The 57,671-nt window shown below is 47.0% G+C and carries 52 protein-coding genes (1 of these 52 running past the window's edge); 24 read left to right on the forward strand and 28 right to left on the reverse strand.

What is annotated here, in order from left to right:
- The first annotated feature begins 244 nt into the window (after positions 1-244).
- From BC343_RS15975 to BC343_RS15985, 3 genes are all read left to right on the forward strand, one after another.
- On the forward strand, positions 245-1,279 hold the full coding sequence (locus tag BC343_RS15975; RefSeq protein ID WP_078346504.1) for an IS110 family RNA-guided transposase: 1,035 nt from the start codon (positions 245-247) through the stop codon (positions 1,277-1,279).
- 263 nt (positions 1,280-1,542) lie between these two features.
- On the forward strand, positions 1,543-2,523 hold the full coding sequence (locus tag BC343_RS15980; RefSeq protein WP_078348819.1) for a GLPGLI family protein: 981 nt from the start codon (positions 1,543-1,545) through the stop codon (positions 2,521-2,523).
- Positions 2,520-5,180, forward strand: coding sequence for a TonB-dependent receptor (locus BC343_RS15985; protein WP_078348820.1), 2,661 nt, complete (start codon positions 2,520-2,522; stop codon positions 5,178-5,180). Before BC343_RS15980 ends, BC343_RS15985 begins: the two co-directional genes overlap by 4 nt.
- Before the next feature lie 260 nt (positions 5,181-5,440).
- Here the strand turns inward: BC343_RS15985 and BC343_RS15990 are convergent, their stop codons facing one another.
- The 4 genes from BC343_RS15990 to BC343_RS16005 all read right to left on the reverse strand — a co-directional run bounded on the left by BC343_RS15990 (position 5,441) and on the right by BC343_RS16005 (position 9,778).
- Positions 5,441-6,778 carry a TldD/PmbA family protein gene (locus tag BC343_RS15990; protein WP_078348821.1) on the reverse strand — a complete coding sequence of 446 codons (1,338 nt, stop codon included), beginning with the start codon at positions 6,776-6,778 and terminating at the stop codon, positions 5,441-5,443.
- A 3-nt stretch (positions 6,779-6,781) separates the two neighbouring features.
- Entirely contained in the window at positions 6,782-8,416 is a 1,635-nt protein-coding gene (locus tag BC343_RS15995; RefSeq protein ID WP_078348822.1) for a TldD/PmbA family protein, read from the reverse strand.
- 66 nt (positions 8,417-8,482) lie between these two features.
- The gene (locus tag BC343_RS16000; protein ID WP_078348823.1) at positions 8,483-9,112 is read right to left on the reverse strand and encodes an RDD family protein; all 630 of its coding nucleotides are present in this window, start codon (positions 9,110-9,112) and stop codon (positions 8,483-8,485) included.
- A 39-nt stretch (positions 9,113-9,151) separates the two neighbouring features.
- On the reverse strand, positions 9,152-9,778 hold the full coding sequence (locus tag BC343_RS16005) for a DUF4159 domain-containing protein (protein WP_078348824.1): 627 nt from the start codon (positions 9,776-9,778) through the stop codon (positions 9,152-9,154).
- Between the two features lie 365 nt (positions 9,779-10,143).
- Here BC343_RS16005 and BC343_RS16010 point away from each other — a divergent pair, with 365 nt between their 5' ends.
- The 11 genes from BC343_RS16010 to BC343_RS16065 all read left to right on the forward strand — a co-directional run bounded on the left by BC343_RS16010 (position 10,144) and on the right by BC343_RS16065 (position 23,632).
- Positions 10,144-11,181 (forward strand): AAA family ATPase, encoded by a 1,038-nt coding sequence (locus tag BC343_RS16010; protein ID WP_238381790.1) that lies wholly within the window; start codon positions 10,144-10,146, stop codon positions 11,179-11,181.
- Between the two features lie 126 nt (positions 11,182-11,307).
- Entirely contained in the window at positions 11,308-12,186 is an 879-nt protein-coding gene (locus tag BC343_RS16015) for a DUF58 domain-containing protein (protein WP_238381791.1), read from the forward strand.
- A gap of 292 nt (positions 12,187-12,478) precedes the next feature.
- The gene (locus tag BC343_RS16025) at positions 12,479-13,951 is read left to right on the forward strand and encodes a BatA domain-containing protein (protein WP_078348827.1); all 1,473 of its coding nucleotides are present in this window, start codon (positions 12,479-12,481) and stop codon (positions 13,949-13,951) included.
- On the forward strand, positions 13,944-16,055 hold the full coding sequence (locus tag BC343_RS16030) for a DUF4175 family protein (RefSeq protein WP_143822227.1): 2,112 nt from the start codon (positions 13,944-13,946) through the stop codon (positions 16,053-16,055). The genes BC343_RS16025 and BC343_RS16030 overlap by 8 nt, the downstream gene beginning before the upstream one ends.
- Entirely contained in the window at positions 16,052-17,830 is a 1,779-nt protein-coding gene (locus BC343_RS16035) for a hypothetical protein (protein WP_078348829.1), read from the forward strand. Before BC343_RS16030 ends, BC343_RS16035 begins: the two co-directional genes overlap by 4 nt.
- A gap of 257 nt (positions 17,831-18,087) precedes the next feature.
- Entirely contained in the window at positions 18,088-19,725 is a 1,638-nt protein-coding gene (locus BC343_RS16040) for a TldD/PmbA family protein (RefSeq protein WP_078348830.1), read from the forward strand.
- Positions 19,726-19,728: 3 nt separating this feature from the next.
- Positions 19,729-21,060 carry a TldD/PmbA family protein gene (locus BC343_RS16045; protein WP_078348831.1) on the forward strand — a complete coding sequence of 444 codons (1,332 nt, stop codon included), beginning with the start codon at positions 19,729-19,731 and terminating at the stop codon, positions 21,058-21,060.
- A 55-nt stretch (positions 21,061-21,115) separates the two neighbouring features.
- Positions 21,116-21,391, forward strand: a complete 276-nt coding sequence (locus BC343_RS16050) for a DUF2683 family protein (protein WP_143822229.1) — start codon at positions 21,116-21,118, stop codon at positions 21,389-21,391.
- Positions 21,388-21,648 (forward strand): Txe/YoeB family addiction module toxin, encoded by a 261-nt coding sequence (locus BC343_RS16055; protein WP_078348833.1) that lies wholly within the window; start codon positions 21,388-21,390, stop codon positions 21,646-21,648. Before BC343_RS16050 ends, BC343_RS16055 begins: the two co-directional genes overlap by 4 nt.
- A 76-nt stretch (positions 21,649-21,724) precedes the next feature.
- On the forward strand, positions 21,725-22,384 hold the full coding sequence (locus tag BC343_RS16060; protein ID WP_078348834.1) for a hypothetical protein: 660 nt from the start codon (positions 21,725-21,727) through the stop codon (positions 22,382-22,384).
- Between the two features lie 243 nt (positions 22,385-22,627).
- Complete coding sequence (locus BC343_RS16065; protein ID WP_078348835.1) at positions 22,628-23,632, forward strand: phosphotransferase enzyme family protein; 1,005 nt, start codon at positions 22,628-22,630, stop codon at positions 23,630-23,632.
- Here the strand turns inward: BC343_RS16065 and BC343_RS16070 are convergent.
- Complete coding sequence (locus tag BC343_RS16070; RefSeq protein ID WP_078348836.1) at positions 23,615-24,433, reverse strand: hypothetical protein; 819 nt, start codon at positions 24,431-24,433, stop codon at positions 23,615-23,617. The two genes, BC343_RS16065 and BC343_RS16070, sit on opposite strands and share 18 nt — an antisense overlap.
- A gap of 68 nt (positions 24,434-24,501) precedes the next feature.
- On the opposite strand from BC343_RS16070, the gene BC343_RS16075 reads away from it, so the two are divergent.
- On the forward strand, positions 24,502-25,074 hold the full coding sequence (locus tag BC343_RS16075; RefSeq protein ID WP_078348837.1) for a Crp/Fnr family transcriptional regulator: 573 nt from the start codon (positions 24,502-24,504) through the stop codon (positions 25,072-25,074).
- Positions 25,075-25,155: 81 nt separating this feature from the next.
- Positions 25,156-26,007, forward strand: coding sequence for an NAD(P)-dependent oxidoreductase (locus BC343_RS16080; protein WP_078348838.1), 852 nt, complete (start codon positions 25,156-25,158; stop codon positions 26,005-26,007).
- Between the two features lie 443 nt (positions 26,008-26,450).
- Here BC343_RS16080 and dnaK read toward each other — a convergent pair whose 3' ends face one another.
- The 3 genes from dnaK to BC343_RS16095 form a co-directional block, all read right to left on the reverse strand.
- Positions 26,451-28,349, reverse strand: coding sequence for a molecular chaperone DnaK (gene dnaK, locus BC343_RS16085; protein WP_078348839.1), 1,899 nt, complete (start codon positions 28,347-28,349; stop codon positions 26,451-26,453).
- A gap of 312 nt (positions 28,350-28,661) precedes the next feature.
- The gene (locus BC343_RS16090; RefSeq protein ID WP_078348840.1) at positions 28,662-29,738 is read right to left on the reverse strand and encodes a hypothetical protein; all 1,077 of its coding nucleotides are present in this window, start codon (positions 29,736-29,738) and stop codon (positions 28,662-28,664) included.
- A 179-nt stretch (positions 29,739-29,917) separates the two neighbouring features.
- Positions 29,918-31,078, reverse strand: coding sequence for a helix-turn-helix domain-containing protein (locus BC343_RS16095; protein WP_078348841.1), 1,161 nt, complete (start codon positions 31,076-31,078; stop codon positions 29,918-29,920).
- 350 nt (positions 31,079-31,428) lie between these two features.
- Here BC343_RS16095 and BC343_RS16100 point away from each other — a divergent pair, with 350 nt between their 5' ends.
- Both BC343_RS16100 and BC343_RS16105 read left to right on the forward strand, forming a co-directional pair.
- Entirely contained in the window at positions 31,429-31,947 is a 519-nt protein-coding gene (locus tag BC343_RS16100) for a GNAT family N-acetyltransferase (RefSeq protein ID WP_078348842.1), read from the forward strand.
- Positions 31,948-32,081: 134 nt separating this feature from the next.
- Positions 32,082-32,603, forward strand: a complete 522-nt coding sequence (locus tag BC343_RS16105) for a GNAT family N-acetyltransferase (RefSeq protein WP_078348843.1) — start codon at positions 32,082-32,084, stop codon at positions 32,601-32,603.
- A 182-nt stretch (positions 32,604-32,785) separates the two neighbouring features.
- Here BC343_RS16105 and BC343_RS16110 read toward each other — a convergent pair whose 3' ends face one another.
- A complete protein-coding gene (locus tag BC343_RS16110) occupies positions 32,786-33,505 on the reverse strand; it encodes a LytR/AlgR family response regulator transcription factor (protein WP_078348844.1) in 720 nt (239 codons plus the stop codon).
- Complete coding sequence (locus tag BC343_RS16115) at positions 33,502-34,629, reverse strand: sensor histidine kinase (protein ID WP_162276882.1); 1,128 nt, start codon at positions 34,627-34,629, stop codon at positions 33,502-33,504. Before BC343_RS16115 ends, BC343_RS16110 begins: the two co-directional genes overlap by 4 nt.
- Before the next feature lie 244 nt (positions 34,630-34,873).
- Between BC343_RS16115 and BC343_RS16120 the strand changes: the two genes are divergently transcribed.
- A complete protein-coding gene (locus BC343_RS16120) occupies positions 34,874-35,194 on the forward strand; it encodes a hypothetical protein (protein ID WP_078348846.1) in 321 nt (106 codons plus the stop codon).
- A 241-nt stretch (positions 35,195-35,435) separates the two neighbouring features.
- Here the strand turns inward: BC343_RS16120 and ispG are convergent, their stop codons facing one another.
- The 5 genes from ispG to BC343_RS16140 form a co-directional block, all read right to left on the reverse strand.
- Positions 35,436-37,517 (reverse strand): (E)-4-hydroxy-3-methylbut-2-enyl-diphosphate synthase, encoded by a 2,082-nt coding sequence (gene ispG / locus BC343_RS16125; protein WP_078348847.1) that lies wholly within the window; start codon positions 37,515-37,517, stop codon positions 35,436-35,438.
- 82 nt (positions 37,518-37,599) lie between these two features.
- Positions 37,600-37,773, reverse strand: coding sequence for a hypothetical protein (locus BC343_RS31045; protein ID WP_156088757.1), 174 nt, complete (start codon positions 37,771-37,773; stop codon positions 37,600-37,602).
- Between the two features lie 57 nt (positions 37,774-37,830).
- Complete coding sequence (locus BC343_RS16130; protein WP_078348848.1) at positions 37,831-38,556, reverse strand: SDR family oxidoreductase; 726 nt, start codon at positions 38,554-38,556, stop codon at positions 37,831-37,833.
- A gap of 159 nt (positions 38,557-38,715) precedes the next feature.
- Positions 38,716-39,750 carry an alpha/beta fold hydrolase gene (locus tag BC343_RS16135; RefSeq protein WP_078348849.1) on the reverse strand — a complete coding sequence of 345 codons (1,035 nt, stop codon included), beginning with the start codon at positions 39,748-39,750 and terminating at the stop codon, positions 38,716-38,718.
- Positions 39,751-39,800: 50 nt separating this feature from the next.
- Positions 39,801-40,160 carry a response regulator gene (locus BC343_RS16140; protein WP_078348850.1) on the reverse strand — a complete coding sequence of 120 codons (360 nt, stop codon included), beginning with the start codon at positions 40,158-40,160 and terminating at the stop codon, positions 39,801-39,803.
- A gap of 202 nt (positions 40,161-40,362) precedes the next feature.
- On the opposite strand from BC343_RS16140, the gene BC343_RS16145 reads away from it, so the two are divergent.
- Positions 40,363-42,228 (forward strand): PAS domain-containing sensor histidine kinase, encoded by a 1,866-nt coding sequence (locus BC343_RS16145; protein ID WP_078348851.1) that lies wholly within the window; start codon positions 40,363-40,365, stop codon positions 42,226-42,228.
- 85 nt (positions 42,229-42,313) lie between these two features.
- On the opposite strand, the gene BC343_RS16150 is transcribed toward BC343_RS16145, so the two are convergent.
- From BC343_RS16150 to BC343_RS16160, 3 genes are all read right to left on the reverse strand, one after another.
- Positions 42,314-42,634 carry a YMGG-like glycine zipper-containing protein gene (locus BC343_RS16150; RefSeq protein WP_078348852.1) on the reverse strand — a complete coding sequence of 107 codons (321 nt, stop codon included), beginning with the start codon at positions 42,632-42,634 and terminating at the stop codon, positions 42,314-42,316.
- Between the two features lie 96 nt (positions 42,635-42,730).
- Positions 42,731-43,522, reverse strand: a complete 792-nt coding sequence (locus BC343_RS16155; protein ID WP_078348853.1) for an alpha/beta fold hydrolase — start codon at positions 43,520-43,522, stop codon at positions 42,731-42,733.
- A gap of 15 nt (positions 43,523-43,537) precedes the next feature.
- The gene (locus tag BC343_RS16160) at positions 43,538-44,848 is read right to left on the reverse strand and encodes a gluconate:H+ symporter (protein ID WP_078348854.1); all 1,311 of its coding nucleotides are present in this window, start codon (positions 44,846-44,848) and stop codon (positions 43,538-43,540) included.
- A gap of 414 nt (positions 44,849-45,262) precedes the next feature.
- On the opposite strand from BC343_RS16160, the gene BC343_RS16170 reads away from it, so the two are divergent.
- Entirely contained in the window at positions 45,263-46,489 is a 1,227-nt protein-coding gene (locus tag BC343_RS16170; protein ID WP_078348856.1) for a multidrug effflux MFS transporter, read from the forward strand.
- A gap of 206 nt (positions 46,490-46,695) precedes the next feature.
- Here BC343_RS16170 and BC343_RS16175 read toward each other — a convergent pair whose 3' ends face one another.
- Complete coding sequence (locus BC343_RS16175) at positions 46,696-47,088, reverse strand: lipocalin family protein (RefSeq protein ID WP_078348857.1); 393 nt, start codon at positions 47,086-47,088, stop codon at positions 46,696-46,698.
- A gap of 105 nt (positions 47,089-47,193) precedes the next feature.
- On the opposite strand from BC343_RS16175, the gene BC343_RS16180 reads away from it, so the two are divergent.
- Both BC343_RS16180 and BC343_RS16185 read left to right on the forward strand, forming a co-directional pair.
- Entirely contained in the window at positions 47,194-48,732 is a 1,539-nt protein-coding gene (locus BC343_RS16180; protein WP_078348858.1) for an alpha-N-arabinofuranosidase, read from the forward strand.
- 322 nt (positions 48,733-49,054) lie between these two features.
- Positions 49,055-51,268, forward strand: a complete 2,214-nt coding sequence (locus BC343_RS16185) for an ATP-binding protein (protein WP_078348859.1) — start codon at positions 49,055-49,057, stop codon at positions 51,266-51,268.
- Here BC343_RS16185 and BC343_RS31050 read toward each other — a convergent pair.
- From BC343_RS31050 to BC343_RS16195, 3 genes are all read right to left on the reverse strand, one after another.
- Complete coding sequence (locus tag BC343_RS31050) at positions 51,265-51,408, reverse strand: hypothetical protein (RefSeq protein WP_156088758.1); 144 nt, start codon at positions 51,406-51,408, stop codon at positions 51,265-51,267. The genes BC343_RS16185 and BC343_RS31050 overlap by 4 nt on opposite strands.
- A 271-nt stretch (positions 51,409-51,679) precedes the next feature.
- Positions 51,680-52,180, reverse strand: a complete 501-nt coding sequence (locus tag BC343_RS16190) for a hypothetical protein (RefSeq protein WP_078348860.1) — start codon at positions 52,178-52,180, stop codon at positions 51,680-51,682.
- Complete coding sequence (locus tag BC343_RS16195; RefSeq protein WP_143822230.1) at positions 52,155-52,661, reverse strand: hypothetical protein; 507 nt, start codon at positions 52,659-52,661, stop codon at positions 52,155-52,157. The genes BC343_RS16190 and BC343_RS16195 overlap by 26 nt, the downstream gene beginning before the upstream one ends.
- A 215-nt stretch (positions 52,662-52,876) precedes the next feature.
- Here BC343_RS16195 and BC343_RS16200 point away from each other — a divergent pair, with 215 nt between their 5' ends.
- Positions 52,877-53,587 carry a peptidase associated/transthyretin-like domain-containing protein gene (locus BC343_RS16200; RefSeq protein WP_078348862.1) on the forward strand — a complete coding sequence of 237 codons (711 nt, stop codon included), beginning with the start codon at positions 52,877-52,879 and terminating at the stop codon, positions 53,585-53,587.
- Here BC343_RS16200 and BC343_RS16205 read toward each other — a convergent pair.
- The 6 genes from BC343_RS16205 to BC343_RS16225 all read right to left on the reverse strand — a co-directional run.
- Entirely contained in the window at positions 53,584-54,063 is a 480-nt protein-coding gene (locus tag BC343_RS16205) for a DUF4126 family protein (RefSeq protein WP_202909807.1), read from the reverse strand. The genes BC343_RS16200 and BC343_RS16205 overlap by 4 nt on opposite strands.
- 47 nt (positions 54,064-54,110) lie before the next feature.
- On the reverse strand, positions 54,111-55,028 hold the full coding sequence (locus tag BC343_RS16210; protein WP_078348864.1) for a helix-turn-helix domain-containing protein: 918 nt from the start codon (positions 55,026-55,028) through the stop codon (positions 54,111-54,113).
- Positions 55,029-55,053: 25 nt separating this feature from the next.
- Positions 55,054-55,380, reverse strand: a complete 327-nt coding sequence (locus BC343_RS31615; protein WP_238381792.1) for a Rossmann-fold NAD(P)-binding domain-containing protein — start codon at positions 55,378-55,380, stop codon at positions 55,054-55,056.
- The gene (locus BC343_RS16215; protein ID WP_238381793.1) at positions 55,304-55,948 is read right to left on the reverse strand and encodes an NAD(P)H-binding protein; all 645 of its coding nucleotides are present in this window, start codon (positions 55,946-55,948) and stop codon (positions 55,304-55,306) included. Before BC343_RS16215 ends, BC343_RS31615 begins: the two co-directional genes overlap by 77 nt.
- Positions 55,949-56,149: 201 nt before the next feature.
- Positions 56,150-56,743: a hypothetical protein gene (locus tag BC343_RS16220; protein WP_143822231.1), complete on the reverse strand. Its 594-nt coding sequence runs from the start codon at positions 56,741-56,743 to the stop codon at positions 56,150-56,152.
- Positions 56,744-56,923: 180 nt separating this feature from the next.
- On the reverse strand, positions 56,924-57,671 hold the 3' portion of the coding sequence (locus tag BC343_RS16225) for an MlaD family protein (RefSeq protein WP_078348866.1). The gene runs 242 nt beyond the window's last position; 748 of the gene's 990 nt are visible here — the last part of the coding sequence; its start codon lies beyond the right edge, outside the window — the gene reads right to left on this strand; the stop codon is at positions 56,924-56,926.

Consider the following 57,671-nt stretch of genomic DNA (forward strand, 5'->3'; position numbering starts at 1 on the left):
CTCCTATGTTTGTTACCAATTAATATAGCTAATAATTTTGTATTGAGTGAAGGAGTATGAGAGCCGATTTGTGCTCAAACAACTCATGAAGTATGTTCTCGCAAAGATACGGCCTCATGCTCTTTTGCCCATTGGAGTTTGAACAGAATGTAAGGCATACTGCATAGCGGTATAGCTTGGATATCCAACCAGGAGACAAAACGAAGATGGGTTATTCACTTATTAAAATAGATATTAACAGGTGATGACAAGTGTTTTAAAGCAAGTTGCCGGCATTGATGTGGCACAAAAGGAATTAGTAGTATCGTTAGGCAGGATAGGCAGCTCCCTTGAGAAGGATATTTACGCTTGTAAATCGTTCGCCAATAAAGAATCGGGCTTTAAGGCTATGCTGGTTTGGGTAAGCAAGCATAGCGTAAACACTACCAGCGTAAGGTATGTGATGGAAGCCACCGGCGTTTACCATGAGAAGCTGGCGTACTACCTGTCCGACAACGGTTACGAGGTTAGCATAGTACTACCCAATAAGATCAGCAACCATATAAGGTCGCTGGATATCAAAACCATTACTGATAAAACTGCTTCAAGAGGCATTTGCGATTTCGGGCTTGGTACAAAACTGGAGGACTGGCAGCAACCGGAGAAGGGGTTCAAAACATTAAGGCAGTTAACCCGGGAAAGGGGGCAATTGATAGCAGAACGTACGGTGGCTAAGAACCAGCTGCACGCCGAGCAGGCAGAAGCATACCCTAACGAAAGGAGCGTAGCCAGGCTCAAAGATCGTATCGGGCTGTTCAACAGCCAGGAAAAAGAAGTTAAAGAAGAGATCGATGCCCTGATAAAGCAAGATGCCGAATTGACTAAAAGAGTACGTACTATTACATCTATCCCCGGCGTAGGGTGGCTTACGGCAGTTACCATCCTTGCAGAAACGAATGGCTTCAACCTGATCCGCAATAAAAGGCAACTGGTAGGGTATAGCGGGTTGGATGTAAAAGTTAAAGACTCGGGCACTTCGGTAAAAAGTAAGCCTCGTATATCCAAACGAGGGAACCGTTATTTACGGAAGGCAATGTATATGCCTGCATTAGCCGCTATACGTAGCGACAAGCATTTCAAAGCAGTGTTTGTGAGGTTAGTATCTAAACATGGAATTAAAATGAAAGCGGCGGTAGCGGTGCAGAGGAAGTTATTAGAACTGGTTTACACCCTTTGGAAAACAGGCGAGAGGTACGACAGCCGCTACCTGCAAGTACAAAGCGAGGAAGCAACCTCATAAAATAGTTAGGGTGGTTAAAGCTAAAGCCAACCACCCTAAACAGGCTGGCATAAAGCCGCCTTAGACAACAAAAGTAAAAAATCATTTGGTAATCAACACAGAATCTTTGCGGTTAATTAACGACTATGTTGAACGACCAAACACCACCAAACTGTTAAAAATTGTTAAACGTTACGAATTTATCGTAGAATAACTAATTAAATAGTTATGTTTGTTTTGTAATTACAATTCAGCCTTAATTTTTAACAAGATATCACAACATCATGAGAAACCTTTTCCTCTTTTTAAGCTTCGGCATTATTATGCTGCAGGCCAGGGCACAAAGCCCCGAAATGGCAAAAGCCACTGTGCGCTATAAGTTTTCGCACCTGCGCGATACCACCCAGAAGGATAAACCCTACACCGAGAACATGATACTGTTTTTGGGCCAAACCGCCAGCGCCTACAAAAGCTACGACCGCAAACTGCAGGATGCCTTAATGAAAAAACAGGTAGAGCAGCAAATGGCAGAGCAGAAGGGGAGCGGCAACGTAAATATTAAAGTAACCGGCGGCAGGCCAATTACCCGCTCGGAGATATACCAGTTCCCGGCGCAGAAAAAGATGATGCGCAAGGAGAACCTGATAACCCCATACCTGATAGAAGAACCGATGCCGACTATCGACTGGAAAATAACTACCGATACCGCAACTTTTGGCACTTTACTTTGCCAAAAAGCTACCGGCCACTTTGGCGGGCGTGATTATACCGCCTGGTTTTGCCCCGACCTGCCCTTCCGCGCCGGTCCGTGGAAGCTGAACGGATTGCCGGGTTTAATTGTAGAAGCTTACGATACCAATAAAGAGGTAGAATTTAAATTCGACGGGATGGAACAGGTGGTAGCCTCTGAAAAACCTGCGGATGCAGCAAATACCCCTCCGCCGCCACCAAACCCCGATGGTGCCGTAATACGTATCAGCGGCCCGGATGATAACCAGGACCCTAACTTAATAGCCTTGCCTGCCAATGCGGTAAGGACATCGCAAAAAGAGTTTGATAAACTGCAGGCCGCTATGCGTAAAGACCCGCAAGCCTTTATGGCCGCTATGGGCGGCAGCGCAGGCAATGCGGGCAACATAGCAAGGTCTGCCCCGGGCGGTTCTGCAGGCTCCGGTCCTGTTGGGCAGATACGTTCGGTAAGTGTTAACGTAGGTGGCGCACCAAGCGTTATTAACAACCCATTAGAGTTACCCGAAAAGAAATGAGCAGGCTATACAAAGGCGCGGTAGTATGCATTTTGTGTATGCTGTGCCACTGCTTTGCCTTTGCGCAAACCATAAAAGGCACGGTTACTGATAGCCTAGGTAAGGCGGTTTCATTTGCCGGCGTAAACCTTAAAAGCGGGAGCCTTATTGTTGCCTACACTAATACCAACGATAAAGGTGCCTATGCGCTGGCCATCCCCGCTAACGCCGACAAGGCCAACCTGCAGGTAGAGATAAGCAGTATGGGCTTTAAAAAAGCAAGTCAAAAAGTGACTGATGTGGCGGCGGCTTATAACTTTACGCTGTCGCCCGCTTTTAACCAATTAAAAACGGTTACTATTAAGGATAAAAACCCGCGGCTGAAAGTGCACGGCGACACCATCGACTACAAGGTATCTGAATACAGCAGCGCTAACGACCGCGTGATAGGCGATGTGATAAAGAAGATGCCGGGCATTGCTGTAGAGAAGGATGGTAAGATAAGTTACAATGGTAAGTCGATATCGGGTTTGTACATTGGCGGCGATAATTTGTTGGATGATAAGTATAACGTAGCTACCAATTCTATCCCCCATGGCGTGGTTGATAAGGTGCAGGTGATGGAGAACCACCAGCCCGTAAAAATGTTGAAGGATAAGGTGGTGAGCGAGGACGTGGCCCTGAACCTGAGCATTAAAAAAGATGCAAAAATGCAATTGGTGGGCCAGGAAACCCTTGGCGGCGGGCTGCCCGATAAGTACTATGCCGACATTAACGCCATGATGTTTAAGGATAAGTACAAGGCCATCAACTATATCAAGGCTAATAACACCAGTTTTGATGTAGCGGGCGACCTGGTATCGCATAATGGCGGCCCTTTTGCCAGCCGCGATAACGATAAGCCTGCTACCGTATTGTCTTTAGGCACAGCCGGCGACCCGAACCTGCCGAGCAACCGCTACCTGTTCAATAAGGCGGGTATCATCAACCTGAACAATTTGGTGAACGTAGAGAAGGATGTGCAATTGCGGGCCAACCTATCGTACCTGCACGATACCCAGAAACAGAATTACACCAAATTCAGCGAGTTTTATTTGCCTAACGATACTATACGCTATACCGAAACCCAGACCAACCGCCGCCGTCCCGACTATATGCATGCGCAATTGGGTTTGAATATTAATAAATCGAAGTTTTTCCTGTCGGATTATTTCAGCGCCGATTACAGCAAAAATACAGGCTACTCGGCATTGGTAACCAACGGCACGCCCGTTAACCAGGTTTTTAAGGATAACCTGATGGATATTACCAACGAGTTCAATTACATGAAAACCTTAAAAACGAACATCATCGAACTCTACAGCTACCTTAACCGCAGTACCGAACCCGAGAACCGTGTGATAGAACCCAACCTGAATCCGGATATATTCAACAACAACTTGGCTTACAAGCAGCTTACCCAAACCGTTGATGTACCCAGCTGGTACACCAACAACTATATAGGTTATAAAATACCGGGCAACTCGGTTACGCAAACTTATCGGGCGGGTTTCAGCCTTCAATCGCAAACCCTAAACTCGGCATTGAACATTACGCAGCTGAATAACACCACCACCTTGGTGAGCGATAGCGCCCTGAATAATTTAGACTGGAGCCGCAGGCGTGTTTATGCCGAAGCCGGTTACGATCTCCCCGGTACTATCTGGAAGGTGAATGTGAGCCTGCCGGTAAACTACTTAGGCATTAATTATAAAGATGCCAATTACCGATTGGATAAAAGCCTGAACCGCCTTTATTTTAACCCGAGGCTATACGTTAAATACCAAAGCGGGATAGAGAATTACTTTACGCTGGGCTACAATTTCCGCAATGATATCGGCAACATCCAGGACGTGTTCAACGGCTACATCCTGAAAAACTACCGCAGCCTTTACGCCAACAATGCCGACTTGACCGAACGTAAAACGCAAGCTGCCAGCCTGGGCTTTAATTACCGCAAAGCCATTACGCTGTTCTTCTTCAGCCTGAATGCATCGTACAGCCACCAGGATGCCAACAACATTGCATCCAGTGTGCTTACCAATAATATTCAGCAGCGGATAGTACTGCCGTTCGATAACAACATCGATTCGTGGGCATTGGCAGGGAGTATCAGCAAGTACTCTTTTGCATGGCGCACTACATTTAGCGCAGGTGCGGCGGTGCAAACCACCAAACTTAACCAGATACAAAACGGTATCATTCTGCCTTATAATACCATCGGCACAGCGGTAACATTTGGGGCAGATACTAAGGTGAGCGGCCGTATCAATACCAGCTACAAGGCAAACTACAACCAAACCACCAGCCGCTCATCGGCTGTAGCGGGTAGCAGCCGGGTAAGGCAACTATTCCAGCAGGCATCGGTAAACTATAATCCCTTCGGTAACCTGTTCGCCACAGTAGCAGCCGACCATTATTACACCCGCCAGCAGGATAACGACTTTAAATACATCTTCGCCGATGCTACGTTGAAGTACAAATTCAACAAAATAAAATCAGACCTGGAGCTGACAGCCCAAAACCTGTTCAACACCAAACGGTACGATGCATTGTACCTATCGGCAAACACGCTGACATCAAGCAGCTACGCCATACCCGGCAGATTTTTGTTGGTGAAGTTTACGTTTAATATTTGAGGGGGGGAGGATTTTACCACAAAGCGCGCAAAGAAAAAACACAAAGAACCACAAAGGGAGTTAACACGAATTGATTCTAATTGTATCGAATTTCACGAATTTTTATTGTGCTTCTGAATTGAGAATAACAGCCTTGATTTGTAAAATTTGAATTAATTCGCGGAATTCGTGTTCACTCATTTTTAGTAAAAAAGGGCGCAAAATTGATTCCTCAACTTTGCGCCCTTTGCGTTTAAATAGCCATAGCTGCTAACCAACTACTATATCGCATCTGATAACGACGAGAACGTAAACTCCTTTATCCGCATAGGCGGTATCATGGCGTTTTGGCTGCTCTCGCCACTTACAGTGCGTTCGGGTATGCCAAGGGCATCCAGGTTGTTCAGCATAATTACCGGGCTTTCGTTAAAGCGCAGGTTTTTTATAGGGAATTTTATCTGCCCGTTCTCAATGTAAAAAGTACCATCGCGGGTAAGGCCGGTGTATAGCAGTGTTTGCGGGTCAACCGTGCGGATGTACCATAGGCGGGTTACCAGTATGCCTTTGTCGGTGCCTTTTATCAGTTCGTCTAAGGTTTGGGTGCCGCCATCCATAATAATATTGCCCGGGTAGGGGATAGGTGCAACGCCTTTCTTTTGCGCCCAATAGCGCGAATAGGTAAGGTTTTTAACAACGCCTTTTTCTATCCAGCTGCGTTTTACCTGCGGTTGCCCGTCGCCGCTCCAGCTGCTGCTGGGGAGTTCGGGGTTCCATGGGTCGGTGTAAATGTTTATGCGTTCGTCAACCAGTTTTTCGCCCAGTTTGGTTTTGCCGCCGGGTTTGCTCAAAAAGCTGCGCCCTTCGTCGGCGCTGCGGGCATCAAGCCCGCCGTACAGTTGCTCCAACAATACAATACCTGCCGCAGGCTCTAATATCACGGTGTATTTACCCGGCTCAATAGCACGTGCATTTGCCGAACCGCTTGCTTTTTTGGCAGCAATTTTGGTAAAGGCCAGCGTATCCATTTTGGCTACATCGTTAAAACCTTTTGTGCTGTAGCCCGAGCCCTGGCTGTCTGCCGTGCGGAGCGTTACCGAAAAGTTGATATCGGTAGAGGTATCATAAGCAAATAAACCGTGCGAGTTCATCATGGCGGAAAAGCCTGCGCTGTTTTGCAGGAAGCCTGCTGCGGTTAGTTTGTTTTGCTTGGCCACATCAAGGCTTTGCGCAACCATGGTGGTGCGTTGTGCCGGTGTTATGGCAGCCGTGGCCGGTTCGAAGGTTTTCGACTTTGGCTGGTAAGTTTGCGGGCCTAAAAAAGGCATGTACTCGGGGTTCTCGGGTGCCAGTTTGGCCAGCTCTTCCGAGCGTTTTACGGCTGCGGAAATGGCTTCATCGGTATACTCATTTAGGGTAACTATGCCCAAACGTTTACCAAAGGCCGATGATATGGCCATGCTGGTAGAACTTAACGAACCACTGGTAGATACCGAGTTGCGGGCATAACGGATATTGGCCGAATCGGAACCGTTGAGGCTCACCTCGCATTCGTCGGCTTTGGAGTAGCTAAGCGCTTTTTTCAGTATCGCTTTGCATTCGTCTTCAGTTAAAATGGCCATATCTTAAATTTTTCTTGCTGTGTTAATTACGTTAACCCCTTTGAACAGGGCAGTTGATGAACCATGAGATACCGCGCTGGCTTGCATAGGCTGCCCCTTACCGTCGAAGAACGAGCCGCCCAAACGGTAATCGTTTTTATCGCAAACGGCTGCGCAGCTATTCCAAAACTCCTGCGTATTGGCTTGGTAGGCAACATCGTTTAACATGCCTACTATTTTGCCATTCTTTATCTCGTAATAAAGCTGCCCGCTAAACTGGAAGTTGTAGCGCTGCTGGTCGATAGAGAAAGAACTGTCGCCAATAATGTAAATACCTTTCTCCACTTTGCTTATCATTTGCTCAACATTCAGCGGCGTTTTGCCCGGTTGCAGCGATATGTTTGGCATACGCTGGAATTGTACGTCCTGCCAGCTTTGCGAGTAGCAGCAGCCCTGCGATTCTTTAAGGCCGATGATGTGCGCCTGGTCGCGGATGGCCTGGTAGTTTACCAGTATACCATCTTTAATAATATCCCACTGTTTGGCACCTACGCCTTCATCATCATACCCAACGGCACCCAGCGAACCGGGTTGCAGTTTATCGGCAACAATATTTACATGCTCGCTGCCGAACTTGAATTTTTTCGATTCCCATTTATCCAGCGTCAAAAAGCTGGTGCCGGCAAAGTTGGCTTCGTAACCCAACACACGGTCAAGCTCCGATGGATGCCCTACCGATTCGTGGATGGTGAGCCACAGGTGGCTTGGGTCTAATACCAGGTCGTATTTGCCCGGCTCTACCGTTTTTGCTTTCAGCTTTTGGGCCGCCTGTAATGCTGCAGCGGCCGCATCTTCGTGCATATCATAGCGGTCGCGGTAAAGGGTGGTTTGGCTTTTTATTTTATCGCTATCGCGGGGTATCAAATATTCGTAACCCATACCGCGTGGAGCACTCAGGGCGCTTCGGGTTTCGAACTTGCCGGTTTTCTCGTCGATCTTGGTAACACCGAAGATAGGCCAAATGCGGTGGATATCCTGATCGATGTATGAGCCATCGGTACTGGCAAAGTATTTCTGTTCGTTCACAAAAAAGAGTACCGAGTTTACATAGTTAGCACCATTTTTAAAGGCCGCCTCGTTTACGGATAGCAGGAGGTCTGTTTTCTCCTTCATCGGCACCTCAAAAGCATTCTTTTCGATAGGTGTTTTCCAGCTTACTTCGCCATAGCCTTTTTGAGGGGCCAATTGCACCGGGTCGCTTTGTATACGGGCGTTCTCTTTGGCAATAGCAACGGCGGTTTCGGCGGCGCGGGCAATACTGTCGTTATCCAGTTTATCAGTTGCGGCAAAGCCCCAGCAGCCATTGGCAATAACACGGATGCCCATGCCATAGCTTTCGGTATCCACAACGTTCTCGATGTTGTGGTCGCGGGTAACAACAAACTGGTTAAGGTAACGGCCAATGCGGGCATCGGTATAGGTGGCACCTTTGCTGCGGGCGGCGTTGAGGGCAACATCGGCCATGCGTTTTTTCAGGGCCACATCCACATCGCGCATGCGTGTGCCGGGTACCACAGGGCTGCCCATGGCAGTAAACCTGCTAAGCATGGATGCGCTGATGCCCATGCCGGTAAGGTAGAGGAAATCTTTTCTTTTCAAGGCGGTACGTTTATTTGCCTAATATAGGCAAAGCCGCCGAAGAATTTACAACAAACAGAAGTATTGTTACACGTCGCGGCGTATCACGTAGGTTTTGGCCAGCATATCGTGCCAGCCCTGGCGGCGCTCGCTCCAAAGTATGGGCAGGTACCCAATACCTAAAACAAACGACCATAATATCTTAGTGAAATTACGTACCAGTGCCCTGCCCACGCTCAGGCGGCGGCCATCAGCATCTACCACGGCCAGCTTACAAAGCATTTTGCCAATGCTGCCCCTCATAGGCGTACTTTCGCAAAGCGTATTATAAAGCGCGAATACCGCGGTTAAGAGTAAATTTAGTTGCAGGCGCTGCATCTTCTGCTCCACAGTAATAGTAGTGCTGGTGAAAAGCGTTGCCATTTGCTCTAAATAATCAGAAGCTAACAAGGCGATAGCGAAGCCAAGGATGATAGAATCGATAAGATAGGCCAGCAGCCTTACCCAAAAACTGGCCAGGTTACCTTCGGTAGGGAAGTAAATGCCTTGCGCCTCGAAGTATTCAAAAAATTCCGATACGTACGATGCTTCCTGCCATTCGTCGCTGCCGGGTACCAGTATCATGGTATCCACATCCAGGTGTTGCTGAAACATTTCCTGTAGCGTAAATGGCCCTGTTTGCTGCCCGTTCTCCCGTATATAATAGCTATCGTTCATCTGCAAATTTTGTGCACAGCAAACATACTCAATACCTGTTTACGAATTAAGCGCATACACAATTATATTAACGCCAAACTTGGTGTTGTCCTCTGCCATAAAACGCTTATTACGGAAATCGTAATCCCACTCGCAGCCGTAATCTTTGCTGCTGTATAATACGGCAATGCGCCCGTTTATTTCTATGGCCTTCAGATAGTCGTGCACTAGGTCGTCGCCCCAGCCGTTGAGTTCGAAAGAAGTAGTTGGCGGGCCTTTATCGAAACTAAAAAAGGAGTGGTACAGCTTATGGTTGTTGGGTATCTTTTTGAGTGCTGCCGGGCCGAACAATGCCGCCATTTGCGCCTCGAATGATTTGGCGAATAGCCCGTCGATATCGTGGTTACAATCATCCACAAATACAAAGCCGCCGTTTTGCACGTACTTTTTAAAGTTGGCCTTCTCTTTGGCATCAAACTGTACCAGCTTATGCCCGCTGAGGTAGCAGAATGGGTAATTAAAAATATCGTCGCTGCTGAGGGGGATAACTTTTTCGTGCGGGTCGATGGGGATGGTGGTATATTCTACCAGCGAATTGAGCAGGTTGGAGGGCATGCGCTGGTCGGTATCCCAATCGCCGCTATGGTAGCTTAACCTTGTAAATGTGAACTTTGTGCCCTGTGCCATGAATTTTCGAATAGCTAAATTAGGATAAAATTTTTGTCCGCTTGGTAATACAAGCCTAACAAGGTTGTAAAGTTTTAGATACTTTATTGAGTTTTTGGTTAAAAAGCATGGTATTTAATTAAAAGGGTAATATCTTGTGGGGTATTCCATAGCGATGGGTTTGAAACCCATCGCTATGGAAGGTGGAGTGGCTTTGCCGCTGTCTCCCGTCAACTCACCCCGCCTACGCTACCGCTGGGCGACCCTCTCTGCTTCGCAAAGAGGGTTAAAATGAAGCTCACCCTCTTTTCCGCAGGAAGAGAGGGTCGGGCAGCGACAGCGTACCCGGGGTGAGTAAAATAACGACGCATGCCGGGTACATAGCGATGGGTTTCAAACCCATCGCTATGTACCCGGCGCAAAACAAAAACAACACAACATTGGAACTCACCGAAAATAACATCAAAGCCCTGCTGGCCAAGCTGCCGCAGCTAAAAACCGAGATACAAAAGGTAATTGTAGGGCAGGACCATATTTTAGACGAATTGCTGGTAGCATTCCTGGCGGGCGGGCATTGCCTGCTGGAGGGGGTGCCCGGGCTGGCCAAAACGCTTATCGTTAAAACCATGTCGCAGGCCCTGCATTTGGCCTTCAGGCGTATACAGTTTACGCCCGATCTGATGCCAACGGATATTATTGGCACCGAGATATTAGAGGAAGACCATGCCACGGGCAAACGTTTCTTTAAATTCAACAAAGGGCCGCTGTTCGCCAATATTATTTTGGCAGATGAGATAAACAGGACACCGCCCAAAACACAGTCGGCCCTGTTGGAAGCCATGCAGGAATTTGAAGTGACCTACGGCGGGCAAACCTATCCGCTTGATAAGCCATTCTTTATACTGGCTACCCAAAACCCTATTGAGCAAGCCGGCACTTACCCACTGCCCGAGGCACAACTCGACCGTTTTTTATTGCTGATAAAAATTGGCTACCCTACCGAGCAGGAAGAGTTTGATATATTGAACCGTACTACCGGTGCTAAAAAAGCCGATGTGCAGGCGGTTATTTCTGCCGAAGAAATTATGCAGGCGCAGGCATTGGTAAGGCAGGTAAATATTAACGAGGACCTAACCCGCTATGTAAGCCGTATCATCCGCGCTACCCGGCCCGGTACTACAGAAGTAGCTTACGTAAAAGAATGGGTACGCTGGGGCTCCGGCCCCCGCGCAGGCCAGGCGCTGATACTAACCTCCAAAGCCCGTGCATTGCTGAAAGGCAGGTACAGCGTACTAATGGAAGACATCCACGCCATGGCACCGGCAGTACTGAGGCACCGAATACTGATGAATTTTAAAGCCGAAGCGGAAGGCATCACATCTGATAAAGTGGCGGAGGAGTTGCTGAAAGTTATAGCGCGTTAAACCATGATTCGCATGATTTAAGGATTAGCCGATGCTTTCTTTCTAAATCAAGCAATCATGTAATCAAGCGAATCAAGTTTCAGAAATAAACCAATCTCTAATCAACTAATCACTAATCTCTATACCTTGCTCCATCCCAAAACATTAATGGCCATTAAGGATTTGCCACTACTGGCGAAAACGGTTATTGATGGCTTTATGAACGGGTTCAACAAAAGCACGGTAAAGGGTCCGGGACTGGAGTTTAGCCAGTACCGTAGCTACCAGCCCGGCGATGATCTGCGCCAACTGGACTGGCGTATGTTCGCCCGCAGCGATAGGTATTACATCCGCGAATCGGAAATAGAGACGAGTATCTCCGTGAGGTTTTTGGTAGATGCCAGCGCATCCATGAACCATGACGATGATGGGATTAAGAAGATAGACTACGCACGCTTCGTTGCAGCATCATTAGCTTACCTGGCCAACCTGCAGGGCGATAGCGTAGCACTGAACGTTTTTAAGGATGGCGAACTGTTTTCGCTCCCCTCCAAACCCGACCCGCAACATTTGCAAAGGCTGTTTTACCATTTGCAACAGGTAAGCCCGGCCGGGGCGTTCACCAAGCCCGTGTATTATAAAGAGCTTTTTGCAGGCAATGGACGTAAGGAACTATTGGTTTTCATAACCGATATGTACCAGCCGGAAGGGGAAATTAATGCCCTGCTTACCTCGTTGGCGGCGTTGAAGCACGAGATCATTGTTTTCCACCTGATGGGGCAAAACGAACTGGACTTTGATTTTAAAGGCTACACCACCTTAGAGGATCTGGAGACCAGCGAAACCATACAGGTAAACACCGCGCGTGCCAAAGAAGCTTATACGCAAAGGCTGCAGCAGCATTTGGCGGGCATTAGGTCAGAGTTGTTAGGTAAACGGATATCGTACCGCATGCTGAGCACCTCGCAACCGCTTGATGAGGCGTTGAGGGATTATTTGGTTCAGAGAAAGAAGGGGGCGTTATGATGAGGGGAGTAAGATTTAAGAATTGCTGCCAGTATAGCGATGGGTTTCAAACCTATCGCTATGTTTTAAATTCTTTCGTGGTTCGTCCGCTCGGCGAGTTGACTCACCCGGCCGACGCTATCGCTGGGCCACCCTCTCTACTTCGTAAAGAGGGTTTTAAAATTGAAGCTTACCCTCTTTTCCGCAGGAAGAGAGGGTCGGGCAGCGATAGCGAACCCGGGGTGAGTAAAATTAGCCGCTTGATGAAGTTAGATAACCATTCACCGCTCACAACTCACCATTCACTATAGCCATGCTATTCAGTAACCCCATATGGTTCATCGCATTGGCGGCTATCGGTATACCGGTAGTTATACACCTGTGGAATATCCGCCCGGGCAAAACGCTGAAGGTGGGGAGCATTGCACTAATAACCGAAGCAAGTAAAACCAGTAGCCGCAGCTTTAAATTGCTGGATATTTTATTGCTGATACTGCGTTGTCTGCTGCTGAGTTTACTTGCCTTTTATTTGGCTGGTCCGCTGTGGCATTATTTCTCGCCTGAAAAGAAAGCAAAGGGCTGGGTGCTTATCCCGAAGGAGAATTTTAGAGAGAGTTACGGGAAGTTCAAGCCTCGCGTCGATTCATTGATAAAGGCGGGTTACGAGTTTCATGAGTTTAATAAAGGCTTCGCAAAGAGGGACTGGCAGAAATTACTGGCCGATACTACGTTGCAAGATACCGTAAGCAATAAGAACTATTGGGAACTGGTCAAACAACTGGACGCGGCACTAAATCGGGGCACTAATGCCTATATCATCACCCCGAACCTTGCGCGGAATTTTAAAGGAGATAAGCCGTTTATTCATTTATTTTTCCGTTGGGATAGCTATACCCCGGCAGATTCGGTAAGCCGATGGATAGCCGGTGCATGGATGAGTAATATCGGTGACATAAAAGCATTGGTTGGTAATAGCACCCCAATGGGCACTTCTTTTACTACACAAGCTGTGCAAGCGAACGGCGATAACGGTATCGCCCTGAATGTAGCCAACGGACAGCCTGCCGTTAGCCTTAAAAACAGCGGGCAGGCATCGGTTGATGTTGATACCACAGAATTAACCATCGCTGTTTATTCGGATAAATATGCCGTAGATGTGGGCTATTTAAAAGCCGCTTTAGAGGCAGCAACAAACTTTATAGGCCCCAAAGCAAGCATCAAACAATATACCGCCCCGTCGCAGATCCCCGCAGGGCAAAAGTGGCTGTTTTGGGTTTCGGATGCGCCTTTGGATAGGCGTTTAATTGATGAAACTTCACAGGTGTTCCGTTACGAACCGGGTAAAGTGTCGGACGTAAGCACTACGATCACCCCGGGCAATTTTAGTTTGGCCAAACTAATAAACGCCCAACCCGCCGGCGAAGTAATTTGGCAGGATGGTTTCGGCGGAGCAGTGCTGGCAAAGGAGCAAAGAGGGCAAACAAGTGTCTATCATTTTTACAGCCATTTTAACCCCTCCTGGGGCGATATGGTTTGGAGCGATGCCTTCCCGCAACAGATATTGAAGCTACTCAGCGGGCAGCCTTACCAGGTGCCGCCGGAATACGATAAACGCACTTTGAGCGCTAAGCAATTGTTGCCCAATAGCGCTGTGAACAGCTACACACCGTCGTCGGTAGCCACAACTTCGTCTAAAGATGTGTCGCCTTATGCTTGGTTACTTTTGTTCGTGGTATTTTTTGCAGAACGGCTATTGGCTTATAAAACTAAAACCAATAATGGCTGAGCAGGGCATACATATCATCAGCCGCTTGCGGAGGCGTTATGTGGCGTACCGGGTACTCTCCTGTGTGCTGTTTTCTGTTGCTATTGCGCTATTTGTTTTCGGCGGGCTTTTCTTGTTTTTTAAGCCTGTTATTTGGGCAGTACCTGCGTTTTTTATTTCGCTGTTCGCCTTATTCAAAATAAAAAAGCCATTGTCGGCAAAAAATGAGGAAATAGCGGCATTCCTGAATAGAACCTATCCCGAGGTAGAGGAAGCCGCCGAAATTATCCTCATTCCCTCTAAGCACCTAAACACGCTGCAGCGGCTTGCTTGTGGTAGGGCAGAGAAGGCGCTTTTAGGATTAAGGGTAAAGCATAAGCATTTCAGGCGCGGGTTCTGGCATTCGATTTGGGTAGCAGAGTTAGCACTGTTGTTTGTATTCTTGTGCCATATCGCTCATGAGATAGGTGGGCATCCTTTCACCGCCGTTCCCCCGTCCGATGTACAACAACCTCTCCCGCCGGAGAAAGTACTGCCACAAATTGATGGCGTAGAGCTTACTATTATCCCACCTGCCTACACGCACAAACCTTCACGTACGCAGGATAGGTTCAACCTTATTGCCGAGGAGGGAGCCAATGCACAATGGCTTATTAAAACCAATGTGGCACTCAAAAATGCTTTCCTGCTGTTTAATGATAAAGAGCATATCGCACTAAAAAACACTAACGGTGGCACCCAATGGCAGGCGGCCAAAACCATTAGCCAACCGGGTTTTTATCAGGTGAGTATAGATGGTAAACTATCCGAGCCTTACCAGGTGCAGGTGATCAAAGATGCTCCGCCCGTGGTGCATGTTAAATCGCCAAAGCCTTATACCTACATAGATGCAGGAGAAGTGCCGCAGGTAAATATCAATGCCTCGCTTACCGACGATTACGGCATCAGCGCTGCTACCATTATGGCAACCGTTGCAAAAGGCAGGGGCGAGGGTGTGAAGTTCAAAGAGTATAAACTGGCATTCAACACGGCATTTAGCGGGCAGCCACATTACGATGCGCAAAAGCTGGTGAACCTTCCAGCCCTGAATATGGAACCAGGCGACGAGTTGTATTTTTATGTGGAAGCCAAAGATACCCATAACCAGCAAAGCCGCACCGATGTGTTCACCGTTGCCATACAGGATACCGCCGAACTGTTAAGTATGGATGGCGTGCTGAGCGGCGCCAATGTAAAACCCGAGTTTTTCCGCAGCGAAAGGCAGATTATTATTGATGCCGAGCAATTGTTGAAAGATAAGGATAGTATATCGGTAGAAAAATTCAACGCCCGCAGCAACGACCTCGGTATCGACCAAAAGCTGCTACGCCTGCGCTATGGCAAATTTCTGGGGGAGGAAGATGAGGTGGTAGAAGGCCCTAAAGGAAACGATGGTCCGGTAGATCCTGCCGATTTCAGTAATGCTGCCAAAATATTAAAAGAGTACACCGACGACCACGACAAAGCCGAAGATGCCCAGTTCTTTGAGCCGGCTGTAAAGGCACAGCTAAAAGCCACTCTCACCGAAATGTGGAAGGCCGAACTGCAATTGCGTTTATACAAACCAAAAGATGCGCTGCCATTTGCTTATAAAGCATTACGCTTGCTAAAGGACTTGCAACAGAAGTCGCGCTCATACGTGGCAAAAACAGCTTACAACCCAACCCCCATTAAATTAGAAAAACGCCTGACAGGCGAACTGGACAAGGTGATACAACCCACCGCCAAACAGGAAATGAAACCCGCGCCCGAACCCTATCAGGCGCTAAAGAATGCTATAAATGTATTGGAGCAATTAAAACAAAACCCCAAACTGACCGAAGCGGATAAACGGATATTACAAGCCGCCAACGGGCAGCTTAGCCTCCGCGCATCGGCACAGCCGGGGAGTTATGTGGCAGCTTTGGGTGCCATGCGGCGTATACTCGCGGCGCAAACGGCGGATCTTAAAGATATCGCTACGGTTGAAGCTGCTATCCAAAAAACGATATCGGCACCGGGGGCAAAGCCGTCAGCGCAAGGGCAGTCGGCGGATATGGGGCTATCGCGAAGCTATTTTAAAAACCTTAAACAAGCCAAACCATGATGCAGGCAAATTGGGCATACATCGTAATTGGGCTTTGCTTGTTGCTGGCCGTATTTATGCTTTGGCAGGAGTTTGCGCGAGCCAATAAAAAACGCCTTGCCCTGCGGGCAACTGCCGTAGTTTTGGCTGCCGCGATGTTTGCCTGTATAGCTTTGCCGATAAGCTACCAAAAGGATGCAGTCGGCAACGCAGAAGAGTATATATTGCTTACAGATGGTTTCCATGCCGATAGCCTGAAAGCAGCCCCTAACCAACATGTTTTTACCATTGATGCCAAGGTGAAAAAGGCATACCCATCTGCAACATTATTAAGCGGCGTAAGCCAACTTACAGATACCCTAGAAGGCGCCTCGCTGCAAGTATACGGCTACGGGTTAAGCCCGGCAGCCTTAGCGCAAATGGATAGTCTTGCGCTGGTATTCCATCCATCTCCAATCCCGGCAGGTGTAAGTAACGTCGGTTGGAAACAAGAGATAAAAGCAGGTGAGGCTTTACAGGTACAGGGCAGATACAATAATTCATCGGCGCAAAAAGTAAAACTATTGCTTAATGGGCTGAATACGGTTTTGGATACTGTAGTTATTAAACCCAATGGGCAATACGATTTTCAATTAGCTACAAAGCCAAAGACTTTAGGGCGAGTAGTGTATACGCTGCAGTCGGTTATGGATGGAGATACTGTGAACCTCGGCAGCATTCCTGCTCAAGTAGAACCCGTAAAACCTCTGCGCGTGCTGATGCTGGCATCTGCCCCAAATTTCGAAAGCAAGTTTCTGAAGAACTGGCTGGCGCAAAACGGGTATGCGGTAGCAGGTCGCTCGGCTATCAGTAAAGATAAGAACAGCAGCGAGTTCATTAATATGCCGCAAATTTCGTTGGATAGGCTGTCGGCATCCATCCTTGGTAAATTTGATGTGGTGATGGGCGATTTGTCTACACTGAATACGCTCAATAATACCGATGCTGGAGCGTTGAAACAGGAAGTTGAGAATAAGGGCTTGGGCATCATCGTCCGTGCCGATAGCGCAGGCAAGAGCAGCTGGTTGCAAAAGAGTTTCCCGGTGCAGGTATCGGCGGCAAAAGAGGTGCCGGCTTCTCTCTCCATCAACGGGCAAAAAACCGCATCCGCAAAGTTGAATATTGGCAATACCTATATCGTTTACCAAAACGGCACGCAGCCTATAGCTATAGCGCCTCAAAGCCGCATTGTAGCCAGCGCTGCCTTATCAGGTGCGGGGAAGTTAGTGTTTACCACCTTAGATAATACCTACACCTGGGCATTAGATGGTAACACCCGCGACTATGCAACCTTGTGGTCGGCGTTAATAAGCGCTGCCGCGAGGCGTGATACTACAAGCAAACAGGTTTTAATGACCGGCTCGCTTGCGATAGCGAAAGAGCCCGTCCGCTTAACTTTTGCACAAAGCCGTCCAGCACCTGTCCAGATAAACGGGGAGTACGTTGCGGCAGAACAAAACCAAGCTATTCCCTTCGAATGGAGCGCAACCTATCGGCCAACGCAAAACGGCTGGCAGTCATTCGCCCAAAATGGTAAAACCGAATGGTGGTACGCATATAATAAGCAGGAATGGGGAGGAGTACAAGCCGCTGAAAAACTCGCCGCCACACGCCAATACGCCGCCAAAAATAAACCCGGCAACATTGTAACGAAACAGATACAGCAAAAACTTCGGATTGAAGTACCGAAGATATATTTTTATATGCTGCTGCTGGCGGCTTGTACGTTCTTGTGGGTGGAGAGGAAACTTTCCTGATATAGAATAGAAGCGATAATGGGAGCAGGGGGTACGCGCGATTCCCCTCTTGAGAGGGGTGGAGGGGTGTGTTAGCCACAATGCATAGTGCCCAACACACCCTTCGCCTGTTCAAGCGTCTACGCTTGAACAATAGGATTTGTAAGCGTCCACGCTTACATTGATACGGGAGCGTGGACGCTCCAAAACGTTTTTCAGTCAAGCGTGGACGCTTGACCGGGCATATCATAAAAGCTTTTTACTGATTATAAAAAAATATGAGAAGACGGGATTTTATTTACTTAACGGGGCTGGGTGCCGGGGCAATGGCTTTGCCCAACCTATCGGCCTTCGGTAAAAGCATCGACGTGCAGGAGGCCCTCAACCCTGTAGATGCCAAAATTAAAAAGGAGCTGAGCGATGCCGGGCTAAACGCGGCTAAGTCGGCAGGTGCAACGTATGCTGATGTGCGCATCGGGCGTTACCTCAACCAATTTGTGATAACCCGCGAGAACCGCGTGCTCAACGTGGCCAATACCGAAAGCTATGGCGTAGGCATTCGCGTGATAGCCAATGGCTGCTGGGGCTTTGCAGCCTCAAATGAGGTAACCAAAGATGGCATTGCTAAAGCTGCCAAACGCGCCGTTGCTGTGGCTAAAGCCAATGCTAAACTGGGAAGTGCACCTGTACAATTGGCTCCGCAAAAAGGCTATGGCGAGGTAAGCTGGAAAACGCCTATCGAGAAGAACGCCTTTGAGGTGCCTATCAAAGAAAAGGTAGACCTGTTGCTGAATGCCAACGGTATTGCTATGAGCAACGGTGCAAACTTTGTAAACTCAATGGTGTTTGCCGTGAACGAGCAGAAGTATTTTGCCTCGACGGACGGCTCTTACATCGACCAGGATATCCACCGCTTGTACCCAACGTTTACGGTTACGAAGATAGACCCTACAAAAGGCTCATTTGAAACCCGTAGTGCTTTAAGCTCGCCGGTGGGGATGGGCTACGAATACCTTACGCCAAAACCATCGGAAACCGTTGCCGGCATTACCCCGCGGTACAAAAGCCGCTACGATATGCTGGAAGATATCAAATTCGCCACCAAACAGGCGGGCGAAAAAATAAACGCCAAATCGGTTGAACCGGGCAAGTACGACCTGGTGCTGGATCCAAGCCATCTTTGGTTGACCATCCACGAATCGGTTGGGCACCCTACCGAACTTGACCGCGTACTGGGTTACGAGGCCAACTTTGCCGGTACCAGCTTCCTCACGTTGGACAAATGGAAATCGGGCAACTTCAAGTTCGGTAGCGATAAGGTGAACGTGGTTGGCGATAAAACACAGGTAGGCTCGCTGGGCGCTGTGGGTTACGACGACGAAGGCGTGGGCACCAAAAAGTGGGACATCATTAAGAATGGTGTGCTGGTAAATTACCAGGCCATTCGCGACCAAGCGCATATTATCGGTTTAAAAGAATCGCAGGGCTGTTGCTATGCCCAAAGCTGGCAGGACGTACAGTTTCAGCGTATGCCTAACGTATCGTTACAGCCGGGTAAAGAAAAACTAAGCGTTGATGATATGATCAAAAACGTGGCTAAGGGCATTTACATCATCGGCAACGGCTCGTTCTCTATCGATCAGCAGCGCTACAACTTCCAGTTCGGCGGGCAATTATTCTATGAGATAAAGGACGGCAAGATCGTAGGTATGCTTAACGATGTGGCCTACCAGGCCAATACGCAGGAGTTTTGGAACAGCTGCACACAGGTTTGCGATGAAAGCGATTATCGTTTGGGCGGCTCGTTCAACGATGGTAAGGGTCAGCCAAGCCAAAGCAGCGCGGTATCGCATGGCTCATCCACAACAAGGTTCAACGGGGTAAATGTTATCAACACAAAAAGAAAGATCGGGTAAAATATGGCGATATATACAAAAGAACAGGCACAGGCTTTATTAAAGAAGGTGCTTAGCTATTCAAAAGCCGATGAGTGCGAAGTGAGCCTTAGCGGCAGCGAAGGAGGCAACGTACGTTATGCGCTAAACGCGGTATCAACCGCCGGCGATATCAGTAGCGTGGGTTTGGGCGTAACATCTGTTTACGGTAAAAAGGCAGGTACGGCAACCATCAACGAATTCGATGATGCTTCGCTGGAGCGTGTGGTGCGCCGTTCGGAAGAGCTGGCACAACTGGCTCCCGAAAACCCGGAGTATATGCCTATGCTCGGTCCGTCAACATTTAAAGAAGCTATTACCTACAACGCCAACACCGCCGCCATGACGCCCGAAAGCCGTGCAGAAATGGTTGGCAAAAGTTTGGAGGTTACTAAAGCTGCCAAGCTAAATGCAGCAGGCTTTTTAGAGAACTCTACCGGCTTTAACGCGGTAATGAACTCGAAAGGCTTGTTCGCTTATAACAAAAGCAGTGATGTTACTTTCTCGGTAACCACGCGCGATGAGGCCGGTACAGTTTCGGGTTATGCCGCCCGTGGTTTTACGGATGTAAGTAAGTTGGACACGGCTTCGGCAACGCGCGTAGCTACCGTGAAAGCAAACGCCTCAAAAGGAGCGCGCGCCATTGAGCCGGGTAAATACACCGTGATATTGGAGCCTGTTGCGGCTACCTATATGTTGGAGAATATGTTCCGTTTTGATGCCCGCAGTGCCGAAGAAGGCCGCAGCTTTTTAAGCAAAAAGGGTGGGGGCACCCGCCTGGGTGAGCAACTAATGGACCCGAAAGTGAACATCTATTCGGACCCCTTTAACCCCGACCTACCCGGCAATACCTGGGGTGGCGACGGCCTGCCACGCGAAAAAACCATGTGGATAGATAAGGGCGTGGTGAAAAACCTGTCGTACTCGCGCTACTGGGCGCAGAAGAAAGGCGTAGCACCGGTACCCGGCCCAAGCAATATTATTATGGATGGCGGCGATGCCACTTTAGAAGACCTGATCAAAAGCACCGAGCGTGGTATATTGGTTTCGCGCCTGTGGTATATCCGCATGGTAGATCCGCAATCATTGCTGTTAACGGGGCTTACGCGCGATGGTACGTTCTACATAGAGAATGGTAAGATAAAATACCCGGTGAAAAACTTCAGGTTCAACGAGAGCCCGGTAATTATGCTGAACAACCTGGAAGCCCTTGGCAAACAAGAGCGCAGCATCAGTGTAGAAAGCTACCGTAGCTACCTCATCCCGCCAATGAAGATCAGGGACTTTACGTTTAGCTCTTTGTCGGACGCGGTTTAAAAAAAGTTTGCAGTTGCCGGTGGGCAGTTCGCAGGAACTTTTAACACGATCAGATTTGCCAACTTTTAAAAAGTTGGCAAATCTTGTGATTGATAAGAGAGTGTTTTGCGGAGTGATTTGTAAATGCTTAAATTTGTTTATGACAACACTTATTGTACATCCGGATAATAAAGAAAAATTGAATGCTATGAAGGCGTTTATGAAAGCTTTAAAGATCTCTTTTAAAGAAGAGGAATCGGGATATGATCCTGAGTTTGTTGCGAAAATTCAAAAAAGCAGAGAACAGGTCAAAGCCGGCGAAACCCGGGTAGTTAATATAGACGACCTGTGACCATACAATTCACCAAGCAAGCCGATGAGGATCTGGACTATTTCAAAAGGAGTGGAAACCTGCAAGTAGTCAAGAAAATTAAAGAGTTACTCAATGCCATTGTTGAAGATCCTTTTAGAGGAATTGGCCAGCCTGAACAATTAAAATACGACTTGTCTGGCGCGTGGTCGAGGAGAATCAACAAGGAGCACAGGCTTGTATATGAAGTTGAAGGCGATATCGTTTTCATATTATCATTAAAAGGACATTACGAATAAAATTATACAGCATCCCCGCAAGGGGATGTTTTGTTTTACAGGTTTTGAAATGTATTTTTAGGCAAAACTATTACTTATGGAAACGCCTGAACCAAAAGAAGATGCACCTGTGCAGCCCATTGTGATACCCGGTCCGGTGGAAGTATTTTCTACCAAGGGCTGGAAAGAATACTTCAGCGAATCGGCTATGATCGTATTCAGCGTGCTGGTGGCGCTGGCTTTAACCGAAGTGGTGAATTACTTCCACGAAAAGAAGGACACTGCTGAAACGCTGCAAAATATCAAAGAAGAGCTGGTCAAAAACAAACGCTTTGAGCAGGAACAGTACGTTTACCAAACCATGGTGCTGAAGAACATCGATTCGGCATTAACGCACCCTGAGTTTTTGCACCTGGTGATACACGACGGCGAACTGCACTTGAAACACATTGCCCCCGAAGGCATTTTGTACCGCGACCTAAGCAAAGTGGCCTGGCAGGTGGCCCAAAGCAAAGGCATTACCACCCGTATAGATTTTTCGCTGGTAGAGAAGATCACCAATATTTATGAGCAACAAGCCCGCATTGATAAACTGGAAGACGAAATAGCCGCCATCCTGCTAAAGCCCGGTGCCCCTGCAGATGCTAACGCCCGCGAGAGTTTGATACTGGTGCGCGATGCCTACCACGGCTGGGCCTACGACCGCGCCCCTGGCTTGATAGAGGATTACGATAAGACGATAAAAGCCTTAGAGTAAGCAATTTGATTACCATCCATGTCATCTCGAGCCATAAAGCGAGGGGAATGGGCAGAGGAGGGTGAGAGATCCTCGACGCCGCGGCATTCCGTCAATGCAATGCCAATGCAAAGCATTCATGCAATACGTTAAAGGTTTCTTCTCACGCCCCGCGCTATCCCGCCCCTCGGTTCGTTCGAAATGACACGGGCGATTAAAGTTGTCAAATCTAAACCGTTTCTTTGCAGCCCCAATTTTTAATGTATGCAGCCGTTTCCCGTTATTAGTTCTATCGTATCTGCCGAGCATATTGGCTTTTTTGTGCAACAAACGTATGGGCTTCCTGCCGGGGCAACCTGCCAATTGCTGAAGACCGGTATCAACCACACTTATCTTATCACGAGCGGTAAAGGCAAGTTCGTGTTCAGGTTATACAGCCTTAACTGGCGTAGTAAAGAGGAGATTGGCGAGGAAATTAAGTTACTTAACGTATTGAAGGACGCCGGCGTTTCCGTGTCGTGCCCCATTGCGGATAGTAGCAATAATTACATCAACGAAATATTGGCTCCCGAAGGCCTGCGTTACGCGGTGCTGTTCTCTTTTGCCGAAGGTGATAAGGCCTTGAACTTTTCGCCTGAGTTGCATTACAAGGTTGGTGAAACGATGGCGCAGATACACCACTTAACACAGGATCTGAATTTGCAGCGTGTAACCTACACGCCGGAAGTTATTCTGCAGGAACCTGTTAAGCTTTTCGGCAAATTCCTGCCTGCCGAAAGCGAAGAAATGCAATGGATGCTGTCTGCTCAAAAATACCTGCTGAATGCAATAGCAGGGGCAGATGATGCACAGATGCGTAAAGGCGCGGTGCATATGGATATCTGGTTCGATAATATGAATATCACGCCCAAGGGTGCGGTAACTATTTTCGATTTTGATTTTTGCGGCAACGGTTGGCTGGCCTATGATATTGCGTATTATATTTTGCAGCTGCACAGCACCGAGAAAGACGTAGCCGAACGAGAGCTAAAAAAAGAGAGTTTCCTGGCCGGCTACGAATCTATAATGCCTATTAGTGCCGAAGAAAAACGCATGTTACCTGTTTTGGGCTTGAGCATGTATTTGTTCTATTTAGGTATACAGGCGCAACGGTTTGATAACTGGAGCAATGTGTTTTTTAACGAAATCTATTTAAAACGTTTTATAACCCTGCTGGTACGCAAGTTTTTTGAAGAGAATGTTTCGAGCGAATCAATTGATGTGCTTTAGTGTGTATTTCAATTGCCCCATCACCATCACTTTGTTTTTTGCATCGGGTTTTGCATCGTACAGTAAAAGCTCATCTCCTTTAAACACATAAGTATAAACCGCCTTTTTGTTGCTGTATTCGTCAAAGGTGATCAGATCGAGGTTTTTGAAAGGGCCGGGTTTCAATTCTTTCTCTATAAAGTATTTCCCGTGCCCCGGCAGCCCACTTACCGTGCCATCGGCGGTAAAAGTTACAAGAGTTGTTTTTCCGCCTGCTAAAAGTTGGTATTTGCCGGCCATCAGTGTTTTATTTATGGCATAGTCCAAGGCATTGCTCAGGTTACCGTCGGGGTTAACGGGGAGTATGCGGTTATAGCGGGTTTTAAATAATTGTTGGTTATAAATCTGGTACAATATCAGTGCGGTATCGCCGCCGGTAATTTCGTAACCCAATTCGGCATCATCAAACAGCAAGCTGTTCGGGTTTTTGCCGGGCTTATCTCTTAACACCATAGCCCCCGGGTTTTGGTTATCCCAGCCAACTTCTACACGCAGCGTATCTGCCAACAAAAGGTTACTATCGATCACCAACCCGCTTACGCCAACCACCTTATCTACCGCTGCCAATACCGACTTGGTTTCGCGTACTTTTTCGAAATAATCGGTTTTTACCCAAACGCCCTCGTATATGTGTACAAGTTTTTTTAACAGCGACGTTTGTTTAGCGGGTACAGCAGCCTTAGCAGGTTGCTGCTGCGCAGGTTTGCTTTTGCATGCTGTTAGCAGGGCCGCGAGTATAAAAAAATAGAGTGCTTTGTTCATATCGGGCAAGGGGTTTTCCCGTAGCTAATGTACATAATAATATCAGCCTTTAAACAGATATTTGTGGCATGGAAAACTCTTTGCCATTGTTTTTGCAGCAACTAAAACCATTGCCGACAGAGGATATGCAGCAAATAAATGCAGCCTTCGAAGTAAAGTATTTCAGCGAGGGCGAGTACCTTTTTAAGGCAGGGGGAGTGTGCCACCACATGTTTTTTATAGTAGATGGCGTGCTGCGTATTATGGCCGCTAACGAGAAAGGGAACCAGATCACGTATTTCTTTTTAAAAGCAGGCCAATTATGCACCATCCTGAAAAGCTTTAACGAAGGCATTATTGCTCACGAAAGCATACAAGCGGCATGCGATGTGCAAGTTGTTGTAATTGGCAAGCACCGTTTGGAGGAGTTGTACCTTGCATTTCCGTATTTAAAGGAAATGATAACCCAGGCATCGCAAAATACGCTGCTTGCCAAAATAAGTACGCGCAATGCCTACCGCGGGCTCGATTCGGCAGAGCGTTATAAATTGTTTATGGAGCAGCAAAGCTATATCGCGCAGCGCGTATCGCTTACGGATATCGCTTCGTATTTAGGCATTACGCCGCAATCGCTCAGCCGTATCCGCAAAAACATCAGGTGAATGTATTAATTACCAAATGATAAACACGGGCTTACTTTTAGGCCGCATATTTGTTTAACAAACACATCTATCACTAAATATATGAACACAACAAAAATAGGTTGGATAGGGCTGGGACTAATGGGCGCACCCATGTCGCAGCAACTGATAAAAGCGGGTTACCCGGTAACCGTGTACAACCGCAGTAAGGATAAAGAGGCCGCACTGAAAGAACAGGGTGCCCAAACCGCGGCCACGCCTGCCCAACTCGTCACTCAAACGGATGTAGCCATCATTATGGTGACCGATGATCAAGCCATTAACGATATTTTCCATGGCGAACAGGGCCTGCTGGCGGCAGGGGTATCGGGCAAAACCATCATCAACATGAGCACCGTATCGCCCGCTATTAGCAAGGCAATTGCAGAGGCCTGCACAGCGCAGGGCAACCATTATTTAGATGCGCCGGTATCGGGCAGTGTAAAACAAGCCGAAACTGCACAATTGGTGATTATGGTAGGCGGCGATAAAACTGCCTTCGAAAATGCAGAACCGATATTAGGTAAATTGGGTAAAATGGCTATTAATGTAGGAGAAACCGGTGCAGGCAATGTGGCTAAACTGGCCATTAATTCGTTGTTAGCCATACATGCGCAAGGCTTGGCCGAGGCTGTAGTATTGGCACAAAAGAATGGCATAGCGCCCGAAATACTGCTCGATCTGTTGAACAACGGTGCCCTGGCAAACCCCTTCATGAAAATTAAAGGCGACGCTATCTTAGCCGATAATTACAAACCGGCCTTTTCGCTCAATAATATTGTAAAGGATTTGAAGCTGGCTACAGATATAGGTTTATCATCGCCATTGGGCAGGGCTGCTTTAAGTACTTACCAGGCAGCGCAAAGCGAGTTTGGCGAGGAGGATATTATTGCGGTAGTAAAGCAAATAGCTTAATTGCCGGCAGTTGCTTGCGCACGCATGCCGCGTGTGCTCAGTTATGCAAGCGGTAATGGTATTATCGTTAATCACACGCGGCACGCGTGCGCGAGCGGCTAATTATAGCGATGGGTTTGAAACGAAGGGTGTTCGGGGCTTTGTGAGATTGTCTGATCGGTGAGTTGACTCACCCCGACGGCCCGCAATTCGCGGGCGTCGGCCCTCTCTACTTCGTAAAGAGGGCGAGGAATTATGTTGAAGCTCACCCTCTTTCCGCTTGCGGAGAGAGGGTCGGGCAGCGATAGCGTACCCGGGGTGAGTAAAATTAGCCAAGCGGCAGGCGTTTGATAAAAGCTCCGGACACTCGAGGTTTGAAACCCATCGCTATAATTAGCTGAAAAAACAAAACCCCGGCTGATCGCTCAACCGCGGTTTTTATTTGGATATTTATCCGAGGTGAATTACTTCACTTCTTCAAAATCAACATCAGTTACGTTGTCGGCACCGTCGCCTTGTGGCTGCTGGCCGGCATCGCCCTGTGGTTGTTGGCCACCATCGGCAGATGCTTTGTACATATCTTCAGATGCAGCTGTCCATGCAGCGTTCAATTCTTCCTGTGCAGTTTCAATAGCTGCAAGGTCTTTTGCTGAATAAGCCGATTTCAGTTTTTCTAAGCCCGACTCGATAGCGCCTTTTTTATCAGCAGGTATCTTGTCGCCGTATTCTTTCAACTGTTTCTCGGTAGAGAAGATAAGGGCATCAGCACCGTTCAGTTTTTCAACTTCTTCTTTTGCTTTTTTGTCGGCATCAGCGTTTGCTTCAGCTTCGTCCTTCATCTTTTTGATCTCGGCATCAGTTAAGCCCGAAGAAGCTTCGATACGAATCTTTTGTTCTTTGCCGGTAGCTTTATCTTTTGCAGATACATGCAATATACCGTTGGCATCGATATCAAAAGTTACCTCTACCTGTGGCACGCCGCGAGGTGCTGGTGGGATGCCATCCAGGTGGAAACGGCCGATGGTGCGGTTGCCCGAAGCCATTGGGCGCTCGCCCTGTAATATGTGGATCTCTACCGATGGCTGGTTATCGCTGGCAGTTGAGAAAGTTTCTGATTTTTTGGTTGGGATAGTTGTGTTCGACTCGATCAGTTTGGTCATTACACCGCCCATGGTTTCGATACCCAATGATAGTGGGGTAACGTCTAATAGCAACACATCTTTAACCTCACCGGTTAATACACCACCTTGTATAGCAGCACCGATAGCCACAACTTCGTCAGGGTTAACACCTTTTGAAGGCGATTTACCGAAGAATTTCTGAACGGCTTCCTGTATAGCAGGGATACGGGTAGAACCACCCACCAGGATGATCTCGTCGATATCTGAAGTGCTGTAGCCTGCATTTTTCAATGCTTTTTGGCAAGGGTCGATAGTACGTTTGATCAGGCTATCGGCCAACTGCTCAAATTTAGCACGGGTTAAAGTTTTAACCAAGTGCTTAGGGCCTTCGGCACCGGCAGTAATGTATGGCAGGTTAATTTCGGTTTGCGTAGAGCTCGATAATTCGATCTTTGCTTTCTCAGCCGATTCTTTCAAGCGTTGCAGAGCCATTGGGTCTTTACGCAGGTCAACACCTTCGTCGCTTTTAAATTCGTCTGCCATCCAGTCGATAATTACCTGGTCAAAGTCGTCACCACCAAGGTGAGTATCACCATCGGTAGATTTTACTTCGAATACGCCATCGCCAAGTTCCAATACAGATACGTCATGCGTACCACCACCGCAGTCGAACACAACGATCTTCATATCGCGGTGTGCTTTATCCAAACCGTAGGCAAGGGCAGCAGCAGTAGGCTCGTTAATGATACGGCGAACTTTAAGGCCAGCAATTTCACCGGCTTCTTTAGTAGCCTGGCGCTGAGCATCGTTAAAGTAAGCAGGAACGGTAATAACCGCCTCTGTTACTTCAGTACCCAAGAAATCTTCAGCAGTTTTCTTCATTTTCTGAAGGATCATAGCCGAAATTTCTTGCGGAGTATATTTGCGGTCGCCAATTTCTACACGTGGGGTGTTGTTGTCACCTTTAACCACATTGTAAGGCACGCGCTCGGCTTCTTTAGTAACCTCGTTGTATTGGTTACCCATGAAGCGTTTGATAGAGTAAATAGTTTTAGTTGGGTTGGTGATAGCCTGACGTTTTGCAGGATCGCCAACTTTACGTTCGCCATCGTTCACAAAAGCTACTACCGACGGCGTAGTACGTTTACCCTCGCTGTTAGCTATAACTACGGGCTCGTTACCCTCCATTACAGCAACGCAGGAGTTAGTTGTTCCTAAGTCGATTCCAATTATTTTTGACATATTATTGATTGATTTTTTGTTATTAAGTATTGCTTACCAAGCCTAATTAACAATGCCTGTGCCAATATGTATTTGGCAGAAAAAGATGTCGGTAATTGGCAGAAACCACTCAAAGCGTCAGAATGGGTGACTTTTCGGTGACAGGATGGCAGGGGAGGGAGAATGTGCGGGTGTGCAGATATGCGGATGTGCAGATGAAGAATAAATGTAGAGACGCAATACTTTGCGTCTCCGGGAGGACAGTCCACAATGCGTGGGAGATTTGCATTGTGGCATTGCATACGGGAGACGCAAAGTATTGCGTCTCTACGGTCAATTATTCACAGCAACCCTTTCCATCTCTATCTTCAAATTCTTTCCACCCAATTTACCCACCAGCGTTTTCATTTCGCCGGTACCGGGTTCTATAGTGGCGGTAAGCGTGTCTTTCATCGTTTCGGGGAATTGGAATTTTACGCTTACCTGTTTGGTTTGCGGGTTGTATTTGTACCTGCCGATAACTTTGTTGCGGTAGTCGGGGTAGCCTAAAACAAGGTCGTAGCGGTCGATGAAGATATGGGTGAGCACCGTGTCGTGGCAGGCGGCATTGGCCTGGTCAACGTTGTTTACCAGCGTGCGTTTTACATCGTATCTGCCGGTTATGTCGGTATAATTGGTTGGATATTCGTGCATAGCCAGCGCAAGTGCCGGGATAAGGATGACCGATGCTTTTACTGCGTAGCTTAGCACTTTGCTGCGGAAATTGTAGAGAGGCGAGCTGCCTTTATCAACAAGGAAGAAAGCCACCAATCGGCGGTATTCCAGCAAGATGAGGTATATCACCACAAGTACCTCAACAACTACATATGCCTGCACTAGCAAATTGAGGTAATACATATCCAGCAGCATAATATTCAGCAGCATAGGCAGCAGCACAAAAGCGCCCACCAAGCGAGTTTTGCGGAACAGCAGCAGTACGCCGCCAAGTATTTCAATGCATGCGATAATATCAACCATAGAGTGGTAGCGCCCCATAAAGGCCCACATCAGCATTTCGTTGGGGATGGCGGTAAAAGGATCGTCCAGCATGCCTAGCGGAACATAAAATTGCAGGTGACAAAACTTTTGCCCGCCGAATACTACCATATCCATAGCCAGCGTATAGCGCACGGCGTTCTGCCAAAAGGCAGTGTAATTGGTAACATCGATAGTGCCTTTGGCGGCTTTGCTTTTCCAAACAAATATTAAACACCAAACGGTGAGCATGTAGCCGCCGGTGATACCGTATAGCAGCGGCGGCGCAATATTTTCGCCAACAGCAACACGGATGGCGCGGGTAAAAACAATAAAGCCTAAAAAGGCAGCAATAAAAGCCGCAAGGGCAAGGGGTGAAAAAGGTTTACGTTCCATAATACATTGTGGTTAGTTTATGGCACAATGTTAGGTTTTGGACGGGCGCGCGTCGTTCGGGATTATCCAACGGGACACATTCCCGATGTAGAGACGCAATACTTTGCGTCTCCCGTATGCAGATCCATAAAGCAAATCCGAAATTGTAGATCGGAGACGCAAGGTATTGCGTCTCTACGTTAAGATTGCAGGGAAGGGTTGATGCCTTTATTTTGTTTCATAAACTCCCCCGGTGCCATACCTACCTGCGTTTTAAAAACGGTATTGAAGGTGGTTTTAGAACTAAAGCCGGCACTGTAGGCAATACCGAGGATGTTGAGGTGGCGGTGCTTATCAGACAGCATTAATTGTTTGGCTTCCTCTACCCGGTAGCCGTTTACAAAGCGGAAGAAGTTTTGGCCGATAACGTCGTTCAGCAAATACGAAAGATCATGTACCGACATATCGGCGGCTTCCGCCAGTTGGGGCAGGCTGAGTTCGTTATCCAGGTAGAGTTTTTCGGATGCCATCAACCCCTCCAGTTTATACTGCATTTGTAGGGCGTGCTCGTCGGCAAGGCGGGGTTTGGTAGATTTGGCTTTTTCGTCAGCTTCGGTTATTACCTCGGTAATGGCCTCCAGTTGGGCAATTTCGAAAGGGAAAACCTCTTTCTGCGCCAACGAATAATAAAATATCACGAGGCTGCCCAACAGGTAACCTGCGGCAATAGCATCCGCGGATAATTGCACACCAAAGAAAATGGAAGCAAAGAACAGTGCCAGCATCCCGCCGATACTCAGCAACAGGTATTTTAGCCAGTTAAGATTTACGGGAACAGTATCGGACGCTACAAACTGAATATGCTTTTGATGCTGCCTGAGGCGAACGAAGGACAATACCCAATAAACCAGCAATTGGATATTAATGCCCCAGCGCACTGTCATGGCCAAAACAAAGTTCGCTCCCGGCGATAGTTTAAAATGCCCGCCGATGAGCTGATACCCGGGAAAATACAACACCGGCACCATGTATAAAAAGAAAAGCGTGAAGGGGATGAAGTGGAGGTAGTCGGTACCTTTGAATTTTTGCCCGGGTGTAGTGAACTGCACAATGGCCAAATAAAGCGCCGGCGCAATGGCAAAGCGCGAAAGCTCGTTAAAACCGATAACACGCGGGTAGCTAAACTCGAGCCGGGCTTCATACAAAACCACATTACACAGCATGCAACCCACCGATGCAAAAAATACGCCGAGCCAGCGATTGGCAGGAATATTCACCTTGTGCGGGTTGAACAGCGCCACAAATGCCATCAGGAAAAAGCAATTGGTGGCGATGATATGCAGGATGAGTTCGGCCGTCATGCCCTAAAATTACGATTTTCGATTTGAAGATGCGCTGATTTTAAATTGCGTGAAGAATTAGGTACTTGCCTCATTTTCAAATTTCCAAGTCGCCAAATTCACAAATTATTATATTTGTTCAATTAAAATTACCGCCGCTGTTACTTAACGCATTAAACAGGCTATTACTGCCTGGAATTGTATAACGCCCGGCCTCCCAAAGGCTGACATTAAACCACCAACAGGTGGGCAGATATTCTTTTGTTATATAATTGAAAATCAGAGTTTTTGAATTTCCACATAGCGATGGGTTTCAAACCCATCGCTATGTAAGGCATGAATTTTTCATCAACTCACAACACCCAAAAACCATGTTCTACATAGAAAGCGAACGCTTAAAATTAATACCCTTAACACATAACCAATTAAAGCTACTGCACCAAAGCCGCCACAAAATGGAATTATCCATGGGGCTTACCCCATCAAACATGCTTATCGACCAAATTTGGCAAGATGAATTGGGCGATGCCATAGAAAACTGGTGCATCCCCAAAACGCTTGAACATCCGAATAACTGGATATGGTACAGCCTGTGGGAAGTGGTACTTAAAGACACTAACACCAGCATAGGTAGCTTCGGCTTGGGGCACCCCGACGAAAACGGCGAATCCATTACGGGCTACTCGCTCGACCGCAACCAACAAGGCAAAGGCTATGGTACTGAAGCCCTAAAACGCCTCTGCCAATGGGGCTTTGAAAACCCTGCTGTAAAAGTAATTTGGGCAGATACAGATGCGGATAACATGCCATCGATACGCATTTTACACAAAGTCGGCTTCGTACAGCAGGGCGAGCGCGATGGCAGGCCGATGTTTAAGCTGTATAAGTAATTGTGAATTTGAAGATGAGGTGATTTGACAATAGCATCATGCATTTTCAGATCTTCAAATTGCCAAATTTTCAAATCGAACTGTCACACATTCTTTATCGGCGATGTCCTGATAATATAAACTAAAATTTGAGCATGTTTTATATCGAATCGGAACGGTTGAAACTGATACCGTTAAAATATACCGAGCTTTTGCTGCTCCGCGAAAGCCGCGACAAAATGGAGCAGGCAATGGGCTTCATGCCATCCAACATGGTAATGGACCAATTTTACCTCGATGAACTGAACGACGCGCTGGATAACTTTTGGTTGCCTAATAGCCTGTTGTACCCCTACAAATACGAGTGGTACACCAACTGGGAGATCGTGAACAAACAAACCAACGCCAGCGTGGGCGGTATCGGCTTTGCCGGCCAGCCTAACGAGGAAGGGGAAGTAGTTACCGGCTACTGCATTTGCCAAACCCAGCAGGGCAAAGGCTATGGCACCGAAGCCTTGCGCGCTATAACCAACTGGGCCTTTACCAGCCCCGATGTTACGCGTGTATCTGCAGAAACTGCCGTTGATAATTACTCATCCATGAAAATGCTGAAGAAAGCAGGTTTTGAACAAACGGGAGTGAATGAGGATATGGCGATGTTCTCGATGGTGAGGTGATAAACTCCATTTAACCACAGAGGCCGCAGAGGTTGCGCGGAGGTTCACAGAGAGCTTTGCAAACGGGTTAAGAGTTTTTTCTTTGCGGCTTAGCGTCTTTGCGTGAGTTACTTTATCGCATGCCAGGCTCTGTGCCCCTCTGCGTAAAACTCTGTGTACTCTGTGGTTAACTGAAGCTAAACCTAAACCGCCTGTTTCAATTTCCTTTGTACATCCTGCTTGTAGTTCCTGCCGATGGGGAGTTCGTGCCCGTTAATATCGATACTGTAAGAATAAAAAGAATCTATTTTAGCTATGGCTACCATGAACGAGCGGTGGATGCGCACGAATTTGCTTTCGGGCAGCATCTCTTCCAGCAGGCTTATTTTTTGTTTGGTGATGTATACCTGGTCGCGGGTTACCACTTTTACGTAATCGCGCAGGCTCTCTATCCATAAAATATCGCTGATGTTTACTTTGATGGTTTTACGGTCAACCTTCAGGTAAATGAATGCTTCGCGGTCGCTCACCGGGGTTTCGTAGGCCACTACAGGTTTGCTGCGGGTGTCGGTTTGCTGGTGGACTTTATCAATGGCGCGCAAAAACCTGTCGAACGGGATGGGTTTCATCAGGTAGTCTACCGCATTTAGTTCAAAACCCTCTAAAGCGTATTCGCTGTAGGCCGTCGTGAATATTACCTTGGGCGGATTTTTCAGGCTGCGCAACAGGTCGGTGCCATTTATGCCGGGCATTTTTATATCCAGAAACATCAGGTCGATAGTTTTTTGCTGCAGCAACTGGAAAGCCTGTATGGCATCCGTACATTTGGCCACTACCTCCATCTGCGTAAACACCGCCAGGTATTTCTCTATCACCTCAATGGCGTAGGGCTCATCGTCAACTATCAAAACGCGCGTTTTCATGCTGTGGCCAATTGTGTTTCGGGTTGAGGGTGCGGTTGTGCAAGCGGTATCACTTTCAGGTCGAGGTCGAGCACTATCAAGTAGGTATCTTCCTCGTCCATTATTTTCAGGTTAGATATACCGGGGTACAGTAATTCCAGCCTTTTCACTACGTTCTGCAAACCTAATCCATGCGCTTCGGCTACCTCGCTCTGGGCTTGTTTTATCGGGTTGCTGTTGGCTACCTTCAGTTTCAGGCTTTCGCCTTTTACCGTAATATCAATAGTCACCCATACCTGCCCCATAGTTTCGCCGGCACCATGTTTAAAGGCATTCTCGATAAAGGGTAGCAGCAGCAAGGGGGCGATGAATTTGTTTTTGAGGTTGCCGGAGATATTGAACGATAGGTCGATGCGTTCTTCGTATCGCAGTTGTTCCAGCTTTACATATTGCTGCATCATAAATACCTCTTTTTCCAGCGGGACGTGGGCAGTATTGCATTCGTAAAGCATGTAACGCAACAAGCCCGATAGCCCCAATATTACCTGCGGCGATTTGGGTGAGTTGTTGAGGCTGAGCGCATACAGGTTGTTCAATGTATTAAACAAAAAATGTGGGTGCACTTGAGCCTTCAAAGCGTTCAACTCCGCCTCCAGCGCCCATTGCTTGCGTTCTTGCCATACTTTAAAAAGTTTAATGGAAAGCACAAAGCCGATGGTGAGGTTGGTACCCTTTAGCGCATTGATGAACAGCGGGAAATCGAACAGCATCGTAAGGAAGGGGCGGGTATTGTCGCGAATATAACCCGGGTCGTCGGCGTAACCGTTTTCTATCAGGTACCTTATCACAAAATGCAGCCCTATAGCCCGGCTGATAAATGCCGAAATAAATGCCAGTGGTACAAAAAGCAAAATGAATGTGAAGTATCTGCCTGCAAATAAGTACCGTGGAACCAGCCAGTATGCAATAGCATAATAATAGGCTATTTGTACCGGCATATAGAAAAGGTTGTTGCGAAACGACAGGAACCAGTTGATTTGCACGGCATACAGGCTGGTTACCACAATGGATACGCCGAACCAGAACAGGATATGCTGCACCACCCTGGGTAACTTAACATCTTGAAAAGGAAGCCTTACCGCCATATACATTTAACAAAAGTAGCCTATTGGTAACAAATGTTGCATGGGCTACAACCATTATCGACGAACAACATCGTTTCGCACACCAACTGCATAAATATGCCTGCGAATGTGCCGTTTTGGTGTATAGACGTACTTTATACGCCTTATGTTACTGCCTGCATGCTAACAATAGCTATAAATCGCCTTTGATTTTTAGTGAATTGTATAGGCTATACTTTAGCATCATCATTTAAAAATAACAACCATGAAAAATTTTATCATAACAGCCTTATTAGTTGCAGCAACCAGTGTAGGCGCATTAGCACAAAACAACAAACCGGTAAACCATGGCTTTTGGGTTGCCGAAAGCAATACCGAGAACCGCAGCACACAAACCATCCGTTTTTATAACGATGATGCCAAGCTGATATATGAGGTAGCTATTTACGGCAAACTGGACGTCCGCAAAAAGAAGAACCAGGAAGCCCTTACCGAACTATGCAACAAACTGCACGAACGCAGAGACTACGCCGCAAACATTGATAGCGCACGGTTGGTAACCGCCGCTTTGAATGTGAAGCAATAAAGAGTGTTTTTTTAATTTTGTTAAGTACAAGGGCGGGCGCGAGGCTTGCCCTTGTTTGTTTAAAACATCCCCAATAAGCGATGTCATTTCGAACCCTGAAGCGCAGGGAATGCGCGTGAGAGGGTGAGAAATCTTGTTCAATATGCAAAGCCACTATGCAAGTCGGCTATACATTAGCGTTCCTTTATCTAACAGGATTCCTCGTCGCTTCGCTTCCCTCGGAATGACAGGTTGTAGTGGCTTACCCCTCCACCGGTTCTATCCAATTACCATCACCTTTAATAATGCCTATCAATTCATCAAGCGCATTGGTGGAGTTGATATTCTTTTTCACGGCTTGCTGGCCGCGGTAAAGAGTAACCTTATCGGTGCCAGAGCCTACGTAACCATAATCGGCATCGGCCATTTCGCCGGGGCCGTTCACAATGCAACCCATAATGCCTATTTTAAGGCCTTTGAGGTGGCTGGTGCGGCTGCGTATCATTTGGGTGGTAACCATCAGGTCGAACAACGTGCGGCCGCAGCTTGGGCAGCTGATGTATTCTGTTTTAGATATGCGCGAACGGGTGGCCTGCAAAATACCGAATGCAGTTGAAGTAATAATGTTAGTTGGCAGTTGCGGAGCATCTATCCAAATACCATCGCCAAAACCATCTACCAGCAAAGCACCAAGGTCGGTTGCTGCATATAGTTGCAAGTTAGATGTGAGATTTGAGATATGAGATGTGAGACCAACTCCGTCTTCCGGACTTCCAGACTTAGGACTTTCCGACTCAAACGAGTAACTCCTTTTAACAATAACCGGTACATCCAAACCAAATTCCTGCAGTTTCAGGAAGAAAGTGCGCTGGTCGGCCATGCCGTGTAGTTCGGTGGTTTCCAGTACAAAAACCAGGCTTTTATCCATCGGTAGTAAGCCAAAGGCATCCGAATCGAGGTCGGCATTTGTTAGGCTAACTAAGTTTAGTGCCGATGAGCGGTCGGCATTGGCATCGATATATTCCGCCAGGGTAAATAGCGGATGGCATAGCGTTTTATCGGCAAGCTTTTGCCAGGTGGCGTAATTGTAAAGCTGTTTTAAGTTGCCCGGCATGTTGATAGATGGCAGGCTATCGCCCAGATAAACAAAATCTACCGATTGCTCGGCCATATTGTATTTATCCAAAATGGGCGAATAAAGGTATCCCGCCGCATTCAGTACCGAAGGGTCTTTCAGGTTCTCTTTCGATAGGTCAACCACCACCCTTGGCACCATATGCCCGCCAATAAAAGCGTTTGCTTCGTAGGTTTCGCGTTTTTTGTATTCGTAGGGATTGTGGAGTGAGTGGTGAGCAGTGAGTGGTGAATGGTTCTTAGGAGCCACATCTTGCTGCAAACTGCCCACTGCGAACCGCGAACTGCTAACCGCCAACTGCCTACTGGAGTACCGGTTCACCAGCGCAATGGCCACAGGTGCTTCGGCTTCGGGCTCTTCGGTTAGGGATACGCGTACGGTATCGCCCAGTCCGTCTTCCAGCAAAGTACCAATACCTACGGCAGATTTTATGCGGCCGTCTTCGCCGTCACCAGCTTCGGTTACGCCAAGGTGCAGCGGGTAATTCATGCCCTCGGCAACCATAGTTTGTACCAGAAGGCGGTAGGCTTGCACCATTACCTGCGGGTTGCTGCTTTTCATAGATACTACCAGGTTATAGTAGCCCAAAGTTTCGCACATGCGAATGAACTCCATAGCGCTCTCCACCATGCCCATTGGGGTATCGCCATAGCGGCTCATAATGCGGTCGCTCAGCGAACCATGGTTGGTACCAATACGCATGGCGGTGCCATACTCTTTACAAATATTTACCAGCGGCGTAAATTTTTGGAAAATGCGCTCCAGTTCGCCTTTGTATTCGGCGTCGGTATAGTCTATCTGGTCGAATTTCTTTTTATCGGCGTAGTTACCAGGGTTTACGCGCACCTTCTCTACTATGCGCGCAGCTACTTCGGCAGCGTTGGGGGTAAAGTGTATATCGGCTACCAGTGGTACGGTGTAGCCGCGCTGGCGCAGTTGCTTTTTTATTTCGGCAAGGTTATTGGCCTCTTTAATGCTGGGCGCGGTAATGCGCACGTATTCGCAGCCTGCATCCACCATGCGGATGGTTTGCTCTACTGTACCAAGGGTATCCATGGTATCGGTAGTGGTCATGCTTTGTATGCGGATGGGGTTGTTGCCGCCCATGGGTACATCGCCAATAAATACCTCGCGGGTAACAAAACGGGAGTACTCGGTCAACGAATTACAGTAACGGCCTTGCAGCATTTTTACAGCATCAGCATTCATTTGCAGGGATGGTATTAATGAAATGCAAATTTACGGAAATAGTTGGAAGGTTATAAGGTTTGAATGTTAGAAGGTTGCCATCTTATCTGTCAGCAAATCTACGCTTGGCCTCCTCGTAGCTGATCACTCTTCCTTCTTTTGCATCCAATAACCCTTTTTCTATTTTTTCGATAAAGAAAATGCGTTCAATAAATTCTTCCGCTTCAAATTCGTCATCTAACGAATCGAGTGCTTCTAAAACCACAGCCTTCTTCATATAGCTAATATACTGAAACGTTTATCAAATAAGCGTTTCAGTATATTGTTTCGTGTTCTACACCAACACAGTGCCACCATCAACAACTACGCATTGCCCGGTGCCAAAGCGTTGCTTCATCAGGTAAATAAAGGCTTCGGCAACGTCTTCAGGTTCGCCAACGCGTTTAAGCAGTAGCCCTTCTTCTGCCGATCTGTATAGGCCCTCGCGCTGTTCGGCGGGCATGCTATCCCACATCGGCGTTTTAATAACGCCCGGTACTACCGCATTAACACGGATGGGAGCCAGTTCTACCGCCATGGCACGTACAAAACCTTCCATGGCCGCACAAATGGCCGATGCTACGCCCCAGCCGCTGCCCGGCCGCAGGCTTGCAGTGCCGCTGATGAGGCATATCGAACCACCGGCGTTGATAAGCGGCGAACCATATTTCACCGCCGCAAAAGCTGCCCAAAAGCGTACGCTAAAGAACGACCGCGCATCGTCGATATTTGTTTTGCCGATGGTATTCAGGCTCAAATTTTCCCCTGCAGTATACACCAGGTGGTCGAATGCGCCTATTCCTTTAAAAAATGTTTTAATATTTTCTTCTTTGCTCAGGTCTAACGCGTGCCCTTCGCTGCCTTGGGGTAATTGGGTAAGAGCTTTATCGATACGTTCACGGTTGCTCGATACGATCACCACATGTGCACCCTCTGCTGCTGCGGCTTTTGCTGTTGCTAAACCAATGCCGCTGCTGGCACCAAATAATATTACTTTTTTGCCTTTTAATTGATGTTCCATTTGTTTTTGTATTTGTTGATGCAAATTTCCGCAGGCAAAAACGGCATCTACTTAACAAATGGTAAATTCGGACGGAAGGAGAGTATTCTTTTTTTGAACTCGAATTTGGGGGAATTATTAGAATTATACAGAATGATGCAATTAGCTGGCTGTGTGTTATTACAACCCCTTTTTCACAAAGTTATTAATGGCGATCAGCAGCTTTCGCCTGCCGTTGCCATTAATATCTAAAAACACAAAATGCCCGCCATTGGCTATAGTAACCTTCTTTTTGTTTGGCGCGGCTATTAGTTCATTAAAAAAGGTATCGGCATCTACCGACCGCGACCATTGGTCTTTATCGCCACGGATGATGAGCGTAGGTACAGTAATATCCTTGGCATCCCAGTACTTGCGCCCGTTGGCCATATAAAAACTCTCCTTACGGAAACCGCCGGGTGTCTTCAGCAAATGTTCCTCGTTAAAGCTTACGGCGCTTTTGGCGAATGCGGTTACCATGGCCGAATCGGCGGCAACGCTGGCAGAATCTGCAGGAGGGGTGTTGGCTTTCCAGGTTTCGGCAACGGCTTGCTCTGTAGACTGTCGGTAGGGGGCAATGCTGCTACTGAATTTTGTTGGGTCGGTGGTATCGGCGAAGGCATCGCTAAAATACCAGGGTGCTTTTACACCGTAAAGGCTATTTAGTACCACAAGGTTAGCCACGCGGTTGTTGTGCTGGCTGGTGTAATAGGCTGCCCAGTGCCCGCCTGCGGCCCATCCAAACAGGTTGATCTTCCCGCTGGGATTGCCCTGCAAAACGTAATTGACAACCGCGTCAATATCGGCTGCGGCTTCCTGGCAACTGCCTGCTACAAGCGAAGTGTCGGCAAGGTCGTATGCGGGGGCGGTAGAGCGTTCCCAGCCGCGTATGTTCATCACGTAAACAGTGAAGCCACCCAAAGCCAGGGCTTTAGCGAAGGAGGCATCTTCCACATCCAGATCGAAGGCGGTGGTTGCACCAATGCCGCCATGAATGAGCAGCAAGGGCAGTTTGCGGCGCGATGAGTAAGTAGTTTCTACCACCTTGCGCACCTGCAATTGCAACGTGCCGTTGGGTACAAAAAAGTCGGTAACGGTGTAATTGCTTTGTGCCGAAGCAGTATTGCAGCTAAACAGAAATGCGAGAAGAACGGCTAAAACGGGCAGTTTAAACATGGTAAAGTATAAACTATAATACTGCCTGTAAATTATGCCGGAGCGGAAATTTAAGAAATAAGGTTATTTACTTTTTCTACCAATTCGGTAAGGTCGAAGGGTTTGTTGATGATGGCATCGCAACCATAGCGCAGCAGTTCGGCATCGCGGTTAATATAGGCCGAGAAGATGATCACCGGTACGTTGCTGAATTTTGGGTGAGCTTTTATTTGCTGGCAAAGTTCGCCGCCGTTGGTACCTGCCACACGGAAATCGAGTATCACCAAATCCGGCTCAAACTCTTCTACCAAAGGCATAACCTGGTCGCTGTCGCCGGTACTTTTTACCTCAAAATTTTCGTAGGTAAGCGTCTCGTGAACAATGTCGAGGATGTCCTGGTTATCATCCAATACTAAAATGCGTTTTACCATAAGAGATGACTATTAAACTGTAAAAAGGTGAATATGGTATTTTAGTATCTAAAATTGATCTGCGCTCAACAACGGTAGGATGTGTGTCCTTGGGGTCTTTGTGTATTACTGTGTCAAAAATAATACAATTATTTTGAATTATTTAAAGTTAATTATCATAGTTCTGTCGTAAAAGTTGTATTATTATTGTTGTAAATAAATTGTGACGTACAACGCAAATACCCCTGACAACCTAAGCCAGCAAAGTTTCAGCAGTTTGATGGCCCAGGCACCCGTTGCCATTGCCGTGCTGCGCGGCGACGATCTGGTGATAGAATTGGCCAACAGCCAGATATTACAGATATGGGGGAAAGATGAAAGAGTGCTTGGCTTGCCATTTATAGAGGGCCTACCCGAAATTGTGGGGCAGCCCTATGTAGGCCTGCTGCAAAACGTATACACCACCGGCCAACCCTTTTACGGCACGGAAGCTAAAGTAACACTGGTGCGCAACAATGTGCCCGGTATTTATTATTTCAATTTTGTTTATCAGCCTTTAATTGGTACCGCGGAGTCTCCCGGCGGCGTTATGGTAGTGGCTACCGAAGTTACCGAGCAGGTACTCTCGCGCCGAAAACTGGAGGATGCGGAAGAACGCCTTAGGCTTGCTACCGAAGCTACCGGCCTTGGTACTTTCGACCTCGACCTGCAAACCGGGGCAGTGATATATTCGCCGAGGCTGGCACGCATATTCGGTCGCGACAGTGCTGAGCAGTTAAGCCACTCCGAACTGAGGCAGATCGTACTCCCCATTGATATGCCAATAGTTATTGCTGCATTTGATAAAGCCCTTAAAACCGGCATTTACTTTTACGAAGTGCGCATAGCCTGGCGCGATGGCGCGGTAAGGTGGATACGTACCAACGGCAACGTGGTTTTTGGGGACGACGGCATACCCCAACGTATGCTGGGCACCACCGAAGATATAACCGAACAAAAACAGGTAATGGACGACCTGTTGAAAAGCGAAGAAAAGCTGCGCCTGGCTACCCAGGCCGCCGAACTGGGCACTTTTGATATGGACCTGATAAACCGCCACCTGGTATGGGATAAGCGTTGCCGCGAACTATTCGGGATGGATGAGGATAGCCCGGTAGATTACGAAACCTCGTTTTTGCTTGGCCTGCACCCCGACGACCTCGAGAAAACCGACGAAGCCGTAAACTTTGCCTTTGATAAGGCCCGCAGCAACGGCGAGTACGATGTAGAATACCGCACCATCGGCTTACACGATAAGAAATTACGCTGGGTTCGTGCGAAGGGCAAGGTGTTGTTCAACGAACAGGACGTGCGGTACCGTTTTATTGGCGCTGTGCTGGATATTACCGAGAACAAACAGAACGAGCTGCGCAAGAACGATTTTATTGCCATGGCCAGCCACGAACTGAAAACCCCGCTCACATCGCTAAAGGCCTATATACAACTATTGCTGGCCAAAGCACTGCACACGGGCGATAGCTTTTTATTGAATGCGCTGCAAAAATCGGAGAACCAGATCAATAAGATGACCAATCTTATCTACGGCTTTTTGGATATGAGCAAGCTGGAATCGGGCAAGTTGGTGCTGGAGCCTACGGAGTTTGATATGAACGCGCTGATACAGGAGGTTGTTGCGGATAACCGCCCCATTGCGCAAAGCCATACCATTACTTTTGAGCGAGGCCGGCCGATATGGATAACTGCCGACCGCGAAAAGATAGGACAGGTGATCAATAACTTCATCAGCAATGCGGTAAAATACTCGCCCAAAGAAACGGATATCAAAATTGCCGTATCGCAAGTTGATAGCGGATTAAAAGTGTCGGTAACAGATTCGGGTATTGGCATCAAAGCCAAAGACCAGCAAAATATTTTCCAGCGCTTTTACCGGGTAGAGGACGAGAGCACCAAAGGCTTCAGTGGTTTCGGCATTGGCTTATACATTTCTGCCGAAATAATACAACTGCACAAGGGCCAAATAGGCGTAAACAGCCAGGAAGGAGAAGGGGCGGAGTTTTATTTTATGCTGCCCATGAAACCTTCGCTTTAAAAGCTCCCCCTTCAGGGGGCTGGGGGGCAACAAAAAACCCGCAGCCAAACGCCACGGGTTTTTCAGTATTTAAACTGTGTTATTATTAATAAGGGTAAGCTTTACCCGGGTGTGCGCGTTTCCAGGCACGGCGGCGTTCGAGCCATGCGGCGTGTTTGCGTTTTTGTTCGCGCCTGCGGGCCTCGTTACCAATAATGTAACCACCGCCGGCACCAATGGCGCCACCTACAAGGGCACCTGTTGCGCTTTTACCAATTAAAGCACCTGCAACAGCACCACCGGCACCGCCAATAATTGCCCCTTTACCTTGTTTACTTAAACCTTTTTTCTCCTGGGCCTCGGCATTAAAGCTTAACGAAGTAGTTAATGCCATTACAAGGCCGCCATATATGAATAACTTTTTCATGGTGATAGTATCTAAATGTTAAACTATACTTACAAATAGTAAGCCACAGTACTTATAATACTATAGAGCCATCAAAAAGCCGAAGGTTTAATAATTTTATTTGAGGAAAGCGATCACCGCATCAGAAAACTGTATATTTTTTGATGCAGTATTATGGTCGCCGGGCACGGTGGCCATCTGCGAATGCGGGATAAGTTTTTGCAAATCTTTAACATCGCCGTTGGTAAAGTCCTCAGTACCATCTATCAACAATACGGGTATTTTAACTTTGGCCAGTTCGGCAGGGCTGGTGCTGGGCTGATGCTTTTGCTGCAGGGCAAGAGCCGCTTTATCAAAGGGGTTTTTGTTTATCCACTTCATCATATCGTCCACATCGTGTAGGGTGGTATCGCCTTCCAGTGCTTTCCAGGCGTGTATGCGGCGTTCCCAGTTAGGGTTGGTATAGTCGGCGCCCATGCCGCCCATTACGGCCTTGTGCACGCGCTTATCTAACACCATTACGCGCGATGTAATAATAGAGCCTCGCGAATAACCAATAACATCATACTTCTTAAGCCCAAGGCTGGCAGCCAAGCCCATTACATCTTCAGCCTCGGCATCGTTATTATATCCGGCATCGGTATGCGGCTTGTCGGATCTGCCGTTGCCGCGCAGATCGAGCATGATAACCTTGTAACCTTGTTTAAGCAAGGCAGGATACAATTCACCATTCTTCCAGCCTTGCAAATTACCTGTGAAACCATGCAGCATTATTATGGGGTAACCATTGCCTTTTACTTCATAATAAATTTTAGTGCCGTCGGTGGCGGTGTAGTAACTACCCTCGGCGGTTTGAGCGGCAGCTTTAACGCTGATAGCTAATAATAGGTATAAGAATATCTTTTTCATTGGGGGGCTAATGTTTTATACAAACGCATTTAATACCAATACGCCGCCCAGTCCAATAATGGCTACGAGAGTTTCCATCATGGTCCAGGAGAGGAAGGTGTTTTTTATGGAGAGGTTGAAGTATTCTTTAAACAGCCAGAAACCGCCGTCGTTAACATGCGAAAGTACCAGGCTACCCGCGCCTATGGAGAGTACCATTAAATTTGGATTGATGCTTGGGTCTTTAGCTACCATAGATTGCAGAATCGTAGCCGCCGTTACGCCCGCCACCGTAGCCGAGCCTAAACTGATGCGGATAATAGCCGCCAATAGCCATCCCAATAGCAAAGGTTCCATATGCAGGCTTGTGAGCAGAGCCGTTATTTCGTTATTCACACCGCTATCTACCAATACCTGCTTGAACGCACCTGCACCGGCGATGATGAGCAATATCATAGAGATATCTTTCACCGCATCCGAATAAATATTGCCGAGCACTTTCATGCTTGTTTTTTGATGCACACCAAGGGTATAGGTTGCCACCATCAGCGATATCAGCATTACAATAGGCCCATCGCTCAGGAATACGATAAGCGTACGCAACTGGCTCTCTTCTTTGTATCGGCCCAAGTAAATATTGCTGGCCATCAGCAGTATCACCGGCAGCAGAGCGGTTAAAAAACTGTTCCAGGCACCAGGTAGCTTATCGGCAGGCAAGTCTTCCGAGCGAAAGGTAGCCAACGGTTCCGAAGGCATTTTTTTAAGGGTTTGTGCAAATACAGGGCCTGCCAAAATAATGGCCGGTATAGCTACCATAATGCCGTAACGCAGGGTGGTACCCATATCGGCATTGAACATGCCCACCAATGTAGTTGGCCCCGGGTGCGGCGGTAAAAAGCCGTGGGTTACCGATAGCGCTGCCAACATAGGCAAACCAATATATACCGCCGGCAACTTATATTTATATACTACCGAAAATATAAGCGGCACCATTAGCACGAAGCCAATGTTATAGAACAGCGGTATGCCGATAATAAAGCCCACAGCCACCAGCGCCAGTTGTATGTATTTAACACCGAAGAAATTCACCAGCACCTCGGCTATTTTTTGCGCAGCGCCGCTACTGGCCACCAGCTTACCCAGCATAGCGCCAAGGCAAATAATAATAGTAAGCTTACCCAAAATATCGCCCAAGCCATTCTCTACCGACCGTGTTATTTTAGTAAGCGGAATACCCAGGCACAGCCCCGCCGCTATAGAAACAATAAGAAAAGCCAAAAAGGGATTCAGCTTGGCCCAGCTTACCAATAGTATAAGGAGTACTATACAAAGTAGAATGATCAGCATGTTTTTTAAGGTTGGGAGTTTATAACAGAAGCCCTAATGTAAAAATATTTTGAGGAAAACAGGTAGGTTGGGTGATTTAACCGGGATGTGGTTATTAGTATAGCTTATTTAACCACAGAGGACGCAGAGTTTTACAAAGAGGTTCGCAGAGGCTTTGCATCTGGTTGATTTTTCACGCAAAGGCGCAAAGCCGCAAAGTAAAATTTTCTAAAACTCATTAGTGACTTTGCAAAACTCTGTGAACCTCCGCGTTTTTCCCTCTGTGAACTCTGCGGTAAAAATAGCGCCAACAACATTTCCATCATATCGCCCAATAAGTTAATAACCCTATCTTTAGTCACAGAATTTCCATAACTCTTTAAACTGAAATAAAAGTTATTACAATTTAGATTTATTGCTGTTACTTTGCAGGGCATGACAAAACAACGCTACTTTGCTTATATACTGGTACTTGGCTCGCTTACCGCCATTGGCCCATTTTCTATAGATATGTACCTGCCGGGCTTCCCGGCTATTGCCGAATCGCTGCATACCACTACCGAGAATGTGGCATTGTCGTTATCCAGTTTCTTCATCGGTATATCTGCAGGGCAATTGCTTTATGGCCCTTTGATGGATAGGTTTGGCCGAAAGCTGCCGCTGTATTTCGGGCTGTCGTTATACATCATAGCATCCATTGGCTGCTACTTTGCCGAGAGTATACAAATGCTGGTTATTATGCGTTTTGTGCAGGCTATTGGCAGTTGTGCGGCCATGGTAGCCTCCATGGCCATGGTGCGCGATCTGTTCCCCATTGCCGACGGGCCCAAAGTGTTTGCTTTGCTGATACTGGTTTTAGGCGCATCGCCACTTATTGCACCAACAGTTGGCGGCTATGTTACCGAAGCATTGGGTTGGCACGTTATATTTTTGATATTAGCTGTAATTGCCGCTATTGTATTTATGGCGGTAATATTTATACTACCCGAAAGCTATCCGCCCGATCCTAATTACTCCTTAGCACCGGGTCCTATCCTCAGTAGTTTCTGGAGTGTATTTAAAACGCCGCAGTTTTATACCTATTCGTTTTGCGGGGCATTGGCCTTTGCAGGCTTGTTCGCCTATATATCAGCATCGCCTATGGTATTTATGGAGGTGTTTAAGATGGGTACCAAAGCCTACGGTTGGGTATTTGCGCTGTTATCTGTTGGCTTTATTGGATCCAGCCAGGTGAATAGTTTTTTGGTAAAGAAATATAAGAGCGAGCAAATAGTGAGCACTGCTTTGTTGGCCATGGTTATTATAGCCATCGTATTTTTTGCAGGCTCCTGGCAAAATTGGTTAGGCCTTTATGGTACAACGATAATGATATTCGGCATGCTTTGCTGCGTGGGGCTTATTGCACCCAATACCAATGCTTTGGCTATGGCACCTTTCGATAACAATGCGGGTGTGGCATCGTCACTTGTAGGGGCAACACAAATGGCCATTGGCTCGGCGGTATCTATTGCGGTAAGTATGTTTAAGGCTAAGTCGGCAGTGCCTATGTCGTCGTTTATATTGGCATCAAGCGGTTTGGCGCTAATGGTATTGCTGATAGGTCGGCAGTTCATTAAAACTAAGGTAGAGGCAAAACAGGAGGTAGGAGGAGCGGTTCACTGATACGATGTGCTCGCGCGGAGATTTTTAACAGGATGACAGGATGAGGAGGATTTGGCAGGATTTCTATTGGCACCGATCTCACAGATGTTTTTTTGATTTCACCGATGCACACTCATTATTTGGTTCAATAAATAGGCACATTCTGTCCATTCATAAAATTCCCCTAAAAATCGAGTTCAGAAAAATAACTGCACGCTGCAAACCGCCTACTGCCGAACTGCCGTCACTTTCGAGCCACCCTCGCCCAGCGTTTCAAATATTATTTTCTTATCTGTTAGTTCGCTTACTGCGAAAGGGAAATCGCGGATTTTGCTATCTCCAAGGTCTTCTTTATAGTTTATGTCGCGGCCTGCAATGGTGTAACTGCCGTGCGATAATACCTTACCATCCGAATAAATTTCTATAGTATTATTTTGATTGAAAACGATGTGTGGCTTCTTTTCTGCAATATCGAAACGGGTTAAACTATCGCCCGGCGATTTGGGCTTTTCTACTCGCGTGTAGTTCCAGGTTCCGTAAAGTTGTTCGGGTGTCAAGGCAGGCTTGCATGATGCAAGTAATGCGCTTATTGATATGATAGCAAAAAGGACTTTTTTCATAATAATTGGCTGACAACGCAAATTTATTGCGATTCGTTTGCATAAATAAAAAAAGTACTTACATTTATAATTGTTATTTTTACACTTAATCAATCAAAACCTATAATGAAGAAGTACCTTTTTATGCTGCTATTGGGCGCGCCTGTGATGGGCCTGGCGCAAAGCAATGGCAGTATCACCATCAGCAACGATTCTAAAGCAACCATTAGCAGGCACATTTACGGGCAGTTTGCCGAGCACCTTGGCCGCGGTATTTACGATGGCTTTTGGGTAGATAAAACGCTGCCCGTAAAAAAGCAAGACAGGATAAGGCTGGACCTGGTGGAAGCCCTCAAAAAAATAAAGATACCTAACCTGCGCTGGCCGGGCGGCTGCTTTGCCGATGAGTACCACTGGCGCGATGGCATTGGCCCTGCTGCCAAACGCCCACGTATGGTAAACAGCAACTGGGGCGGCGTTACCGAGGATAACAGCTTCGGCACGCACGAATTTTTGGAGCTTGCCAAACTACTGAATACCGAGCCATACATAGCCGGTAACCTGGGCAGCGGCACGGTTGACGAGATGAGCAAATGGATAGAGTACCTAAACTCTAACAGCACCAGCACGGTAGTGCAACAGCGCAAAGCCAATGGCCACGCCGACCCATACAAGGTATCGTTTTGGGGGGTAGGTAACGAGAACTGGGGTTGCGGCGGCAACATGACGGCCGAGTATTACTCCAACGAGTTTAAGCGTTATGCGGCCTTTGCTAAAGATTACCCTAACGCCAAACTGAAAAAGATAGCCAGTGGTGCTAACTCTGATGACTACCACTGGACCGAAACCCTGATGAAGAACATACCTAACTGGATGATGTGGGGAGTATCTATGCACTACTATACCATCCCAACCGGTAAATGGGAGAAAAAAGGTTCGGCAACCAGCTTTAGCGAGAGCGAGTACTTTAACACCATGGTGAACTGCCTGCGTATGGACGAGATCGTAAGCAAGCACGCTGCCATTATGGATAAGTACGATCCTGAGAAAAAGGTAGCCCTGGTGGTTGATGAATGGGGCGTATGGACCGACCCTGAACCCGGCACTAACCCCGGCTTTTTATACCAGCAAAACAGCATGCGCGATGCTTTGATCGCCGGCACAACCCTCAACATATTCAATAACCATTGCGATAGGGTTAAAATGGCTGAACTGGCCCAAACCATTAATGTATTGCAGGCGCTCATTCTTACCAAAAAAGAGAAGATGATATTAACGCCTACTTACCACATATTTGATATGTACAAGGTGCATCAGGATGCCAAATATTTGAACATTAAACTCAACTCGCCCGATTATGAAGTGGATGGCAAAAAAATACCTGCTGTAAATGCTTCGGCCTCGCAGGATGCAAGCGGTAAAGTGCATATCTCGCTGGTAAATTTAGATACAAAAAATGCGGTGAACATCAGCACCGAGCTTAAAGGTATCGATTGGAAAGCGGTGAAAGGCACCATCCTTACGTCTGCAAACATTACGGATGTGAACACCTTTGAGCAACCAAATAAACTACAGATTCAAAATTTTAACGGCGCAAAAAAGGATGGCGAGAAGCTTTCAGTTTCTCTGCCTGCCAAATCGGTAGTGGTATTAGAGCTTAACTAGGCATGCAGCGTTTACGCTAACGAACGCATTTTTAGTAACATATGTTTTACACAGTCGAAAGAGGGCCTCACAGGGCCGCCTTTCGACTGTTCTTTTTTTGTTCATTTTGTGCACACTAATTTGAACAGTATGATCGGCGGGCACAACCTATGGTTTTCGTTTAACGATAAACTTGCAGTAAGGGTTTAAAAGGTATTCCAATATGGAATAAAATGGGTGGTGGCACCTACATTGCAATAATGCAGGCAAAGGCATAGGCTGAAATGATAGGCCGCAACTGCCAATGTTTGAATTAATGTAATATGTGCTTAAACCTGTACTTATGATCGCCGGTGTTAAGAAGATCCAAAAGATCCCTTTTTTACGTTACGGGCTAATTGTTATGCTCATTGTGGTGCTGTTTGGCAGTGCCTTTTATTTATACCTTCACTACACACGGGCCGAGAAGATACGTACCAGCTTTCAGCAAATGATAAAGGCGCGCGAGAACTCGGCGCTTATTGATAGCTGTATAGTTGAACTTTACAGTGCTGATAACAGCAGCCGTATGTACGCGCTCACTTTCAAAAAGAAGTACTTTAACCAATTCAACAAGCAAATAAAGAATGTCCACAATATTATTGATACCATAAACAGTAACAATAAAAACAATGTGAGCCTTGCTGAAGATGAAGAATTAGGGAATTTGATCAGTGAGAAAACGCTAAAGACTGATAACTATATCCGGTTGATGACATTGACCGATAGTTTAATGAAATCGGCAAGAAAGGTTACCGGCAAACTCACCGAAAAAGACAACAAATACCTGATGCAACCGGTAGTGCGCCGCGTTAAGACCGAAGTGCACATTGATACGCTGAAACCTGTACCCGCAGCTGTGGCAAAAGCACTTGTGCCTGCCGAACAACCCAAAAAACGTGGCTTTTTTAAACGCCTGTTCGGTAAAAAAGAAGAGAAGCCACAAGAAGCTAAGCTTCCGCCGGTTATAGTGCAACGCACTACCGATACCACCATTACTACCATGACGCCTACGCCAAAAGTAGCGCGGGTGTACAATAACTACTACAGCAAGCTTTACGAGGCTACCAATAAGCTACGCGCCAATGAGCGCGAAATGCTGGAGATAAACAATAAACTCATTAATCAGATTATCAGTAGCTTAAAGAAATATAAGCTGGCGGAGCAGGATTATATTGCTACCAGTAAAGTAGAGGTAGGCAGCAACCTATCTAATGTGTTGTACGAATTTAAGCGCCTGTCGGGACTGATGTTCGTGCTGCTTACTGTGGTGGTGGTAACTATCTTGTACAACATCTGGAAGATATTTAAGAACGAGGAAGAAATGGTGGTATACACCGAAATGGCCGAGAACTACGCCAACTCGAAAAGCAGGTTTTTAGCCAGCATGAGCCACGAGATACGTACACCGCTAAATTCTATCATTGGCTTTTCAGAACAATTGGCCGAAAGTAACCTTACGCCAACACAACTGGAACAAACCGGCGCTATTCGCAGTTCATCGAAAATGCTGCTGGAGGTAGTGAACGAGATACTTGATTTTAGTAAGTACGAAACCGGGAAAATGAACTTTGACATAGCACCATTTAACCCGCACGATGCCATTACCGAAATTGCTACCGGTATGCAAGTACAGGCAGGCAAAAAAGGTATTAAACTGTTACACCAGTTAGATTTTGGTAAGGATATATGCCTGCAGGGCGATCATTTCCGCCTGAAACAAGTTATTATGAACCTTACCAGTAACGCTATTAAGTTTACGCCGCGTGGTTCAGTATTTATTAATGCCTTTTTAACTGATGGCAAAGAGCCGGGCATCAAAGTGCTGAACGTAAATGTGCGCGATACCGGCTTAGGTATAGATAAAGAACACCTGCCCTTTATATTCGATGAATTTTCGCAGGTTAATTCGGCACAAAAGGCAACCTCCACTCCCGGTACCGGGCTTGGTTTGGCTATTGTTAAGAAGATAGTTGAGTTGCAGGGCGGCAGCATTAACGTTACCAGCCAGGTGGGTAAAGGCTCGGTATTCAGCTTTAAGCTGCCAATGCAGGTTGGCGAGCCGGGCAGCTGCAAAAAAGAAGAAATATCTTCGGAGATACTTGATCCGCGCGAACTGGTTGCCGGTACTCACGTGTTGGTTGCCGAGGACAATAAGCTGAATGTATTGCTGGTAACCACCATCCTTAAAAAATGGAAGATAACTTTTGATGTAGGTTACAATGGCCGCGAAGCTTTGCAGTTGTTCGAAGATAATCAGTACGATATCATCCTTACAGATATTGAGATGCCGGAGATGGGCGGGATAGAGTTTTCGCAAGTGGTGCGTGCAAACGGCAATATGCAGAAGGCTAATGTGCCTATATTGGCGCTAACAGCCAACGTGTTGAAAGAAGACAGGGATAAATACCTATCGGTAGGAATGACAGGCGTAGTGCTGAAGCCATTCTCGGAAAAAAACCTGATAGATAATATTGCGGGGGCGCTAACCAACCGCAATATGCTGGTAAACCATTAAGCTTTTTTAGCAGGCGGATGATTGGTTTTTTCTTCCGCCTTTTTTACTTCATCCTTTTCGCTTAAGGGGTGATCGGTTTTTAACTCTTTCGCCTTAGCTGGTTGGGTATTGTCGCCTTTTTTGGGGGTTGATGTTGCCATGTGAGATGTTATTTTATTAAAACAACTTATGGCAGGGTAAAAGGTTTACAGAAAGTTAATACATATGTTTTGTCATCCTGAGCGACAGCGAAGGATCTGTTAGCCACAATGCAATAACCACTATGCAAGGTGGTGATAGATGCTTCGTGCCTCAGCATGACAAATTAGTAAAACTCCGTAAGCAAAATAGCCACCATGCATATTTAATGCAAAGTGGCTACCTGTATGATTGGGTGCTGAAAAGATTTCAGCATGACGTTATTTGATTGTACTATTTCTTCAATTGGCGCAGCTCGGTTTTTAACTCCTCAACCTGTTGTTGTGCCTGGCGGTTGGCCAGGTAGAAGTAAATAGCACAACCCAAGAATATCTTACCTAAAACGAACACCGCAGCAAAAACCCATTTCCAGGTTTTGTGTATGCGCATGTGGCTGGATTCTGACTCAACCTCAATAAACTGCGGGCCGCCTTCTGTGCGGAAGTTTTGATAGTTGGTTTTCTCGGCACCGGGTTCAAACTGCTTAGGGTCGTACTCGGGGCGAAGGATAAGTTCGTCTATCGTTTCGGATATTTTATCCCATGATTTGGCAGGAGGAGTTACCGCCATGGTTTGGGCAATGTGCTCCATGTCCAGCTCTAACTGTTGCAGGGCAAAGTTAACTTCCGGATACTTGGCTTTCATGTACATCAGTTCCTCAACCTCCGCTTCGGTAGCAGAACCTGTTACATAGGCCTCCAGAATGCCGCTATCTATGTACTGTTGCTGTATCATTACGTTGGTTCCTGATAATAGTGAATGACTCTTTCAAAATACGTTTAATTTCTGCCTCCGGTTTTTCTAATTCTGCCGAAAGCGCGTTAATACTTTTGCCATGATAATGTACGCCGCAAAAAACAGTTTGTTGTTCATGAGACATCATGTCAATAAATTTGTTACCACTTATCACCCTTGGTTGTGAGGTTTTTGCGGGCTCTGCGCAATCGTCTACGGTTGCTAAAAATGCAGATAGCTTTTTGCGCGCTATCATTTGCAACTGGCAATACGTATTTACGCCCGGTTTGGTTATAGCCTGTATGTCGGTAAATTCCAACTGGCTAAATATCTCCACCAGGTATTGCTCGGCAGCCTGCTTGTCTTTCAATGCTTCCAATAAGTAGCCCAACAGCATACTTGAGTAGCTGTTGTACAAACCATGCTTGGTTTGGGCACTAAGGGGCATTGAAGCTTCGGTTCCTGTTAACGTCGGTTTCAAAATGGTTGTCAAATAATTATGTTGGGTCAGTCACTCAAAAATACATTATAAAAATATATTTTTAGCCTATAAAAATACAGAATAAATACCACACTTCAGTTAAAAAACTTTCTCGGAATGTTGTTTTTGCTATTGTTTACAATTGGCTGATGTGGCTCAAATGTTAAATTTGGTTAAAACCTTCTGCTAAGGCTGTTTTCTTCCTATTTTTAAACATGCCTAAATATCTACTGATCGTTGTTTTTTGCTGCTTATTTTTCGGCGCTTCGGCGCAGGAAACCTTTAAGGGCCAGGTGTTCGAGAACAAAACACGCTCGGGCATTAACAGTGTTTACATCGAAAACCTGAACAATAAACAAAGCACCCTTACCGATAAGAATGGCAAATTCGCCGTCAAAGCAAAACTGGGCGACCTGGTGCTGTTTAAAAGCATCGCCTATCAAAATGATACCGTACTGGTAACAAGCTATAGTAATACCGAGATATTTTTAGACCTGAAGAAGATTCAGCTGAACGAAGTAAATATTACTACCACCGGGCTGGCTAAAGAAGCTCCCAAATACGATAAGCTTTTTCATAACCAAAGCATGGTTTATCACCGCAACAAAGAGGGTAATTACGACGGTGGCGTTACCTTCCGCATAAAATACTGGAAAAAAGGCGAGAAAGACAAAGCCAAATTAGCCAAAAAGCTGCAGGATTTTGACACTATGGACCATATACATGAGGTGTTTGTGCCCGAAACTATCGGTAAATATGTGCCGCTAAAGGATGAGGAGCTGGATAATTTTATAAGCCTGTACACCCCAAGCGTAAAGGTTTATACCGACAAAGATTTTAACCTGGTGTCGTACCTGAGCGACTGCTACAAAAAGTACGAAGCTCTGCCGCCCGAGAAACGCAAGCCCGAACCTATTGTAAATTAGCGGGACTTTATAACAGCTACGCCCGTGCCTAAAGCTACGGCATCTTCTACAGCACCCGTCATGGGTTCGTTAGCAAAGGGTAGTGCATCTGCCGCTTTGCGCAGGTAAAAGCTGGCGAACGATGCCACTAATGCCGATGCGCCGCCTATCAATATACCATCAATAGCACTTAGTTTATTGGCTTTGAATATGGTTGCGCCCACAAAGGCCCCCGAAGCTACGCGCGCCAATAATTGGGCAGGTTCTATACGGTTGGCGGTTGAAGGAAGTTTATCGCCTGTAAGCTCGGCGGCCGAAAGCATTTTGGTGATGGCTGCCGTAAGCGGTAATTGTATAAAACGCAGCGAAGTACGCGACAAAGCAGGGTTGGGGTGTGTGTTTAAATAATGGCTGGTTATCATAGGTGCCATGGCGGCGCGCATACCCGCCACCGCGCCCAAACCCACTGCTTGTAATACTACATCGCTTCGTTTCATAACCATACAACAGCGCCGCGCTGCTAAGGTTTACCAAATCGCCCTTTTTAATTGAACGATGCCCTAAACTCGAGCGGCGACACCTGCGTTTTAGTTTTGAATAATTTGCTGAACGATTGCGGATGCTCGAAACCCAATTGATAGGCAATCTCGCTTACCGATAGCCCGGTGGTGGATAGCTTTTCTTTTGCCTTCTCTATCAGTGTTTGATGGATGTGCTGTTGGGTGCTTAGCCCGGTGAGAGTTTTCAGCAAACCGCTCAGGTAACCCGGAGATACGGCCAATTCTTCGGCTACGTAAGTTACAGTGGGCAACCCCTGTGTGGCCAATGCTTCGCTGCTGAAATAATCATTCAGTAAGCTTTCCAGTTTATCCAATATTTGGTGGTTGGCTATTTTTCGGGTGATGAACTGCCGCTGGTAAAAGCGCTCGGAATAAGAAAGCAGCAGCTCCAGTTGAGCGATGATGATATTCTGGCTGAACTTATCAATGTTGGAATGATACTCCTGCTCGATGTTTTGAATGATGCCGTTGAGGATGGTTTCCTCCTTGTCCGACAGAAACAACGCCTCGTGCACCGCGTAATCAAAAAACTCGTATTGCTTAATGCCTTTGGCCAGCGGCGTGTTCCATAAAAAGTCAGGGTGGAACAGCAACATCCAGCCCGACTGCTTCACCGGCGTAGGCTTATCAACCTCCAACTTTAAAACCTGCCCCGGTGCCATAAAAAACATGGTACCTTCGTTAAAATCGTACTGCTGTTGCCCGTACTTCATTTTAATGTTGAAGTTGCGTTTCATGGCGATGGAGTAAAAATCCTTCACCATGCTAAACTCGCCTGCGGGGACTTCGGTAATATTATCAACGTTGATAACGCTCACCAAAGGATGCTGCGGTTTAGGCAAGCCCCTGAATGCGTGGAACTCGCTGATGGTTTTAAAACGATGCGGTTGTGTGCCTGCCATAATGCAATATACGTTATACGGTGAATTATTGTTTAAACGCCAGCGCGAACTCTTTAGCGTAGTCAGCCATTTTGGTTTTACCTAATTCGGGGCGGTGTTTAAAGTAATCTTCGGCCAGTAAACCCGTGTGTATAGCACCGAACATTTCTACCAGGCCTGCGGCAATACGCGGGTTCATGCCTATGGTTATTAGGTTTTGCAAGGCTTCCTCGTCGCTTATCAGGTCCCAATGCAGGTCGGGTTTACCCAAAGCTTCGCCAATAATGCTGGCAGTTTCAGCACCGGTAAGTTCTTCGCTGCATACATAGCGTACTTTGCGGCCATTGCCCGGCGTAACAATTTCTTCGGCCACGGCTGATGCAATATCTATTGGCGATACCCATGGGATAATATCTCCCTCGCCATAAATTGGTAGCAATACGGTTTTCGTTTTGAATGCTGTGCGCGTGGGCAAATAAATTGTAAAAGAACGATGTTGGGCGCATGTGGGTGATGCTTACATCGGCAGGTAATTCGTTCAATATATTCTCCACTTCGTGCGCGTTAGCTAATATGCCGTTCCCTTTTGCCAAATGCCCGCCAATGGTGCTTAGGTTCACCACGTGTTTTACGTTGGCTTGTTGTAAAGCTTCAGCGTAGTTAGCGCCCAGGCGGGTAAAGTAGGCATGAAGATCAAGGCTATGATCGAAGTAGTTTGCCGGATGTATCATGGCGTAAACCGCATCCGCGCCTGTGAAGGTAGCCGTTAGAAAATCTACATCCTCCAGAGAACCTATGGCAGCCTTAGCGCCAAGCGCTTCTATTTCTGCCTGTTTATCGGCCTTGCTGCTTATAACAGTAACATCGTGCCCTTTTTCAATTAATTCTTTAGTAAGTGGTTTGCTGATATGACCCAGCGAACCTGTAACAACTATTTTCATATTTCGGTATGTTTTGTTGATACAAAGTTGCGGAAGGACGAGACGGGAAAAGTAACCGAATCTAAGGTTGTTGTAGCCGATATTCAGTTGGCAGTGGGCAGTTTGCTGAGTTTGCAGTTGAAATCAAATCATTGCTGCCGCGAGTTTTCAACTCGTGGTGGCGCATGTCGGAAGCATTCTGCTTCCGAAGGCTTGATAGTTTTACTTAGCAGAGAAAGGTGGTAATGGCGCAATTTTAGGCCCAAGGTATTCGGCTTTCACAAAAGTGGTGCAGTCGTTTTTAAACTCATCGCATGTGTCTATCAATATAGCCGCGCCGCCAACATCAATAGCTTCCTTTACATTGTTATAAATTGTTACGCCGCCTTCATGGTCTACACCGGCAAGGTCGAAAATAATATTATTTGTGTTTGATAGTACGGTGTAAATGGCCAACTCTCTCCTTAAATTTCCGGGTAAGCTAACTATTTTCGTTTTGCGGCGAACTCTTGGGTCGATAAAGGCTTTTTCGTAAATGCTATTTGCCGGGTTCGCATGTCTCTTGAGGTAACTATTTACTGTAATGGGAATCCAAAAACGCTTAAATTTTCTAATATGGTCAGCGTAGGTGAAGGTTGATAATAACCTAACTTTGTCGCTTTTGATTTTCCCTGTTAGTAAACCAACTAATTCTTCCAGCAAGGGATAAAATGTTGCGCCTCCATATATGTCAAGTACAAGAATTTCCCCTTGCGATAAAGTGAACGCCGGTATTCGGAAATTATGGAGGGTCTGTTCTTCGAATTGTATTAGCATAGGTTGCGTGCAACAATATGCTAATAACTCCGCAGCTTTACCTTTATTGCCTCACAAGCAGGATGCTTGCGTTATGCCATACCACGAGTTGAAAGCTCGCGGCAGCACATAATAAAACAAAAATAGCGATGGGTTAACCCATCGCTATTTCAAAGTTCCCCCTTCAGGGGGCGGAGGGGGCTAAATCTTCGCCTTCAAACTATCCTGCTTAGCTTTCTCCCTTTTCTTAAAGAATCCGCGCAGCAAAAAGTTATGCTGAACCGCTTCCAGGTCGTCGTTCAGTTTTACAGAACTTTGCTGTAACTGGTCGATAGTGGCTTGCACCTTTTTGGCACCGGCAGGGTCATTTAGTAATACACCGAGGATATTGTCGGTTGTGTTGAGTTTGTTGCTGGCTTTGTTAAGGTTGTTGGTCAGGATGGTAGCGTTATTGGCCGACTCGTTCAGTTTGGCAATGGCTTGCTGTATGCGGGCATAGGCCACGGTATCGGTAAGTAGTTTATCTGCCAGACCGCCTTTGGTGTTCATTTTTTGGCCGAAGGTATTCAGCTGTGCTGCCATTTGCCATGCAACTGCCGTAGTAACTTGCAGGTTACGCATGGCGGCACGTAGTTGCATGGCCATGGTGCTATCGGCCAACAGCGCACCAACGGTACCTTTGCCGGCTAATATCTGGTGGCCAAGTGTTTTAAAATCGGTAGTAATGGCCAGCAGGTTTTCGTTGTTCTTTTGCAGGGTGGCCATAATATCATCTGTCGATAATAGTTTAGCGGCCTGCAATACATCGCCATCCTGAACAATAGGGGCCTGCGGACTACCACCATCTATCACAATGATCTTGTTACCTATCAAACCATCGCTGCTGATGTGCGCAACGGCATTGCGGTGTATGTATTGCTGGGTGGCGGCATCAATGCTCATGTCCACA

Origin of the sequence: Mucilaginibacter pedocola, from assembly GCF_002013915.1 — a bacterium.
In the GTDB taxonomy this organism is placed as follows: Bacteria; Bacteroidota; Bacteroidia; order Sphingobacteriales; family Sphingobacteriaceae; genus Mucilaginibacter; species Mucilaginibacter pedocola.

Excerpts from the sequence above, each read along its gene's own strand:
- BC343_RS15975 (WP_078346504.1), top strand. The coding sequence starts at position 245 with ATGACAAGTGTTTTAAAGCAAGTTGCCGGCATTGATGTGGCACAAAAG.
- BC343_RS15980 (WP_078348819.1), top strand. The coding sequence starts at position 1,543 with ATGAGAAACCTTTTCCTCTTTTTAAGCTTCGGCATTATTATGCTGCAG.
- BC343_RS15985 (WP_078348820.1), top strand. The coding sequence starts at position 2,520 with ATGAGCAGGCTATACAAAGGCGCGGTAGTATGCATTTTGTGTATGCTG.
- BC343_RS15990 (WP_078348821.1), bottom strand. The coding sequence starts at position 6,778 with ATGGCCATTTTAACTGAAGACGAATGCAAAGCGATACTGAAAAAAGCG.
- BC343_RS16000 (WP_078348823.1), bottom strand. The coding sequence starts at position 9,112 with ATGAACGATAGCTATTATATACGGGAGAACGGGCAGCAAACAGGGCCA.
- BC343_RS16005 (WP_078348824.1), bottom strand. The coding sequence starts at position 9,778 with ATGGCACAGGGCACAAAGTTCACATTTACAAGGTTAAGCTACCATAGC.
- BC343_RS16010 (WP_238381790.1), top strand. The coding sequence starts at position 10,144 with ATGGGTTTCAAACCCATCGCTATGTACCCGGCGCAAAACAAAAACAAC.
- BC343_RS16025 (WP_078348827.1), top strand. The coding sequence starts at position 12,479 with ATGCTATTCAGTAACCCCATATGGTTCATCGCATTGGCGGCTATCGGT.
- BC343_RS16030 (WP_143822227.1), top strand. The coding sequence starts at position 13,944 with ATGGCTGAGCAGGGCATACATATCATCAGCCGCTTGCGGAGGCGTTAT.
- BC343_RS16035 (WP_078348829.1), top strand. The coding sequence starts at position 16,052 with ATGATGCAGGCAAATTGGGCATACATCGTAATTGGGCTTTGCTTGTTG.
- BC343_RS16040 (WP_078348830.1), top strand. The coding sequence starts at position 18,088 with ATGAGAAGACGGGATTTTATTTACTTAACGGGGCTGGGTGCCGGGGCA.
- BC343_RS16045 (WP_078348831.1), top strand. The coding sequence starts at position 19,729 with ATGGCGATATATACAAAAGAACAGGCACAGGCTTTATTAAAGAAGGTG.
- BC343_RS16060 (WP_078348834.1), top strand. The coding sequence starts at position 21,725 with ATGGAAACGCCTGAACCAAAAGAAGATGCACCTGTGCAGCCCATTGTG.
- BC343_RS16065 (WP_078348835.1), top strand. The coding sequence starts at position 22,628 with ATGCAGCCGTTTCCCGTTATTAGTTCTATCGTATCTGCCGAGCATATT.
- BC343_RS16070 (WP_078348836.1), bottom strand. The coding sequence starts at position 24,433 with ATGAACAAAGCACTCTATTTTTTTATACTCGCGGCCCTGCTAACAGCA.
- BC343_RS16075 (WP_078348837.1), top strand. The coding sequence starts at position 24,502 with ATGGAAAACTCTTTGCCATTGTTTTTGCAGCAACTAAAACCATTGCCG.
- BC343_RS16080 (WP_078348838.1), top strand. The coding sequence starts at position 25,156 with ATGAACACAACAAAAATAGGTTGGATAGGGCTGGGACTAATGGGCGCA.
- dnaK (WP_078348839.1), bottom strand. The coding sequence starts at position 28,349 with ATGTCAAAAATAATTGGAATCGACTTAGGAACAACTAACTCCTGCGTT.
- BC343_RS16090 (WP_078348840.1), bottom strand. The coding sequence starts at position 29,738 with ATGGAACGTAAACCTTTTTCACCCCTTGCCCTTGCGGCTTTTATTGCT.
- BC343_RS16095 (WP_078348841.1), bottom strand. The coding sequence starts at position 31,078 with ATGACGGCCGAACTCATCCTGCATATCATCGCCACCAATTGCTTTTTC.
- BC343_RS16100 (WP_078348842.1), top strand. The coding sequence starts at position 31,429 with ATGTTCTACATAGAAAGCGAACGCTTAAAATTAATACCCTTAACACAT.
- BC343_RS16105 (WP_078348843.1), top strand. The coding sequence starts at position 32,082 with ATGTTTTATATCGAATCGGAACGGTTGAAACTGATACCGTTAAAATAT.
- BC343_RS16110 (WP_078348844.1), bottom strand. The coding sequence starts at position 33,505 with ATGAAAACGCGCGTTTTGATAGTTGACGATGAGCCCTACGCCATTGAG.
- BC343_RS16115 (WP_162276882.1), bottom strand. The coding sequence starts at position 34,629 with ATGGCGGTAAGGCTTCCTTTTCAAGATGTTAAGTTACCCAGGGTGGTG.
- BC343_RS16120 (WP_078348846.1), top strand. The coding sequence starts at position 34,874 with ATGAAAAATTTTATCATAACAGCCTTATTAGTTGCAGCAACCAGTGTA.
- ispG (WP_078348847.1), bottom strand. The coding sequence starts at position 37,517 with ATGAATGCTGATGCTGTAAAAATGCTGCAAGGCCGTTACTGTAATTCG.
- BC343_RS31045 (WP_156088757.1), bottom strand. The coding sequence starts at position 37,773 with ATGAAGAAGGCTGTGGTTTTAGAAGCACTCGATTCGTTAGATGACGAA.
- BC343_RS16130 (WP_078348848.1), bottom strand. The coding sequence starts at position 38,556 with ATGGAACATCAATTAAAAGGCAAAAAAGTAATATTATTTGGTGCCAGC.
- BC343_RS16135 (WP_078348849.1), bottom strand. The coding sequence starts at position 39,750 with ATGTTTAAACTGCCCGTTTTAGCCGTTCTTCTCGCATTTCTGTTTAGC.
- BC343_RS16140 (WP_078348850.1), bottom strand. The coding sequence starts at position 40,160 with ATGGTAAAACGCATTTTAGTATTGGATGATAACCAGGACATCCTCGAC.
- BC343_RS16150 (WP_078348852.1), bottom strand. The coding sequence starts at position 42,634 with ATGAAAAAGTTATTCATATATGGCGGCCTTGTAATGGCATTAACTACT.
- BC343_RS16155 (WP_078348853.1), bottom strand. The coding sequence starts at position 43,522 with ATGAAAAAGATATTCTTATACCTATTATTAGCTATCAGCGTTAAAGCT.
- BC343_RS16160 (WP_078348854.1), bottom strand. The coding sequence starts at position 44,848 with ATGCTGATCATTCTACTTTGTATAGTACTCCTTATACTATTGGTAAGC.
- BC343_RS16170 (WP_078348856.1), top strand. The coding sequence starts at position 45,263 with ATGACAAAACAACGCTACTTTGCTTATATACTGGTACTTGGCTCGCTT.
- BC343_RS16175 (WP_078348857.1), bottom strand. The coding sequence starts at position 47,088 with ATGAAAAAAGTCCTTTTTGCTATCATATCAATAAGCGCATTACTTGCA.
- BC343_RS16180 (WP_078348858.1), top strand. The coding sequence starts at position 47,194 with ATGAAGAAGTACCTTTTTATGCTGCTATTGGGCGCGCCTGTGATGGGC.
- BC343_RS16185 (WP_078348859.1), top strand. The coding sequence starts at position 49,055 with ATGATCGCCGGTGTTAAGAAGATCCAAAAGATCCCTTTTTTACGTTAC.
- BC343_RS31050 (WP_156088758.1), bottom strand. The coding sequence starts at position 51,408 with ATGGCAACATCAACCCCCAAAAAAGGCGACAATACCCAACCAGCTAAG.
- BC343_RS16190 (WP_078348860.1), bottom strand. The coding sequence starts at position 52,180 with ATGATACAGCAACAGTACATAGATAGCGGCATTCTGGAGGCCTATGTA.
- BC343_RS16200 (WP_078348862.1), top strand. The coding sequence starts at position 52,877 with ATGCCTAAATATCTACTGATCGTTGTTTTTTGCTGCTTATTTTTCGGC.
- BC343_RS16205 (WP_202909807.1), bottom strand. The coding sequence starts at position 54,063 with ATGAAACGAAGCGATGTAGTATTACAAGCAGTGGGTTTGGGCGCGGTG.
- BC343_RS16210 (WP_078348864.1), bottom strand. The coding sequence starts at position 55,028 with ATGGCAGGCACACAACCGCATCGTTTTAAAACCATCAGCGAGTTCCAC.
- BC343_RS16215 (WP_238381793.1), bottom strand. The coding sequence starts at position 55,948 with ATGAAAATAGTTGTTACAGGTTCGCTGGGTCATATCAGCAAACCACTT.
- BC343_RS16220 (WP_143822231.1), bottom strand. The coding sequence starts at position 56,743 with ATGCTAATACAATTCGAAGAACAGACCCTCCATAATTTCCGAATACCG.